Raw genomic sequence first — 56,707 nt, 5'->3', positions numbered from 1 at the left:
TGCGTGCTGAACGTGTGCTTCGCCGGCGTCACCGGCTGGACCGCCGCGGCGATCGTCCCGGCCATCGACGCCTCGTCCGACCTCGCGCTCACCGTGGGCGTGGCCCGCTCGTCCGCCGGGCGGACCCTGTTCGGGGCGCCCGTCGTCGCGACGGTGAAGGAAGCGGTGGCGGCGGCGCCGGTCGACGTCGTCGTCGACTTTACGAAGGCCGGCGCCGTGCGGGGCAACGTGTCGGCCGCGATCGAGGCCGGGAAGCACGTGGTGATCGGCACCAGCGGCCTCACCGCCGACGACTACGCCGAGATCGACGCGCACGCCCGCGCGCAGGGCGTCGGGGTGCTCGCCGCCGGCAACTTCTCGGTGATGGCGGCGGTCCTGCGACGCGCCGCGGCGACCGCCGCCCGGCACCTCGGGCACTGGGAGATCATCGACTACGCCAGCGCCACCAAGGGCGACGTGCCCAGCGGCACCGCGCGCGAGCTGGCCGAGACCCTGGGCCAGGTCAGGCAACCGGGCGGCGCGGTGCCCCTGGACGCGTTGCACGGTCCGGTCGAGGCCCGGGGCGCCGACATCGCCGGGTCGCGGGTCCACTCGGTGCGGCTGCCCAGCTTCGTCGTCTCCACGGAGGTCGTTTTCGGCGGGACCGGCGAGCGGCTGGTCATGCGTCACGACCCCGGCCCGTCGGCCGAGCCGTACGTGGCCGGCGCCCTGCTCGCGATCCGCCGGGTCGCCGACCACGTCGGGGTGCGCCGGGGCATCGACTCACTGCTGTTCGACTAGCGCCTGTCTCGGAAGGGGGGCCGAGCCGAGGCCCGCCGCAGGGCCGGTCAGCCCTCCGAAACAGACGCTAGCGGCGGGTTGACGCGGGCGAAGGCCGCCTGGCGGTGGTACGGGAAGTGCGGGTACGGCGCGGTTCGCGTGCTCACCGCGTCCAGTCGCTTTTCCTGCTCTTCCGAAAGCCGCCACCCGACGGCGCCGAGGTTCTCGCGGAGCTGGCGCTCATCGCGGGCGCCGACGATGACCGATGCGACGGTCGGCCGGTGCAGCAACCAGTTGAGCGCGATCTGCGGGACGGTCTTTCCGGTTTCCAGGGCGAGGTCGTCGAGGACGTCGACGATGTCGTAGAGGTGCTCGTCGTCGACGGGTGGGCCGAAGCTCGCCGTGTCGTGCAGCCGGCTGCCTTCCGGCAAGGGCTGGCCGCGGCGGACGCGGCCGGTGAGGCGACCCCAGCCGAGCGGGCTCCACACCAGCGCGCCGACGCCCTGGTCCTTGGCGAGGGGCATCAGGTCCCACTCGTAGTCGCGCCCGACGAGCGAGTAGTAGACCTGGTGCGCGACGTACCGCGGGTAGCCGTACCGGTCGGCCACGGCGAGCGACTTCATCAGCTGCCAGCCGGCGAAGTTCGAGACGCCGACGTAGCGGAGCTTGCCGGCGCTCGTCAGCCGGTCGAGCGCCTGCAACGTCTCCTCGACCGGGGTGCCGGCGTCGAACGCGTGCAGCTGGAAGAGGTCGAGGTGGTCGGTGCCCAGTCTTGTGAGCGCGCTGTCGACCGCCCGGATCAGCCGTGCCCGGGAGGTGCCGGCCTCGTTCGGGCCGTCGCCGGTCGGCAGGCCGGCCTTGGTCGACAGCAGCACGCGGTCTCGCCGGCCCTTGACCGCCGCACCGAGCACCTCCTCCGACGCGCCGTCGGAGTAGACGTCGGCGGTGTCGAACAGCGTGATGCCCGCGTCGAGGCAGATGTCGACCATTCTTCGCGCCTCGGTGACGTCGGTGCTCCCCCATGCGCCGAAGAGTGGGCCGCTGCCGCCGAAGGTGCCGGCTCCGAAGCTCAGCGCCGGGACGGTCAACCCGGACGCGCCCAGTCGCCTGTACTCCATGCTGTCCTCCATGCCGTGCCTCCTAAAGGTACTCTGGTTCCATTAATGTAGCACCGTTAACGGAACTGGAGTCCCGATATGGCGGAGGCCACGCCCGCTCTGGCGCGGCCCGGTGGGCGCACCGCGCGCGTGCGGGCCGATGTCCTGCGCGCCGCCGGCGACGTGCTGGCCAGCGAGGGCTTCGACCACCTCGACCTGGCCGACGTGGCCCGCCGCGCCGGGGTCGGCAAGACCACCGTGTACCGGCGCTGGGGGACCGTGGCCGCCCTGGTCGCCGACCTGCTGGTCGACATGGCCGAGCAGTCGCTGCCCCGCACCGACACCGGCTCGCTCGACGGCGACCTGCGCGCCAACGCCCGCCTCGTCCAGCGCACGCTCACCGACCCCCGGCAGGGCCCGCTGTTCCGGGCGGTGATCGCGGCCGCGACCTGCGATGCCCACACGGCCGAGGCGCTGCACCGGTTCTACCGCGTGCGGATCGAGGAGTGGGCGCCGTGTGTGGAGCGTGCCGTCGAGCGGGGCGACCTTCCGGCGGGCACCGACCCGCACGAGGTCGTCCGCGCGGTGTCGGCCCCGCTGTACTACCGCGCCCTGGCCTCCGGCGATCCCCTGGACGAGGCCGCCGCCGACCGGGCGGCCGCCGCTGCCGCTGCCGCCGCGCGGGCCGGAGCTTTCACCGCATGAACGACCGGGCACGTACGAACATCATCAGCGCGGAATGATGTTCGTGCGTGCCCGGTCTGTGGAGCGGTGGTCAGTTCCGATTGCGGCCGGGGAGGAAGGCCGCCACCACGGCGCCGACCGCGATGATGGCGGCGCCGACCATCACGGCAGGGACGATGCCCTCGACGAACGACTCGCGGCTGGAGTAGTCGCCGTGTGAGCTGAACACCGAGGCCAGCACCGCGACGCCGACCGCCACGCCGAGTTCCCGGATGGTGTTCGTCGCGCCCGACGCCACCCCGCGGAGGTTCTCCTCGGCGCTGGCCAGGGCCAACGTGCTGATCGGGGCGAACGTCAGGCCCATGCCGATGCCGGCGAGGATGAACGCGATCACCAGGTCGGAGTAGTCGACCGTCGTGGTCGTGGCGGCCGCGATCCAGAACACGCCGGCGGCGAGCGACACCTGGCCGGCGACGATCAGGTTCCGCAGCCCGAGCCGGTCGGCGAAGATGCCGGCCACCGGGGCGACCACCATCGGCGCCATCGTCCAGGGGAGTGTCCGCACGCCGGCCTCCAGCGGGCTGAGGCCCTGGACCACCTGAAAGAACTGGGCCAGCAGGAACACCGAACCGAATGCGCCGGCCGAGAACGTCAGCGCCACCACGTTGACCAGGCTGAAGCCGCGCGACCGGAACAGGTGCATCGGAAGCATCGGCGCCCGGGCCCGCAACTGCCAGACGACGAACGCGGCGACCAGCACCGCGCCGGAGATCAGCATGCTGAGCACGCGGGTCGAGGTCCAGCCGTGGTCGGGACCGTCGACGATCCCCCAGACCAGCAGCAGCATGCCGGCGGCCGACAGCACCAGGCCGAGCGGGTCGAGGCGGACGGCGCCGCCGCGCGACTCGGGCAGCACGGTGGCGGCGAGCACCACCGCGACCACGCCGACGGGCACGTTCAGCCAGAAGATCCAGGACCAGTCGAGCCCCTCGACGACCGCGCCACCGACCACCGGTCCGACCGCGACGCCGAGTCCGCTGATGCCGCCCCAGATGCCGACGGCGGCGCTGCGCATCCGGTCGGGCACCGCCTGCGCGAGCAGCGTGAGCGACAGCGGCGCGACCGCCGCCCCGGCGAGGCCCTGTACGGCGCGGGCCGCGATCAGCTGCCACGGCGCCGCGGCGATCGCCGCCGCTGCCGAGGCCAGCGTGAACACCGCGATGCCGGCGATGAACATGCGCCGCCGGCCGATCCGGTCGCCGAGTGCCGCCGCGGTGAGGAGGAACGCGGCGAACGGCAGCGTGTAGGCGTTGACGAACCACTGCAGGTCGGTGATCGACGCGCCCAGCGACGTGCGGATGACCGGCAGCGCCGTGGTCACGACCAGGTTGTCGAGCGTGACCATGAAGACCGGGATCCCGACCGCCGCCAGGATCCAGCCGAGCTTTCCGGGGGTCCGCGGACGGCGGTTCGCCGCGGGCCTCTCGATGGTGGTCGTTGACATGATCGGATCCCCTTGTGGTTATTCACTGATAACTAGTCTCTGTCGGCCAATGTAGTTATCGACTGATAACCTGTCAACCATGAGGACCCGTCTCACCGCCGAAGAGCGCTCCGAGCAGCTGATCGCCGCCGCCGTGACGGCGTTCAGCCACGGCGGCTACAGCGGGACGACCACCGACCAGGTGGCCCGGCTGGCCGGGGTCTCCCAGCCGTACGTCATCCGGCTCTTCGGCAGCAAGCAGGCCCTGTTCATCGCGACCGTGGAACACGCCGCCACGCAGATCGAGCGGAAATTCCGCGAGGCTGCCGACGTGCGGCCCGACCTGCAGAGTCTCGGCGAGGCCTACGACGCGATCCTGGCCCAGCGCGAGCTGGTCACCGTGCTGCTGCACGGGTTCACCACCGGTTCCGACCCGGCGCTCGGGCCGGTGGTCCGCCGCTGCTTCGGCCGGATCTACCTGGCCGTCCGCGAGCTCACCGGCGCCACCGTCGACGAGGCCCGCGAGTTCCTGGCGATGGGCATGCTGCTGTCGGTCCTCGACGCGCTGCAGGTGATCGGCCCGGGTGCGGCTCCGGCGGAGCCGTGGATGGAGGAGCTGGTCAGCACGATCGAGGGGCTTCGCGAGGCGAAGCTCGGTCCGCCGGCGTAGCCGTCCTCGGCCGGGCCCGGCGCGGGGTCGCCCATGGGGTGGATTGCCGTCTGCCGCACCACGTTGACCGGTTACCGACCCGTCGAGGTCGATTGACCGGTACCGGGCGGCATTGCCTAGGATCGTCAACCTGACGGCGGCTCCATCGAAGGATGCTTGATGACCGATCCCAAAGTCGACGACTCGCGACCCAGCAGTGCGCGGTTGTGGAACTACCTCCTGGGCGGTAAGGACAACTTCGCCGTCGACCGGGAACTGGGTGACCAGATCCGCGTGGCCCACCCGGAGATCGCGGCGGTGGCGCAGTCGCAGCGGAAGTTCCTGATCCGCGCGGTCACGCTGCTCGCCGGCGAGCTCGGCGTCCGCCAGTTCCTCGACATCGGTACCGGGCTGCCGACCGCGAACAATACCCACGAGGTGGCACAACGGGTGGCGCCCGCTTCACGGATCGTGTACGTCGACAACGATCCGCTGGTGCTCTCGCACGCGCGTGCGTTGCTGACGAGCTCGTCCGAGGGGAAGACGGCGTACATCGACTCCAACGTCGAGGATCCGGAGCGGATTCTCGCTGACGCCGCTCAGACGCTCGACCTCACCAGACCGGTCGCCCTGACCATGATCGGCATTCTGGGCAACGTCGCCGACTATGCCGAGGCCCGGTCGATCGTCGAGCGGCTGCTCGCCGCGGTGCCGTCGGGCAGCTACCTCGTGGTGAGCGACGGCACCGACACCAGCGCCCACAGCATCGAGAGCGAGCGGGTCGCCAAGGAAGGCGGCCACACGTACAACCTGCGCTCGCCCGAGCAGATCGCGGGCTACTTCGAGGGCCTCGAGCTGCTTCCGCCGGGCGTGGTGTCGACACCGCGGTGGCGACCGGACCCGGGAACCGACCCGGCCGCCCTCGACGTCTACTGCGGCGTCGGCCGCAAGCCCTGACCGGTACTGCGGGTCGGCCGCAAGCCCTGACCGGCTACGCGACCTGGGTCTGTTCGTCGAGCTCGGTGAGGCTCACCGTGCACAGGCCGCCCCTTTCGGCCTTGACGTTGGTGACCGTGAGCTGCGTGCCCGGCGTGAGGATGAACTCCTCCTCGCCGGTGAACGCCGAGAAGCGACGGATACCCACGGCCCGCTTCGGCATGACCTCGAACAGGGTCCGCTTGCCGCGACCACCCATGAACGCCTTCGCCACACCGAGCTTCGACGTGCACGACGACACACCCCACCACGTGACGGTGTGCCCGAGCGGGTACTGCGCCCGCAGGTCGAGCGACACCCCACGCCACAACGGTTCGGTGCGCACCGGCAGCCGTGACACGGCCGAGAACAGCAGCCGCAGGTACGGCAGGTAGGGGACGACACGACTGCGGTCGGGATGCCGGAGCGTGGCGTTGATCTGCCGGTAGAACGCCGACTCGCAGGTGTACAGGTACAGCGCGGCGACCTCGTCGGCCGACAGGCCGCTGGTCGTCTGTCCAAGGCCGAACTGATGTGACTGTTCCACATGCCAGTCGAGCCCAGCCAACAGCTTCGACACCGGTGCGACGGCCGCACGGAAGTCCATCAGCGGGGTGGCGAACACGCCGGTGATCGCGGGCAGGACGAGGCCCTCGTCCTTGACGCTGGCGAGCCGCTCGAGGTAGAGCTTGTGCAGCTCCATCGTGGACGTGATGAACGCACCCATCCGCTCGGACTCTCCGCCGGTCGCGTTCCAGCCCTTGCTGGGCAACCAGTCGATCTCGTCCTGCCCCAACGCCCGCAACGCCATGTTGACCGTGGCGAAGTGGTCGCCGTCGCAGAAGATGTCGCCCTGCGCGGCCGGGTTCGGGTGGTCGATGTGACGGACCTCGACCGACGGGTACTTCCGCTGCAGCCGGAGCACGACGTTCTTCAGGGTGCGGGCGTGCGCGCCCCACCAGGCGAACACGACACCGCGATCGGCCTCATCGGCGTCTGATTTCGCTTTGAGAATCTCCTCGACGAGCCGCTCGACGACCGGTCGCCAGAACGCGGTGTGCTGGTCGGTGGCCATCGCGCCGTCGCTGCTCGCGGTGAGCGCGGCGTTGAGCAGCAGGACGCCCTGCGTGAGCATCGCCTGGAACCACTCCGGCGGCTGCACGGCGTCTTGCTTCTTCAGCAGCGCGCGGATGTCGGCGATCGGTGTCTTCTTCGGGATGCCGTACTTCCACATCGCCGCCGCCTTGATGATGCAGCGGATCGACACCACCCGGCCGAACTGGCTGTCGGCCCAGTCGTGGAAGGTGTTGTCGAACATGGCGATTCCGGTGGCGCTCTCGGGCCGCGGGTAGGGGTTCTGCCCGAAGACGACGACCTTCCACTTGTGTGGTGGGTTCGGCTTGAGCGCCTGGAACGTCAGCTCCCGCACGGGCACCACCCGCGGGCTGCGACCGGCGCCGATGAACGTCGGCGCGCCCGGCTGCGCCTCGATGACGGGCTTCAGGAGCGGAAGCCACGGCTCGCCACCGCCGGTGAAGAGTTCGGCGAGCGCGAGTGGATCGGTGGGATCTGGTGTTGTCTCGCTCATTGTCGTCTCCCCCAGGTAGCGGTTGCGGAGGTGATGTTAGGACGGGGGTACGACACGAATTTATGTCGTACCCGACCGATAGGTTCCTGGGTGTCGGAGCGCCACCGTCCACACTGGAGTGAGCATGACAACCGATCACCTGAAAGTCGTCCTGCGTGACATCAACCCCAAGGTCGTCGAGGCGTGGCTGGCGGCGTTCGCCGACACACCCGACGTCGAGATCCACAAGGGCTCGATCGTCGACCAGCAGGCCGACGCGTGGGTCAGCCCCACCAACGCGAAGGGGCAGATGAACGGCGGCGTCGACGCGGTGGTCAAGCGGCACCTCGGCGCGGGCATCCAGCTCAAGGTGCAGAGGGCGATCCGTGACCGGTTCGCCGGCTCGATGCCGGTGGGCAGCGCGGTCTGCGTGCCGTCGGGTGCCACCAACCCGAAGTTCCTCATCTCGACACCGACGATGGTCCAGGTGGCGCAGGACGTCAGCGAAACCCTCAACGTCGCCCTGGCCTGCGCGGCCGCCTTCCAGGCCATCCACGTGCAGAACGAGAAGCGGCCGGGCAGCATCCGCTCGGTGGCCCTGGTGGGCATGGGCGCCGCCACCGGCCGCGTCCCTCCCCGCGTGTGCGCCAACCTGATGTGGACCGGCTACACCCTCTTCCACGACTCGTACTTCCGTAATTACGACGACCTGCGATCCACGATCCGCGAGCAACTCGGCGACATCGACAGCCGCCCGGAGGAGGAGCGCGTACGGATCACCCCGCCACCCGGCTCACGCCGCTAAGGAGCTTTCGGGATCAGGGTTCCGCCGGCCGCCGAGCCTCATGATCGACTCTGCTGGCGGAAACCTGAAGTGTCACTTCACCTTCTCGCCAGTGAAGATGATCAACAGGGGTGGCGACGGGAGCGGCCCCGACAACGGGCCAGCCAAGATCGAAAGTGGTGGCGACGTTCCGCTGTCTGCGGTGGCAAGAAACAGCAGAAACGTCGCACCACTTTCGATCACCAGCCGATCCGCGGTCGCCGGCACGATCGCGCTCCGTTGCGGTGGTCGTCGCAGCGGGAGGTGTTGAGAAGGAGCGCGGAGGCACCTTCGTCGTGCTCCGGTTGGGCCGCCCGGAACTGCCCCGAGTGGCCCGAACCGGCTCGGTCCCGGTGCGGCCCAGGCCCAGGCGCGGGCCCGGGCCCGGGCCCGGGCGCCACATTGGGCCCGGGCCGCGCGGTGGAGGCGGAAACGTCGACGGCCCGTGCCCCCGCGTGTGACCATCACCCGCATGTCACGTATCTCGCGTCGGGTGTCCGCCATCTCCGGGTCTGCCACGCTGGCCGTCGATGCCAGGGCACGGGCCATGCGTGACGCGGGACGGTCGGTGGTGGCGTTCGGGGCGGGGGAGCCGGACTTTCCGACGCCCGAGCACATCGTCGAGGCGGCGCGGCGGGCCTGCGGCGAGCTGCCGATGCAGAAGTACAGCCCGGTCGGTGGGTTGCCTGCACTGAGGGCGGCCATCGCGGACAAGACGGTCCGCGACTCGGGGTACCGGGTCGATCCGTCGCGGGTGCTGGTCACCAACGGGGGCAAGCAGTCGGTGTACCAGGTGTTCGCGACGTTGCTCGACCCCGGCGACGAGGTCATCGTGCCAGCGCCCTACTGGACCACGTATCCCGAGGCGATCGGGCTCGCCGGCGGGGTCCAGGTACCGGTGACGACCGACGAGACCACCGGGTACCTCGCCGGCGTCGACCGGTTGGAAGCGGCCCGCACGCCGCGGACGAAGGCGCTCCTGTTCGTCTCGCCGTCGAACCCCACCGGGGCGGTCTACCCACCGGAGCAGGTGGAGGCGATCGGACGGTGGGCCGCCGGACACGGGCTGTGGGTGGTCACCGACGAGATCTACGAGCACCTGGTGTACGGCGACGCGACGTTCCGCAGCATCGCCACCGCGGTGCCCGAGCTCGACGACCGGGTGGTGGTCGTCAGCGGTGTCGCCAAGTCGTACGCGATGACCGGGTGGCGGGTCGGCTGGACGATCGGGCCCGCCGACTTCATCGAGGCGGCGTCCAACCTGCAGTCGCACCTCACGTCCAACGTGTGCAACATCGCCCAGGCCGCCGCGATCGCGGCCCTGCGCGGCGACCTGACCGACGTGGCCGCCATGCGGACCGTGTTCGACCGCCGCCGCCGGACCATGGTGCGGATGCTCAACGAGATCCCCGGCGTCGTCTGCCCCGAGCCGCACGGCGCCTTCTACGCCTACCCGTCGGTGAAGGCGCTACTGGGACGCGAGATCCGCGGACACCGGCCGGCCACAAGCGCCGAACTCGCCGACCTGATCCTGGCCGAAGCCGGGGTCGCGGTGGTGCCCGGCGAGGCGTTCGGGACGCCCGGCTACGTGCGGCTGTCATACGCGTTGAGCGACGAACTCCTGGTCGACGGGCTCACCCGCCTCGCCCGGCTCCTTGCGGTGTGACCTGCGCCACCCCGGCTCACAGCGCACGAACCGACGCCGGTCCCGTGAATGTCAGACACGGGAAGGACGCAGGCTATGACACAGGCAATGACACAGGCAATGACCAGCATCGTGATCCTCGGCGCCGGATACGCCGGAATGGCAACCGCCATGAGCCTCGCCGGACGCACCCGCCGGCGCTCGGACGTGCGCGTCACGCTCGTCAACGGCAGCGACCGGTTCACCGAGCGGCTCCGGCTGCACCAGATCGCCTCCGGGCAGGAGCTGGCCGACCTCCGGATCCCCACCCTGCTCGCCGGCACCGGGGTGGACCTCGTCCGGGGCTGGGTCACCGGCATCGACGTCCACGCGAAGAAGATCCGGGTGGACGACGAGCGCGTGCTCCCGTACGACACGCTCGTCTACGCGCTCGGCGCGACCGCCGACACCGGTGCGGTCCCCGGCGCCGGTGAGCTCGCGTACACGCTCGACAGCGCCCACGACGCCGCAACGCTTGCCCGCGCGCTCCCCGACCTGCGCACCGTCGCCGTCTGCGGCAGCGGTCTCACCGGTGTGGAGGCGGCCGCCGAGCTGGCCGAGCGGCACCCCCACCTGCGGGTCACGCTCCTCGGGCGGCAGGAGCCCGGAGCGCGGCTGACCCCGAAGGCCAGGTCCTACCTGGACGCCGCGCTGGCGCGGCTCGGTGTCCAGGTCCGCGCCGGGGTCGAGATCGAGAAGGTGACGCCGGGCGGCGTCGAGGTCGCAGACGGCGCCACCACGGAGGCCGACGCCGTGCTCTGGACCGGCGGCGTCCGCGTGTCACCGCTCGCCGCGGCCGCCGGCCTGCGGGTCGACGCGCACGGCCGCATCGTCACCGACGCGGCACTGCGGTCGGTGTCGCACCCGTCGGTCTATGCCGTCGGGGACGCGGCGGCGGTGCGTCAGGGCTACGGGACCATGCACGGCACCTGCCAGGGCGGCATGCCGACCGGCGCGCACGCGGCGGCCTCGATCGCGCGGGAGCTGGCCGGCGCCGCGCCGAAGCCGTTCCGGTTCGGCTACCTGCACCTGCCGCTGAGCCTGGGCCGCGAAGACGCCGTCGTCCAGTTCACCCACCCGGACGACTCACCGAAACGCCTGTACCTGACCGGCAAACGGGCGGTCTGGTACAAGGAGACCGTGAGCTCGTCGCCGTGGCCGTCGTTCCGCCGGCTGTTCACGTCGCCCGCGGTCGGCATGCTGGGATGGCGGCGCGGCGGCCGGTACACGCGATGACGGATTTCGACGAGCACCGGAACCTGCTGTTCACCGTCGCCTACCGGATCCTCGGCACCGCGGCCGACGCCGAGGACGCCGTGCAGGACGCCTGGGTGCGGTGGTCGTCGGCCGACCGCTCGCAGGTCGCCGATCCGAAGGCCTACCTGGTGCGGATAGTCACCAACCTGGCCATGGACCGGCTGCGCTCGGCCAAGGCCCGCCGCGAAACGTACATCGGCCCCTGGCTACCCGAGCCGATCCTGACGACGGTCGAACCCACGGCGGAAACCGCGGCCGACGTCTCGATGGCGCTGCTGATGGTGCTGGAGAACCTGAGCCCGTTGGAGCGGGCGGTGTTCGTCCTCAAGGAGGCGTTCGGGTTCTCCTACGCCGAGATCGCCGACGCGGTGCAGCGCACCCCCGACGCCGTGCGGCAGGCGTGCCACCGCGCCCGCGGTCACGTGCAGGCGCGGCGGCCGCGGTTCCCGGCCAGCCGGGCGCAGCACCGCGAGGTCACCGAACGCTTCTTCGCCGCGGCGTCCGGCGGCGACATCAACACGTTGATGGACCTGCTCGCCCCCGACGTGACACTGTGGACGGACGGCGGCGGCAAGGTGCGCCAGGCGATGCGTCCGGTGACGGGCGCGCAGAAGGTCGCCACGTGGATGGCCGGCGTGAGCCAGCGTCCCTACGAGGGCGTCGACCCGACCGACATGACCGCCGAGGTGCTGGAGCTGAACGGCGCGTGGGGAGTGGTGATCAGCGGCGCCGGCCGGGTCATCGGGACCCTCACCCTCGACGTCGACGACGACGGCCGGATCCGCAGCATCCTCAACGTCGCCAACCCCGACAAGCTGCGCGCCGTCACCGATCGCTCGGTGCACCCCTTGTCATAGGCGAACCCGGGCGAGGAGCGGCAGGTGGTCGCTGCCGGTCCGGGGCAGCGCGCGCACCGAAACCACCGCGGCTCCCCGGGCCATGACCTGGTCGATGCGGGCCACCGGCGCACGCGCCGGCCACGTCAGGGCGACCCCGCGCGGCGCCCAGGTCAGCTGTGAAGACAACGGCTCCAGGCCGCGATCGTCCACTGTGGAGTTGAGGTCGCCGATCAGGATGGTCCGGTGCAACGGTTCGGAACGTAGCGCGGCGCCGAGTTTGCGGGCGCTGTCGTCGCGGCGGGCCGTGTCGAAGCCCGCGGTCGGCGACAGCCGCACCGACGGCAGATGCGCGACATAGACGGCGACGTCGCCGGACGGGGTCCGCACCACGGCCCGCAGCCCGCGGTTCCAGTCGGCGTCGAGGTTGCCCGGCTTGATGTCCAGGTGCCGCGCCTCGACGATCGGGAACCGCGACCACAGCCCGACTGTGCCCTGCACCGTGTGGTGCGGGTACCGGTCGGCCAGCGCGCCTTCGTAGTCGGAGACGGTTACCTCGGCCAGCCCGATGAGGTCGGGGCCGGAGGACGCCAGAGCGCGAGCGGTGCCCGCCGGATCGGGATTGACGTCGCTGACGTTGTGCTGCACCACGGTCAGGTCCGCGCGGTCGTCGGACGCCGGCAGGAACAGGCCGCCGAAGGAACCCAGCCAGACCACGGCGAACACCAGCGACGAGAGCAACGCCAGCCGCGACCGGACCAACAGCGCGACCTCGACGCACACCGGCACCGCCAGCACGAGCCATAGCAACACTGTCTCGAGGAGGCTGCCGTGCGGAACGAACCGGTGGAACACGACCAGCACCGACAGAAACAGCGCCAGCACCGCCGTGGACGCCCTAACCATCGGCGAGGATCCGCTCCAGGGTGCGCCGGCCCATCCGGCTCATCGTCGGGTTGCTGTCGAGGTAGTACCAGACGAGCCCGATCGCCTGCTGGAACGCCCACGCCTTCCCGCGTTCCCACTCGGGATCGTCGCAGCCGAGCCCGGACCGCAGGACCGCGCGCGGCCCGGGATCGAGGAGGTGCCAGGCGGCGACGAGATCCAGCGCGGGGTCGGCCGCCTTCAACCCACCGACGTCGAGCACACCGGCGAGGCGGCCGTCGGCGACGAGGACGTTGCCGGGTATCAGGTCACTGTGGTTCATGACCGGTAGACGGGTCGGTGGGAGGTCCCGGAAACGCGACCACAGCCGGCGCAGCTCACGTGCGTCCAATAGGGTTTCGCTCTTCTCGATGCACGAGAGCACGTATGCGTCGTGCGACCGCAATGTGCCGCCGCGGCCGGTGCCGGTGAACGTGCGGCCGCGCGGGTCGATCGCGCGGACGCCGCCGATGAACTCGGCGAGGTCGCGCGCGAACGGGACCGACGCGGCGGGGTCGTCGTCGGTGGCCGGGACGCCCGGTAGCCAGGTCTGCACCGACCACGGCAGCGGGTAGCCGTGGCCGGGCGCGCCGATCGCGACGGGTTCGGGTGTCGGGAACCGGGTGCGGCCGAGGAGTTCGCGGGCCGCGGCGAACTCGCGTGCGACGGCGTCGGGGTCGCCCGGTTCGAGCGGGAACCGCGCCGCGAGCGTGGGGCCGATGCGGAAGATGGCGTTCACCGTGCCGCTCGTGGCGACCGGTCGGATGGGCCGGTCCGTCCATTGTGGAAACTGCTCGGTGACCAGCGTGCGCACCGTCGCGAGCGGGATGTCCAACTGGTTGGGGTGCATGAGCTTCCATTTTCGAAGTGACATCGGGCAAGCTAGTGTCGAACGCGTGGCTGTGACGCGGAAGGTCCCGAAGGTCTCCGAGGCGTGCCTGCGTGGCGACGAGGCGCTCGCCAAGGCGTTCTCGTTCCTCGGCAAGCGCTGGAACGCGATGATCCTCGCCATCGTCGGTGCGGGTCCAATCGGTTTCCGTGACCTGTCCCGCACGATCGGTGGCATCTCCGACTCCGTGCTCTCCGACCGGCTCGCCGAGCTCACCCGGGCGGGGCTGCTCAGCCGCTCGGTCGAGCAGGGCCCGCCGGTGTCGGTCTCGTACGAGCTGACGCCCGTCGGGCTGGCCCTGATGCCGGCCCTGGAGCAGATCGCCCAGTGGTCCCATCGCCATCTCTCCTGAGCGCGCTACGATGAACGTAGCCACTTCGAAAATGAGAGTAGGGCAGTCATGGCGGACTACGGACACGAGCTGACGTTCGGCACGTTCCTCACGCCGCAGAACCAGCGGCCCGACCAGGTCGTCGCGCTGGCGCAGCTCACCGAGCGGGTCGGCTTCGACCTCGTCACGTTCCAGGACCACCCGTACCAGCCGGCGTTCCTCGACGCGTGGACGCTGCTCACGTGGGTCGCGGCTTCGACGTCGCGGGTCAAGGTGTCGGGCAACGTGCTGAACCTGCCGCTGCGGCAGCCGGCCGTGCTGGCGCGCGCCGCGGCGTCGCTCGACCTGCTCTCCGGCGGGCGGTTCGAACTCGGTCTCGGTGCCGGCGGCTTCTGGGACCCGATCGCCGCGATGGGCGGCCCGCGGCGCACGCCCGCGGAGGCCGTCTCCGCGCTGAGCGAGGCCATCGACGTCATCAGAGCCATCTGGGACGCCGACCAGCGCGGCGGCGTACGCGTCGCCGGCGACCACTACCAGGTGCAGGGGGCCAAACGCGGACCGGCGCCGGCCCACGACGTCCAGATCTGGCTCGGCGCGCTGAAACCGAAGATGCTGCGCCTGATCGGCGCGAAGGCCGACGGCTGGCTGCCGAGCCTGTTCTACCTCGAGGACGGCGACCTGGAGCGCGGCAACCGCATCATCGACGAGGCCGCCGCCGAAGCGGGACGCGACCCGCGCGAGATCCGCCGGCTGCTGAACGTGGGACCCGACACACCCCGCGAGGAACTCGTGGCGCTGGCCCTCGAGCAGGGTGTGAGCACGTTCATCCTCGCGAGCGACGACCCGGCCGTCATCGAGCGGTGGGGCAACGAGACGGCGCCCGCACTGCGGGAGGCTGTGGCGGGGGAGCGCGGCTCCGCCGCCCCGGAGGTGGTGCGTGGCCCAAAAGTCCTGGCGGCGCGGCGTAACGGCATCGACTACGACGCCATTCCCGCGTCGTTGAGGGCATCGGCGGTCGAGCCGGGCGACAAGGCGTACTCCAAGGTGCGCTCGACGTACATGCGCACCGGTTCGCCGGGACTCGTACTGCGGCCGGCCGGGGTCGAGGAGGTCGCCGAGGCGCTGGCGTTCGCGCGCAAGCACGAGGTGCCGCTGGCGGTCCGGAGCGGTGGTCACGGCATCAGTGGACGGTCCACGAACGACGGTGGCATCGTCATCGATCTGGGTCAGCTGAACAAGGTCGAGGTGGGTGACGGCGGGCTGGTCCGCGTCGGCCCCGGTGCCCGCTGGGGCGACGTCGCGGCGGCCCTGCACCCCCACGGTCTGGCGATGAGTTCCGGCGACTACGGCGACGTCGGCGTCGGCGGGCTGGCCACGGCGGGCGGGATCGGTTTCCTGGGCCGGCTCCACGGCCTGACGCTCGACCACGTCACCGCCGCCGACCTGGTGCTCGCCGACGGCAGCGTGGTGCGGGCCGACGCCGACCTGCTGTGGGCGGTGCGCGGCGCCGGCGCCAACGTGGGCATCGTGACGTCGTTGGAGCTGGCCGCCTACCCCTTGGACGACGTCGTCTACGCCACGATGATCTTCGACGCCACCGACACGGCCGGCCTGGTGACCCGCTGGGGCGAGCTGGTCGAGGCGGCCCCGCGCGAGCTGACCAGTTTCCTGTACCTCTTCGCCCAGCGCGGCGGTGCCCCGGTCGGGCGGGCGATCATCGTCTACGCCAGCGCCGACACCGATGCCGCCGTGGCGGCGCTGACGCCGTTCCTGCAGATCGCGCCGGTGCTCGACCAGCAGGCCCAGTTGGCCCCGTACGCAGCGATCGTGGCGCCGCAGGACAGTCCGCACACCGGCGGCCAGACCAACCCGCTGATCAGTAACGGCTTCGCCGTCCACCTCGACGACCGGATCGGCGATCTCCTCGGTGAGGGGCTGCGCAGCCACGTCGCCCCATGGGTGTCGATCCGTGCCGTGGGCGGCGCGGTCAACGACGTCGACCCGATGGACACCGCGTACGCCCACCGCGCGGTCAACTTCAACGTAAGCTCCGTCGGCGGCCGCGAGTCCGCGTTCCGTTCCCACTGGGACGACCTGCGCCCCCACCTGAACGGCCTGTACCTGAGCTTCGAGACCGACCCCCGTCCCCAACGCCTGCGCGACGCGTTCCCCGGAGAGACGCTGACGAAGCTGCGCGCCTTGAAGCGCCGGTACGACCCGGACAACGTGTTCAACCAGAACTTCCCGATCGACCCAGCGCTCTGAACTCAGCGCGGCGCGCCCAGGCGCTGCGCCGCGTGCGGCGTGCCCGTGCGGTGTGCCCCGTGCGGCGTGTGGCGTGCCCGTGCCGTGTGGCGCGCACCGCGCCTCCTGTGTCGCGCCCCGCGCCTCCTGTGTCGCGCCCGCGCCCCCCGTGCCGTGCCGCGCCCTCGTGCCGTCCCCCGGCCCTCGCGCCCTGCCCCCACCCCCGCGCCGTCCCCGGGCTCCGCGCCGATCTTGCACTCGTGGCCGCCCCTATGTCACCCTATGTCCGGCTTTATCTGGGGCCACAACTGCAAGATCGGCGCGGGGTGTCAGGCGAACTCGTCGTCGGGGGTGCCTTCGGCGATGGTCCGGAGGGTGTGCAGGGCCGCCGCCAGGACGTCGACCGGTGGCGCCGACAGCGCCAGCCGCACGGCGTTCGGGGTGCTGTTGTGCTGCACCGCGTACGCGGCACCGGGGGTCACGGCGATTCCGTGACGGGCGGCCGCGGCGACGAACGTCTCGGCGCGCCACCGCGCGGGCAGCCGCCACCAGCAGTGGTAGGAGCGCTGGTCGCCGATCACGTCGAAGCCGGCCAGGACCGTCCGGGCCAGCGCGTGCCGCTCCCGGGCATCGGCCCGCTTCTCGGCGACGATGGCCGCCACCGTGCCGTCCCGTACCCAGTGGGCGGCGACCTCGGCGGCGAACGCCGACGGGGTCCACGCCCCGGACCGCACTGCGGCCGACACCTGCCGCTCCTCCGCCGCGGAGCACGCGATCATCCCGACGGCGAGTCCGGGCGCCACCCGCTTGGACAGGCTGTCGACCACGAGGCTGCGGTCGGTCAGCGGCGGGGCCGGTTCGGTCAGGAACGAGTAGACGGCGTCCTCGATCACGGTGACCCCGCACGCCTCGAGCACCTCGGCCAACGCCGCTCGCCGGTCCGGTGGGACGGAGATGCCGAGCGGATTGTGCAGGCCCGGCTGCAGGTACACGGCCGTGAGCGGCGTTCGTCGGTGCGTGGCGCGCAGCCGTTCGGGAATGATCCCGTCGTCGTCCAGATCCAATGGGACCAGCGTGAGCCCCAGCCGTGCGCCCACCGCCTTCACGACGGGGTAGGTGAGCGGCTCGACGCCCAGCCGGTCGCCGGGCCGGGCGCATGTGGCGAGGGCCGCGGCGATCGCCTGCCGACCACTTCCAGTGAGCACGATCCGCTCGGGCCGCCACCCCGGCCGCACGAGCAACGAGGCGAGTACATCGGCGGCATTACCGGACGGCCCGGCGGGACGGGCGCCAGGTGCGTCGGCGGTGCGCACAGCGGCGGTGCCGGGCGGGCCGGCCCAGGGGCCGAGGGCCGCGGCCGCGCCACCGGTGCGGAGGAACTCCGCCATCGACGATGCCAGGCGGGCGCGCTGCTCAGGCTGGACCGGGAAGTTGAGCTCCAGATCGACACGCAGCCCGGTCGGCTCGGCCAGGACGGGGTCGGCCGTGGGGCGCATGGCGCGCACGAACGTCCCGCGCCCGACCTCGCCCACGATCAGGCCGCGCCGGGTCAGCTCCTGGTAGACCCGGGTGGCCGTCGACGCGGCCACACCGTGCCGGCGGGCGAACGCGCGGTGGGTCGGCAGGCGGGTACCCGGGGGCAGGTCGCCGGCCACGATCTGCCGGGCGACCGCATCGGCGAGCATCGTGAATTCCATGGATTGCACCGAGTTCAAAGTGGACGATTGCACCGAGATATTGCTCCCCTTAGCCTCGGATCGTCAACCTCGGGAGGCGACCAATGTCCACGATTCTGTTCATCCACGGCCATCCGTTCGACCGGTCGATGTGGCGGCCGCAGGTCGACCACTTCACCGCCCGCGGTTGGCGGGTACTCGCGCCCGACCTGCGTGGCTACGGCGCGGCGCCCACCGCGTCCGGGAAGGCCGCGTCCGGGACGGCCACCGCGCCGGTCGAGGATGACATGGTCACGCTGGCGGAGTTCGCCGCTGACCTGGTCGCGCTGCTGGATGCCGAAGGCATCAGGCGCGCGGTGGTCTGCGGCCTGTCGATGGGTGGGCAGATCGCCATGGAACTCGTCCACTCGTACCCGGATCGGGTTGCCGGCCTGGTGCTCGCCGACACCTCTCCGGCACAAGAGACAGAGGCCGGCAGGGCGGACCGCAGGCGCATCGCCGACGAGATCACCGCCGCCGGCATGGCCGGCTACGCCCGGGACCTGCTGCCGGGGATGCTCGCGGCGTCGACGATCGAGCGTCGGCCGGACCTGGCCGCGTACGTGCTGGAGATGATGGCCGCGGCGCCGGCGTCCGGTGCGGCGGCGGCCCTGCGCGGACGGGCCGAGCGGCGGGACTACGGCGCGACGCTCCTCACGCTCGGCCTGCCCACGCTCGTCGTGGTCGGTCGGGAGGACGCGTTCACGCCCGTCGCGGTGGCCGAGTCGACAGCGAAGATGCTCCGGAACGGACGGCTGGTGGTGCTCGACGGCGCCGGTCACCTGCCCAACCTGGAAGCGGCCGACGAGTTCAACGCGGCCATGGAGCACTGGCTGGGTGCCACCATGGTTCGGTAATGTCGGAAACTGAACAAACCCTGCCGGTTCCTCCCTCCCCTGCGTAGGAGGTGGACATGCGTATGCAGGTCCTGGGCCCGGTCCGGGTCTGGCACGGAGACGAGCCCGCCGACCTCGGGTCGACCGGCGAACGGGCGGTGCTCGGCCTGCTCGCGCTCGCCGCCGGCCAGTCGGTGTCACGGGCGGAACTGGTCGACGCGCTCTGGGGGTCGCAGCCACCGCCGACCGCGCGCAACATCATCCAGACCCGCATCAAACGCCTCCGGCGCGCGCTGGAACCCCGGCGCCCCTCGTACGGGCCGAGCGGCGTCCTGCTGACGGTCGGCGACGGGTACGCGCTCGACGCGTCCACCATTGATCTTGATCTTTCGCGGTTCCGGGAGCTGCTCGCCGAGGCGGCGACGGCCCGGCAACGGGGCGACTTCGCGCGGGTGGCGGTGCTGCTCTCCGATGCCCTGGGGCTGGGACAGGGCGAGCCGCTCGCCGATACTCCCGCGCTGGCCGACCACCCGAAGGTCACCACGCTCGTCGAGCAGCGCCGCACGGCGCGGGTGCAGTACGGCGAGGCCCTGCTGGCCGTCGATGCCGTGGCCGAGGCCACGACGGCACTGGAGGAGGCGGTCGCCGACCAACCGTTGGACGAGGCGGCGGTCGCCCTGCTGATCCGCGCGTACCGGGCCGCGGGCCAGCGGGCGCGGGCGTTCGCGGCCTACCACGCCACCCGCGACCGGCTGGCCGAGGAGCTGGGCATCGACCCGGGACCCGACCTCGCCGGCGTGCACGCCGCGCTGCTCACGGAAGAGCCGGACCCGTCGCCGGCCGGGCCGGCACAGCTGCCGAGCGACCTCGCGACGTTCGTCGGCCGCGTCGACGACCTGCGGCAGCTCGACAAGCATCAGGCCGCGGCGGTGGTGTGCGTCGGCGGCACGGCCGGCGTGGGCAAGACGACGCTCGTCACCCACTGGGCGCACCGGATGAGCCAGCACTTCCCCGACGGGCAGCTGTTCGCCGACCTGCGCGGGTTCGACGAACAGGGAGCGGACCCGGGCGACGTGCTCCGCGGGTTCCTGGAGGCGCTGCGGGTTCCGGCCGCGCGCATACCGTCCACAGTGGACGGACGGGTGAGCCTCTACCGCGGCATGCTCGCCGGTCGACGCATGCTCGTCGTGCTCGACAACGCCCGCGACGCCGAACAGGTACGGCCGTTGCTTCCCGGTAGCCCCGGATGCCTGGTGCTGGCCACCAGCCGCAACCAGCTCACCGGGCTGGTCGCCGCGAACGGCGCGTACCCGATGCGGCTCGACCTGCTGCCCGCCTCGGAGGCCCGCCAGCTCCTCGAGCGCCGGCTGGGAACCGAGCGGATCGCCGGTGAGCCGCAACCCGTCACCGAGATCATCGAACGGTGCGCGGGCCTGCCGCTGGCGCTGGCGGTGGTGGCCGCCCGCGCCGCCACCTACCCCGACTTCCGGCTCGGCGCGATCGCCGCGGAGCTGCGGTCGGGCCTCGACACGTTCGCCAGCGGCGACGACGCGACCGACCTGTGGACCGTGTTCTCCGCGTCGTACCGCGCCATCGGCCCCTCGGAGCAGCGGCTGTTCCGATTGATGTCACTGCATCCGGGACCGGAGATCAGCGCACCGGCCGCCGCGAGTCTGACCGGCTCGCCGGAAACCCGGCGCCACCTTGCCGAACTGACCCGCGGCAACCTGCTCAGCGAGCACCGGCCGGGGCGCTTCGGCGTCCACGATCTGCTCCGCGCGTACGCGTCCGATCTCACCCGGACCACCGACAGCGACGACGAACGCCGCGCCGCGCGACAACGCATGCTGGCCTACTACCGGGACACCGCGCGGACCGCCGGCCGGCTGGTCGACCCGCACCGGTCGCTCGCGGGCGAGACCGCACCGGCCACCGTCGAGGGGATCGCCGACGCCGAACAGGCCGTCGCGTGGTTCACCGCCGAGCGGCCGGCGTTGCTGGCCGTGCTCGCGGCGGCCGAGCGCGACGGGCTGCACTCCGACGTCCACGACCTCGCGCACGCGATGGCGATCTTCTTCCAGCGCCGCGGCTACTACCGGGACCTGGCCGACACCCAGGCGGCCGCGTTGCGCGCCGCCACGCGGCTGGGCGACCCGGTGGCGCAGGCCCGTTCGCACCGCGGGCTGTCGGCGGCGTACCACCGGCTCCGGCGGTTCGACGAGTCGCAGGACCACCTGAGGCAGGCGCTCGACCTGGCCCACGAGATCGGCGACACCCGCGACATCGCGTACATCCACCTCGCCTTCAGCACCCTGCTGGAGTCGCACGGCCACCGGTACGCCGAGGCGGTCGAGCACTCGCGGCTCGCGCTGGGCCTGTTCGAGGAGATCGGCGAACGCACCGGGCAGGCGCGGGCGCTCAACTCGATCGGCTGGATGCGGTCACAGCTCGGCGAGCACCGTGCGGCGCTCGCCGCGTGTGAGCGGGCGCTCGTCGTGCTGGAGGAGATCGGGGACCGGCACGGGCAGGGCATGACGTGGGACACCATCGGCCACGCCAGGCACCAGCTGGGGGACCACGAGGGGGCGGTCGCCAGCTACCGTCGCGCGGTCGACCTGCTGCGGGCGGCCGGCGACCGGTACATCGGTGCCGAGGCGCTCAGCCGGCTCGGCGACGTGCACGCCGAGGCGGGCGATCCCGACGCGGCACAGACCGCCTGGCGCGACGCGGTGGCGGTGCTCGACGACCTGGGGCACCCGGCCGCCGACGGCGTCCGCGCAAAGCTACGCCGCCGCTGACGCGGCCGGCGCGAGGCGCAACGCGCCCTGCGGGCCGCCGCTGACGCGGCGCCGCGCGAGCGCGCTGACCTGCGGCGACAGAATTCTTCCAGTCCACGTCCAGTGGGGTCTCGAAGACTGCTTGAGACAAATGCTGGTCGATGCCCGGGATGGTTCCGATGGACGAGCTACTGGTGGCACCTCCACCGCGGCGGACGACCGTGGCCGCCGCCGGTGTCCGCTTCCGGCCGGGACACTACGTCCGGCCGTGCGGCCTCCACTGGACCCCGCAGCGCCAGGACGCCGACTTCCGGTTCTTCGACGCCGTGGGCGGCAACCCGCACGTCGCGGGCTTCGTCGTCCACTTCACGTGGGCGTACTTCGAGGGCTCGCCGGGCGACTACTCGCGCGGGTTCCGCATCGTCGACGCGTACCTCGACAAGGTGGCCTCGCTTCCCACGCCGAAGTCGCTGATCCTGCACGTGGCCGACCGCTCGTTCGGCGAGCCGACCGCGAACGTGTACCCGCCGTACATCGTCAACAACGGCTGGGTCGCGGTGAAGCCGGCCGACCGGACATGGCCCGGCGGGCTGGTCTCGGTCGCGAAGCTGTGGCGCATCAGCGCGATGGACCGGCTCATCGCGATGAGCCGCGCCTACGCCGCCCGCTACGACGCCCATCCGAACCTGGCCATGTACGGGCTGGGCGAACCGGCGCTCGGGCCCGGCCTCGCGGCCGACGGCTCCCTCGCGCACCTCAAGCGCTGGTTCACGGAGAGCAAGAAGGCGTGGACCCGCACCCCGCTGCGGCTGTGCGTCACCTCCGCCGGCGACGACGCCGACCTGCTCGACCTGATCGACCACGCGTCGTCGACGGTGCGGCCCGGCGGGGTGGCGATCGGCGGACCCGATCCCGAACTGCCGCTGCCCACGCCGGTCCGCACGATCCAGGCCAACCGGCTGTTCCGCGGAGAGCGCCCGGCGACGCGTGACCTGCGCGGCGTCGTGCCGTGGGTGGGCGAGGTGCGGGAACTGGGCCTGGGTGACCGGTACACCGAGACCCCGCAGGAGATCTCCGACTACTTCCACCACCGGATGCGCTGCAACTACATGATCTGGCTGGCGAACACGCTCGTCGGCGGCGACGCGCAGCGCTGGCCCGCGATCCTCGCGCACCTCGCGGCGATCCGGGGCCGGACCTATCCCGACCGGCCCACGCTGGGCGTCTGGTCGTAGAGCCGGTCCTGCGCCGCGACCAGGTCGTCGCCGTACTCGGTGACCCACGCGCCGAGTGCCCGCATCGGCCCGTCGGCGAAGCTGCGGCCGAGGTCGGTCAACGCGTAGTCGACCCGCGGCGGCGCCTCGGCGAAGGAGCGCCGTTCGACGAGACCGTTGGACAGCAACCGGTTCAGCGCCTCGGTGAGCGCCTTGTCGCTGATGCCGCCGATACCCAGCCGCAGCGCCCGGCGCCGGCGCGGACCGGCGTGCAGCGCGGCGAGTACCACCGGGTCCCACGTGTGCGCGAACAGGTCGGTGGCCATCCGCAGGCGGCAGTCGGCCACCAGTTCCTCGCAACGGTCGGACCCCATGGTGACCATCGTGGCACCCGCGACACGCACCGGCCGGTGCGTATCGGGCTGGCTACGGTCGCCGCATGCGAATCGGAATCCTCGGCACCGGAACCCTCGCCACGGCGCTCGCCACCGGCTGGTCCCGGGCCGGACACGACATCGTCGTCGGCGGCCGCTCGCCCGCGAAGGCCGAGGCGCTCGCGGCGACCATCGGCGGCGTCGCCCGTCCCCTCGACGGGGTCGCGGACGGCGCCGACGCGGTGCTGCTCGCGGTCACCTGGACGGCCGCCGCCGAGGTGCTGGCCGCGGCCGGTCCGCTGACCGGCGTGCCGCTCATCGACCCGACCAACCCCGTCGACCACGGCGTCGGCGTGTTGCGCGTCGCACCGGGCGGGTCGTTCGCCGGTCGGCTCGCCGAACTCGTGCCGGGCGCGCACGTGGTCAAGGCGTTCCACCTCTTCCCGTCGACGCTGTGGACCGGACCCGGCACCGGCACGGCGACCGTCGCCATGTGCGGCGACGACCCACGGGCGCTCGACGTCGTCGGTTCGCTCGTACGTGACGTCGGTGGCACGCCGGCCGTACTCGGCGGGCTCGACCGCGCGTCAGCTCGAGGAGGTCGCGGGCTTCGTGATCGGGTTGGCATTCGCCGGCGTAGATCCGCGCTCGGCGGTCCCGGCCGTCGGCTAAGGCTGTCTCGCGTGCAGGTCCGCGAGGCAGCGCGCGGCGTACTCCGGCTCCGCGACCCAGCAGGTGGCCGCCTCCCACGCCACGCCGGCCGTCACCAGCGCCGCCCGCTCGACCGGTACCGGAACCTCGACATCCTCCGGAACGAACGCGAAGTCGAACCACGACACGTCGACCCGCGCCTCGTCCCAGTCGAGCAGCGTGACCCGCCGCCCGTCGACGAGGACGTTGGCGCCACCCACGTCGCCGTGAACGACGCACTCGTCGCCGTGACCCAGCCGGCCCCACGCGGCCCGCACCGCCGCGACCCCCTCGACCGGCATCGCGTCCAGCCGTACGTCGCCGCCCCGGTCGCCGGTGAGCAGCCGCCCGCTCGACGCGAACCCGGGCCGCTGCGGCCACCCGCGCGTCAGCTCGTGCAGGCGCACGAGTTCGTCGACGACCAGCCGCCAGTCGTCGGCGTCCCGCGGCGGTCGGCCGTCGAGGAACCCGGTGACCAGCACCCCGTCCACATGCGACCGTCCGTCGTCGCTGGGCAGCGGGACCGGCACCGACAGGCCGGCCGCGGCAAGGAACCCGAGCAGCTCGATCTCCCACTCCAGCGCGTCGACCGGCCGGCCGGAGGTGCGCACGACCAGCCGCTGCCCGCCCCGCCGGGCGAGGAACACCCGGTTGCGGTGGCCGCCGGGCAGCGGCTCCACCAGTTCGACGCCGCGCCACGGCGCTACCGGGATCAGGCGACCCGCCAGGCCTCGACGAGCTTGTCCATCACCGCGTCGAGGCGGGTGTCGATGCGCTGGCGGGCCGGGTCGCCGTCGAACCAGTCCACGATCTCGCGGGCGCCGTGCTCGAACGGGATCCGCGCGACGAAGCCCGGCACCACCGAGCGCAGCTTCGAGTTGTCGAACACCATCGAGTGCGCCTTGTCGCCCAGCAGACCGGCACCCCACTCCGGGTCGGCGGCGGCGATCGCGTCGGACGGAACGTGGACGATCCGGGGCGTCGGAGCGCCGGCCGCCGCCGCGAGCGTCTCCACGATCTGGTTCCACGTCAACACGTCGTCGGACGTGATGTGGAAGACGTCGCCGACCGCCCGGGCGTGACCCAGCAGCGGCACGAACCCGGCGGCGAAGTCGAGGTGGTGGGTGAGGGTCCACAGTGACGTCCCGTCGCCGTGGACCACCACCTCCCTGCCCTGTCGCATGCGGGCCATCGCGGTCCAGCCACCGTCGAGCGGCACCAGGGTGCGGTCGTACGTGTGCGACGGGCGCACGATCGTCGCCGGGAAACCGGTGTCGCGGTAGGCGGCCACCAGCAGGTCCTCACACGCGATCTTGTCGCGCGAGTACCGCCAGTACGGGTTGCGCAGCGGCGTCGACTCGACGACCGGAATGCGCGCCGGCGGCGTCTGGTACGCCGAGGCCGAGCTGATGAACACGTACTGCCCGGTCCGCCCGCGGAACAGGTCGATGCCCGTCCGCACGTGCTCGGGCGTGAACGCGATCCAGTCGACCACCGCGTCGAACGTGCGGTCGCCGAGCGCGTCGCGCACCGACGCGGGATCGCGGATGTCCGCGTTCAGCACCGTCGCGCCGGCCGGCAGCGGCCGCGTCGTGGTGCTGCCCCGGTTGAGGACGACGAGGTCGGCGCCGCTCTCGACGGCGACCCGGGCGCAGGCGGAGCTGATGATGCCGGTGCCGCCGATGAAGAGAATCCTCATGGCTGTTCCCCTTACTCGAAGCGTGAAGGGTCGCCGGCGCCGTACCGGAGGATCGCCGGCTCGCCGTCGGAGTAGTCGATGACCGTGGTCGGTTCGGTGCCGCAGTCACCCGAGTCGACCACAGCGTCGAGCTGGTGGTCGAGTGCCTCCTTGATCTCCCAACCCTGCGTCAACGGCTCGGGCTCGTTGGGCAGGAGCAGGGTGCTCGACAGCAGCGGCTCGCCGAGCTCGGTGAGGATCGCCTGGGCGACCACGTGGTCGGGGATGCGTACGCCGACGGTCTTCTTGCGGGGGTGCATCAACCGCCGCGGCACCTCCTTGGTGGCCGGCAGGATGAACGTGTAGCTGCCCGGTGTGGCTGCCTTGATCGCGCGGAACGACGCGTTGTTGATGTGCACGAACTGGCCGAGCTGCGCGAAGTCGCGGCACACCAGCGTGAAGTGGTGACCGGTGTCGAGCTTGCGGATGTCCCGGATGCGGTCGATCGCTTCGCGGTTGCCGAGCCTGCACCCGAACGCGAAGCACGAGTCGGTGGGGTACGCGATCAGCCCGTCACCCCTGATGATCTCCACGATCTGGGCGATCGCCCGCCGCTGCGGGTTGGCCGGATGCACGTCGAAATACTTCGCCACCGTGCCAATTAACCACAGTGACGGCCTGCGTGCTCTCAGCCGCCCTGGCCGCAGGCGCCCAACCACAGGTTGGAGTACCGGTCGTCGGTCGGCCCGTCGAGGAACGCGCCGCCCGGTACCCGGTTCCACCAGCGTCGCCGGTGGCGGGGCTGCTCGGCCGGCGGTTCGGGTTCGGTGTCGTTCTCCGGCGGTTCCGGGTTGTCGTCGTCGGGTGAGGTATTCCCCCTGTCGGCAAAGGTGACCGCGGGCGCGGCGACGTCGGTCTGCATGCCCTAATCGTACAAGTGTTCGAACGCCAAATCGATCACAATCGGGATGAATCACGCACCGGAGTGATGGCCGGACGCAGTGTTATCCGGCCTGCTTGGCGACGTTCTCGAGCCGCTCGTGGTAGGCCCGCCACCAGGCTGCGTCCCGGTCGGGCAGGTTGGAGTTCCGGCTGCTGAGCCCGGTGGTGCCGTCGACGAGCTCGCGCACGAGGTCGGCGTGGCCGCAGTGCCGGTTCGTCTCGGCGATCATGTGCACCAGAACCAACTGCAGGCTGACGTTCTCACGCTCGGGACCCCACCACGGCACGAGACCCGGCGAGTCGAGGTCGAGCGCGTCGATCGTGGCGTCCGAGTGCGCCCACACCCGCTTGTAGAATCCGACGATGTCGTCGCGTGACTCCTCGGCGGTGGCCCAGAAGTCGGCGTTGGTCTCGGCGTCCTCCTCCATCCAGGGCAGGTCCTCGGGGAACGGCCGCTCGAACACGAACCCGAGGTACCCCGACTCGGTGCCGGCGACGTGCTTCACCAGCCCGAGCAGGTTGGTTCCGGTGGGAACCATCGGCCGGCGGATGTCGTACTCGGACAGGCCGTCGAGCTTCCAGAGCAGCGCCTCACGCGCCCGCTGCAGGTAGTACTTCAGTTCGTCCTTCGGGGTCATCGATATCATCGGCACAGCCTAGGCCGAACCCCGCCAGCAGACCGGTGCACGGCTTGGCCGGCGGCGCCGCGGCCCCGTCGATCACGGGTCGCCGAACGGCCGGAGCACCACGCATGGCCGCCTCCCACGCTCAGGGATATCGACCCGCGTCATCGGTCTGTGTCCGACGCGTTCAGAGTTCGTAGCAGCGCCAGGTTCTTGCTGATGACGCCGCTCACGCCGAGCCGCCGCGCGTCAACGAGTTCGGCCTCTGTGTCGACCGGCCACGTCAGCACCGCGGGTGCCGACCCGTGGAGCTCCGCCACCACCGCGGGGGTGAGGAGGTCGCGGCGGACCGAGACCCCGGCGGCCGGGCGGCCCGCCCGCAGGGTGGCACGCAGGCGACCCAGGCCGCGGCGGCTGCCGGCCGACAGCACCAGCCGTGCGTTCCGGTGCCCCGCGAAGTGACGCAGCATCCACCAGTGCTGCGTGCAGATCCACACCGGCGTGTCCGCCGGGAGAACGGTCGCCAGGGCCGGCGCGAGACCCGGGTGGACGCCTTTGAGATCGAGCATGAGCCGACCCGGGTCGGCCCCCGCGAGCAGGTCACGCAGGAGCGGAAGCTCGACGTCGCGGCGGCGGACCAGCACACCTCCGCGGTCCCACAGGTGCCACCGGCCCAGCCACTTGCTGTGGCGCAGCTCAAGCCGGCCCCGGTACCGGTGCACGTCCGCCTCGACCAGGTCGACGCCGGCCCCCAGCGCGTCGCGGAGCCCGGCGGCGCTGTTTCCGAACCGGTGTCCGACGGTGATCACTCCAGCGACTCTATGCGTCGCTGGAGGAACCGCCGTTCGGCGTCGGTGGACGCGAGCGCCAGCGCCTCCCGGTACGCGACCACGGCCTCGGCGGACCGGCCGAGGCGGCGGAGCAGGTCGGCCCGCGTCGCCGGCAGCAGGTGGTAGCTGGGCAGCGCACCGGTACCGGCCAGCCGGTCGATCAGACGGAGGCCGACCTCGGGACCGTCGGCCATGGCGACCGCCACCGCCCGGTTCAGCTCCACCACCGGCGACGGCACCAGCGTGGCCAGCTCCCCGTAGAGGCTCGCGATCCGCGGCCAGTCGGTGTCGGCCGCGTGCGGCGCGGTCGCGTGGAGCGCGGCGATCGCCGCCTGGATCGCGTAGGGACCGCGGTGGCGCGGGACCAGCCGCACGGCCTCGTCGATCGTTGCGCGGTTCCACCGCGAGCGGTCCTGGTCCTCCAGCGTCACCAGGTCGCCGTTGGCGTCGAGCCGGGCCACCCGGCGCGCGTCGTGCAGCAGCATCAGCGCGAGCAGCCCGCGGGCCTCGGGCTCGTCGGGCATCAGCTGGACCAGCACCCGCGCGAGCCGGATCGCCTCGGCCGACAGCGACTGACGGATCAGGTCGGCCCCGGTGCTCGCGGAGTAGCCCTCGTTGAACATCAGGTACAGCACGCCGAGCACGCCGGTGGTGCGCTCGGGCAGCAGGTGCTCCGGCGGCACCCGGTACGGGATGCCGGCGTTGCGGATCTTCCGCTTGGCCCGGACGATCCGCTGCGCCATCGTCTTCTCGTCGACCAGGAACGCCCGCGCGATCTCCGGCGTGGTGAGGCCGGCGAGCGTGCGCAGGGTCAGCGCGACCCGCGCCTCGATCGGCAGGGCCGGATGGCAGCAGGTGAACATGAGCCGCAGCCGGTCGTCGGGCACGGAATCCTCGTCCTCCTCCCGTGCCGGGGCGGCCTCGTCGTTGATCGTCAGGGCAACCGCGCGGACCCGGTTGCTCTCGGCCGCGCGACGGCGGATGCGGTCGACGGCCCGGTTGCGGGCCGCGGTGGTGAGCCACGCCGCGGTACTTCTGGGCACGCCGTCGACCGGCCAGCGGGCGAGCGCCTGGGTGAACGCGTCCTGCGTGCACTCCTCGGCCAGGTCCCAGTCGCCGGTGACGCGGATCAGCGTCGCGACGACGCGTCCCCACTCGTTCCTGAAAGCCGTGTCGACGGCGGCACGCGCGCTGTCGTCGTGCCCGGCGCGGGCGCCGCCGTCGCCCCCCGTTACTCCTCCCAGAACGGCCTCACCTCGATCAGCCCGGCCCGCGCCATCGGATGCAGCGCGGCGATCTCGATCGCCTCGTCGAGGTCACGGCAGTCGAGGACGTCGTAGCCGGCGATCCACTCCTTGGTGTCGGCGAACGGCCCGTCGGTGATCATCCGGCCGTAGTCGCGGATGGTGGTGGCGTCGGAGGGACGGGCGAGGATGTCGCCCTCGACCCGCACGCCCCGCCGCTCGGTCTCCGCGAGCCACTGCTCGATCGTCAGACCGCTCTCGCCCTCGGCCTCCGCACCCGGTTCCACGCCGACCATCATCAGGAACCTCATCTCAGGCCTCCTCGTCGGCGGTGTTCCCGGCAGTGTTCCCGGTGTCGGTGTCGGTGAGGAACGGGCGGATCTCGACCGTCTGGTGGGCGGCAGGGTGCAGCGCCGCCACCTCGATCGCCACGTCGAGGTCGGGTACCTCGATGATCTCGTATCCGCCGATGTGTTCCTTGGTGTCGGCGAACGGCCCGTCGGTGAGCAGCACCTCACCGTTGCGCACCCGCACCGTCACCGCGGTGTGCGGCGGGCGCAGCCGGCCACCCCGGTGCGGGATCCCCCGCTCCTCCAGGGCCTTCTCGTAGGCGATGAACTCCGGATCGGCGAAGATCTGGGAGGGACTGGGCTCCTCCCGCCCGTCGCCGATCATCCACAGCATGTACCGCATCAGTGATCCTCTCGCGCTCCGGTGAGCCTCTCACCCCGAAGACGCGACGCCACCTCCAAATCGACAGCGGCCCCGCGACGAATTTCCCCCCGACGCGGAGCCACTGCCGACGCTCATGTCACCCGGTTGCTCCGGCGAGGTCGTGCGAGTCGTGGTTCACCCAGAACTCGACGATCCGCCCACCCTCGATGCGCACGATGTCGACGCCGGACGAGCGGACCACCGTTCCCGGCGGACCCCACGGGCCCGACACCCGCGTGATGCCGGTGAGCGTCCACCGACCGACGATCAGATGCACCCCGAGCACCGGCCCGACCTGGACCGACAGTTCGAAGTCGACGAACGCCGACCGCACCGCCCCGGCCCACGCGAGCAGGTCGGCGCGGTCGCCGGTGTGCTCGGGCCGGGTGGCCGTGTGCGGGAAGTGCGCGACGAGCGTGGGAGCCAGCAGGTCGTGGTCCGCCCCATGGGTGCCGTTACGCAGTGCCAGCCACTGCGTCCACAGCGACAGCCGGTGGTCGACCGAGGGGGCGGTGACGTGGTTCGTGTTGACCGTCAACGCGGAAGTCCCTTCTGTGTGCTTCAGGCGCCGTTCGACCCATACTCACCCGGCGTGAAGGCACCCTCCTGTCCGCATTTCCGACGTTGTCGCTTTCCGGACGCTCTCCCAGCCGCAGGGGAGCCGTGCCCAGGTCACCGACGTTGAGCCCGGCGAGTGTGGACAGCCGGGGCGCCGCCACCTCGTCGGTGCGGGCGAACTGGCGCACCCGGTCGAGCCGGAACTCGCGGATGCCGCTCCGCAGCCGGCACCACGCCACCAGGTACCAGTGCTCGCCGCCACCGACGAGGCCGATCGGCTCCACCGACCGCGACGTCGGCCGCCCGTTGCGGTCGTCGTACTCGATCGTGACCACCGACCGGCTCCACAGCGCCTCCTCGGCCTCGCGCAGCACCTCGACCGGACCGGCCGCCGGTGTCGACTGCTCGACCAGGCACACCCGCCCGGCCATGGCGCGGGTGGCGGCCAGGTCGTGCGGTGCCATCACGGTGACGAGCTTGTGCAGCGCCGACCGGGCCGCGGCCGCGAACGGCGTGCCGGCCATCGCGCTCAATGCGACCGCGGTCGCGATCGCCTCGCGGGGTGTGATGTTCAGCGGCGGCAACGTGTAGGCGCGGTCGAGCACGTACCCGCCGCGCCGGCCCGGCTCGGCGTAGATCGGCACGTTGGCCTGCTGGAGAGCACCGATGTCGCGGCGGATCGTGCGGATGTCGACCTCGAACTGCTCGGCCAGCCGACGCGCGCTGCGAGACCCCGGCCGGGCCCGCCGCAGCTCTTCCACCAGCGCATATAGACGATCAGTACGGTTCACGAACAAACGCTACCGAGGGGGTATGACAAAAAGTCACACCCGCTCGGCGAGCTGCAGCATGATGTTCGTCAGCATCGGCGTCCGCAGGTCCCGCGGGTCGCTTCGCACCTCGTCGAGCCGTCGCCGGGCGTTGCGCGCGTCGGCGCCCTTGCCCAGTTCGTCGTACGCCCGTGCCAGCATGGTCAGCGTGGTGACCTGCCCGCTCGGGATGTCCATGCGCTCGAACTCGGCCAGGCACCGCTCCAGCCCGCTCGCCGCCGACGCCGGGTCGCCGTCGCCGATCCGGCTCACGGCGAGGTCGCGGTCGACGCTCGTGTGGCCGAGCCGGTCGCCGAGCTCGGCGGCCAGGTCACGGCTCTCCCGCAGCAGCCGGATCGCCTCCGTCCGCCGGCGCAGCCCCGCCGCCGCGGTCGCCAGTTGCCGCAGCGCGGCCAGGTACACGTACCGGTCGCCGCTGGGCCGCAGCAACCGCACCGCCTCGGCCGCGGCCTCGTGCGCCCGCTCCGCGTCACCGCTCAGCAGCTCGCTGACGGCCAGCGAGTTCAGGCACCGCCCGAGCACGACGTCGGCCGCCGCCAGCACGCGGGCCTGCGCCACGGCGCGCCGGTCGACGTCGAGCGCCTCCTCGAAGCGGCCGAGACCGCGCAACGCCGCCGACAGCGGCGGTGCCGCGATCACGGCGCCGAGCGGGTCGTCCGCCTCCGCGAAGTACTCGCGTCCCCGTCGCGCGGCGTCGATCGCCCGCTCGGCGTACTCCTGGTAGCCGTAGAGAATGGCCTGGTCGCTGAGCACGCAGGCCAGCCCGTGCGCGTCGCCGAGCCGCTCGAACCGCGACAGGCTCCGCGCGAACTGCTCGGCCGCCTCCGCGACCTCGCCGCGCACCAGCCGCAGGATCGCGTTGATCAGGTCGGTCCAGGCCTGCCCGCGCCGGTCGCCGGTGCGCGCCGCCGCCCGCCCGGCCGCTGCGAGCACGTCGCGCAGCCGTGACCAGTACCCGCGCACCCACAGGAACGGCGCCAGCCGCTCGGCCAGGGCCAGCACCGACCCGTCGTCGGCGACCTGCAGCACGTGGTCGACGAGCACGTCGAGCTCGGCGTCGAGCCATTCGCCGGGGGTCGCGCGCAGCCGCTCGGAGAGGCCGTCGGGGAGCGGGGCCGGGTCCGCGGTGGTCGCCGTCCGCGACCACGTCACGGTCCGCGGCAGGTGGCGGGAGGCGATATCGGACGCCCACAGCACGGCACCGACGAGCCGGGACCGGGCCGGCGCGCCGCCCGACGGCAGGTCCTCCGCGTACAGGCGGAGGAGGTCGTGCAGCCGGTAGCGCGGCTCCCCGTCCGCGCCCGCCCCGTCGGGTGTGAGGAGGCCCGCCTCCACGAGCTCTTCGACAACGGCGTCGGTGCTGTGCGCGTCACAAAGGATCGAGACCAGCCACGACGCGACGCTGCGCGGGCCGACCGGCCCGAGCGCGGCGAACGCCGCCCGGGCCTGCGGCGACAGCGCGGTGACGCTGAACGCGATGCTCGCCCGGACCTGCTGGTCGCCGACCATGAGCTCGCCCAGCCGGCGCCGCTCGTCGCCGAGCCGTTCGGCCAGCGCCTTCACGGTGAGCCCGCGGGTGGCCAGGCGGGTGCCGGCGATGCGCAGCGCCAGCGGAAGGTTGCCGCAGGCCGTCGCGATGCGGGCCGCGTGCGCCGGCGCCTTCGCGACGCGCTCCGCACCGACCATGTGCGCGAGCAGCGCCTGCGCCTCGGGATCGGTGAGCGGATCGAGGTGGACGTGCCGCGCCTCGACCAGGCCGCCGAGCAGCCGCCGGCTGGTGACCAGCACCGCGCTGCCACCGGTGCCCGGGATCAGCGGACGGATCTGCGCCGGGTCGGCGGCGTCGTCGAGGAGCACCAGGACCCTGCGGTCGGCGAGCTTCGCCCGGTACGCCGCCGACAGGGCGCCCGGATCCTCCGGGATCGCCGGGCCGGGCACACCGAGGCTGCGCAGGATGTCGGCGAGGGCGGCGGTCGGGTCGCGGGGCGCGGCGCTCGCGCCGGCGAGGTTGATGAAGATCTGACCGTCGGGGAACGCGTCGCGGATGCGGTGCGCCGCCACGACCGCGGCCGTGCTCTTGCCGACGCCGGGCTGGCCGGACAGCGTCACCACCGGGACGATCGCCCCCGGCCGCAGCATCGCCGCGATCCGCTCGACCACCTCCTCGCGGCCGACGAACCCGGCCGGCGCCGGCGGCAGCTGGCAGACCGGGAACGCGTTCGTGGGCGCCGGCTCGTCGTCCTCGCCCTTGAGGATCGCCTGGTGCAGCCGTTGCAGCGCGGCGCCGGGCTCGATGCCCAGCTCGGTGACCAGCAGGTCACGGGCGTGCTGGTAGGCGAGCAGGGCGTCGGCCCGCCGGCCGGCCCGGCACAGCGCCCGCATCAGCAGCCCGTGGAGGCGCTCGCGCAGCGGGTGCTCGGCGATGAGCTGGCGCAGCTCGGGCAGCAGGTTGGTCACCGGAAGGCCGGCCGCGAGGTGCGCGTCGGCGCAGTCCTCGGCGGCGTCGAGGCGCTCCAGGTCGCAGTGGGCGATGTCCGACGCGAGCAGCGGGATCGACATGCCGGCGAGCATCGGGCCCTGCCACCGCCCGAGCGCCGTCCGGAACCTGGCGACCGCGCTGCCCTTGTCGTCGCTGCGCGCCGCCGCTTCCCGCGCGGCCGCGACCTCCCGGCGGAACAACGCAAGATCAAGATCTTCATCCGGGACCAGGAGGCGGTACCCGCCGTTGACGTGCTCGATCGTGGTGCGGGTGAGCCGGTCGCGCAGCCGCGAGATGTAGGTCTGCAGGTTCGATGCATAGCTCGACGGCGGGTGGTCGCCCCAGAGCGTCTCCACCAACTGCCCGACGGTGACCACCTGGCCGGCCCGGACGAGCAAAGCGGCCAGAAGGGTACGTTCCAGGCGGCTGCGGATCGGCACCTCGACACCGTCGTCCGAGCGGACGCTCAACGGCCCGAGGACCTGGTACTTCACCGCGTCTCTCCTGTTGTGCATCGACTTGGCGTCGACCCTGCGCATCGACAGGCGTGGAACCTCGGACCGTACTATATCGGCGCCGCCAGCTCCCGTCGATCTTGGAACGCTGAGACGCTGGTCGCCTCTCCCTCCCCATTTTCGCGATCTTGGACAGTTGTGCATCGAAATCGATGTACAGGCGTCCAAGATCTGCGCGATGGGTCGTGTCGGGGCGTTGATCGTTGAACCCCATGTGGCCAGCGTGTGGTGGGCGTGTGGCCGGTCTTCTCAGAATCCCGTGGTTTGCGTGACGGGGCGCGTTACTCAGAATGATCAGGAGGCTACGGATGTCGACACACGGGACGCCGCGGCCGTCGGGCTCGACCTACTACGGGGCGTCATACCGCTCGCCGGGGTCGCCGCCCGCCGGCCAGGACCCGTGGGCCGACGCTGCCCCGCCCCCGGACCCCGGCTGGGGCGGTCAGACAACGGCCGTCGGCGCACCTCCGCCCCCGGACCCCGGCCGCCCCGGGCGGGCCGCGCACGCGGCGCCCCCACGGCCGCGACCGAGCCCGGGCCCCGGTCCGGATCCGACGTACGCGCCGGCACATTCGGCGGCGCCCCCCGAGCCGGGCCACGCACCGACCCACCCGCTGGCAGGCCCCGAGCACGCTTACGCCCCGCGCCCGCGATCGGAGCGCCGGGACGCCGCGATGCCCCGGCCCGAGTGGCAGGATGCCGCGCCACCACGGCCGGACGTCCGGCGGCCCGGCCCGGGCCCGGGCGTCGCCCAGCCCGGTACCGCCCAGCCCGGTACCGCGCCGCCGGCGGGGTACGAGCGGGCCGCGTACGAGCCGGCCGGGTACGAGCGGGCCGCGTACGAGCCGGCCAGGTACGAGGCAGGTGGGGGTTCCGATGCCTTTCCACCCATGGATCCGAACGGGTTCGGCCCCGGGCCGGCGCCGGCCGGCGGGCCCGGAACCGCGCCGACGCCGGGCACCGGGTACGCCGTGCCCGGCCCGGGTGTCGACGCACCCGGCCGGCCTCCGGCGCGGTCGAACCGGGGAGTGCCGATCGTGGTCGGCGTGTTGGCCGTCGTGTTGGTGCTGTGCATCGGGGGTGGCGCGGCGGCCTACTTCTTCTTCGTCGCCGACGGGTCGTCGGGGGATGGCGACCGTCAGGCGGCGGTCGGGTCACCGACCGACATCGGGTCGGCGTCGGCAACGCCGGCCGTAGGAGCGCCGGCGGCCTCGTCGACGCCGACGAAGCAGCCCGGCGGCGGGGGCGAGGAGACGGTCAGCGGCGACCTGTCCGGATACCGCCAGGGCGACTGCCTGACCGTCGACGAGAGCGACGACAACCGGGTCGAGAAGGCGAAGTGCACCGACGCCGGCGCCTACAAGGTGCTGCTCCGCAAGGACGGCACTCTCGACGACTCGGTGTGCGCCAACACCAGAGCAGAGTTCACGTTGTCACAGGACGCATCGGGCACCGCGCGGGACTTCATCCTGTGCGTCGGCCCGGTCAGTTGACCGCTCCGGGGGGAGCCCCTTCCGTGGGCTCGGGCGACGCCGCCCGAGCCGCCCGAGCCCGCGGACGGACCGGTGGGGTAGAGCATGCTCTACCCCACCGGTAGCGGGGGATCGACCCGGGAGCGACCGCTGCGGTCCATCGCGCCGGCGGCCGGGAGTTCGTAGCGTCAAGGCATGCTTCCCACATACCAACCGGCGACCGACACCGCCGCCGTGCCGCCGAGGCAGGCCACCCTGTGGCGGGCGATGGCCGGCAACCCGGTGCGGTTCCTGCTGTCGTCGTGGCCGTGGCGGAGCCTGGTCTACGTCGGTGGCACGCTGGTCAGCTGCGGTATGGCGTTCTTCGCCGCGCTGGTGCTGGGCACGTTCCCGCCGGCGCTGCTGCTGATCGGGCTGCCGGTCGGGGTGGTGGAGCGGTGGCGGCTGCGGATCATCGAGCGCAAGCCGGTCGCCGACCCGCACGTGCCGGTGCCCTTCGGCCTCGACTGGGTGCAGCGGCGCGTCACCGAGCCGGCGACCTGGCGCGAGCTCGTCTACGCGATCACGATGCTGCTCGCGATCAGCGTCATCGATCTGATCGCGCTGTCGGTGCTGGGCTTCTTCGTCCTGTTCCTGGTGATCCCGCTGGTCTACTTCGTCGACGGCGGCGTCATCGACGTCCAGGTGTTCGAGCGCACGTTCGACTCGATGGGCGAGCTGTTCCTGCTCGCCGGCGTCGTCGGCGTCCCGGGGACGGTCCTCACCCTGTACGGCATCGGGGTCCTCGCCGGAGCGCAGGCGGAGTACGCGAAGTGGCTCCTGGCACCGACCGACGCCGACCTGCAGAACCGGGTGAGGGAGCTGTCGCAGTCGCGGACCCGGCTGGTCGACGCGTTCGAGGCCGAGCGGCGACGCATCGAGCGCGACCTGCACGACGGCGCCCAGCAGCACCTCGTCCTCCTGACCATGAAGCTCGGCCTCGCGCAGGTCGAGCTGGCCGGGCAGAACACCCGGGCCGCGGCCCTGGTGGGTGAGGCGCACCAGCAGGCCCGGCTGGCACTGGCGTCGATGCGCGAGCACATCCGCGGCATCCACCCGCAGATCCTCACCGACTTCGGCCTAGTCGAGGCGGTGCGGGAGCTCGCCGAGCGGTGCCCGCTGGCCGTCGAGGTGGAGCTCATGCTGCCGGGCCGGCCGCCGACGCCGGTCGAGTCCGCCGCGTACTTCGTGATCTCGGAGGCGCTGACCAACGCCGTGCGGCACGCCGACGCCAGCCACGTGCAGGTCACCGGCGGGTTCGCCGAGGGCCGGCTGCTGGTCGCGGTGATCGACGACGGTCACGGCGGCGCCGACCCGACGCGGGGGACGGGACTGCGTGGGCTGGCCGACCGGGTCGCGGTGATGGATGGCACCCTGGAGATCAGCAGTCCGAAGGGTGGGCCCACGATGATCCGGATCGACCTTCCGTGTCACTTCCAGTAGAGAGGCTTCCGGGAGAGAAGCTCCGCATAGTGCTGGCCGAGGACTCGACGCTGATGCGTGCGGGCCTCGTCAGCCTGCTGGAGGGCCTCGGCCACTCCGTCGTGGCGGCCGTCGGCGACGGCGACGCGCTGGTCGCGGCCGCCCGCGAGCACCGCCCCGACCTGGTGATCACCGACGTCCGCATGCCGCCCGACTTCAAGGACGAGGGCCTGCGCGCCGCCGTGCGGCTCCGGGCCAGTGACTCCAGGGCCGCGGTGCTGGTGCTGTCGCAGTACGCGGCCACCGCCTACGCCGCCGAGCTGCTCGGCCCGACCGGCCAGGCCGGCGTCGGTTACCTCCTCAAGGACCGGGTCGGCGAGGTCGCCGACTTCGCCGACGTGGTGGCGCGGGTCGCCGCCGGCGACACGGTGATCGACCCCGACGTGGTGCGCCAGCTCCTGAGCCGCCAGCGCACCGCCAACCCGCTCGACCGCCTCACCCCGCGCGAGCGCGAGGTACTCGCCCAGATGGCCGAGGGACGCTCGAACCCGCAGGTGGCCCGCGTGCTCGGGATCAGCGACGCCGCCGTGGCCAAGCACATCGGCAACATCTTCATGAAGCTCGACCTGCCCGCCGAGGACGGCCACCGCCGCGTGCTCGCGGTCCTGAAGTACCTACGTTCCTGACTCGAACACGAGAATCGCGGCCTGCACCCGGTTCGTCACCCCGAGCTTGGCCAGCGACCGGCTGACGTGCGCCTTCACGGTGGCCTCGCTCATCTGCAGCTCCTTGGCGATGTCGGCGTTGGACAACCCGCGCGCGACCGCACGGACCACCTCCTCCTCCCGCCCGGTGAGCACCGTGAGCTGCTGGCGGGCCGTGGTGGCACGGGCCGGCCGCTGGTCGGCGTAGGACGAGATCAACCGCTTCGTGACCGTGGGCGCGAGCATCGCGTTGCCCGCGGCGACCGTGCGCACCGCTGCCGCGAGGTCGCGGGGCGGGGTGTCCTTGAGCAGGAAGCCCACGGCTCCGGCGCGCAGCGCCGCGTGCACGTACTCGTCCAGGTCGAACGTCGTGAGCATGATGACCTTCGCGACCGACGCGATCTGCCCGGCCGCGGCAATGCCGTCCATGACGGGCATGCGCACGTCCATCAGCACCACGTCGGGGCTGTGCCGGGCGACCGCGCGCACGGCGTCGGCGCCGTCGACCGCCTCGGCGACCACGGAGATGTCGCCGGCCGCCTCCAGGATCATCCGCAGGCCCGACCGCACGAGCGCCTCGTCGTCGACCACGATCACCCGGATCATTGCGGCAACCATGCCGAGACCAGGAACCCGCCGTCGAGGCGCCGACCGGCCTCGAACGCGCCGCCGAGCAGCTCCACCCGCTCGCGGAGCCCGGCGAGCCCGGTGCCACTGCCCGGCAGCGTGCCGGAGACGCCCGGCCCGTTGCGCACCGTCACCCCCAGCCCCTCGGGGAGGTACCGGACCACCACCGACGTCGACGCGTCGGCCGCGTGCTTGTGCACATTGGTGAGCGCCTCCTGCACCACGCGGTACGCCGTGCGCTCGACGGTGGCCGGGTACGTCCGCGGCTCGCCCTCGTCGTGGCGTACCAGCTCGATGCCCGCGGCCCGGCTCTGCTCCAGCAGTTCGTCGAGGTCGGACAGCGTGGGCAGCGGCGCCTGGCCGGTCTCGCCCGAGCGCAGGACGCCGAGCGCCGCCCGCAGCTCCACCAGCGCGTCGCGGCCCGTGGTGCGGATGAGCGTGGCCGCCGTCGCTGTCTCCTGGTCGGGTGCGTTCACCTCGATCGCGCCGGCGTACAGGACCATCAGCGAGACGCGGTGCGCGACCACGTCGTGCATCTCCCGCGCGATGCGGGCCCGCTCCTGCGCGCGGGCCTGCTCGCCGCGGGCCTGCTGCTCGCGCTCGGCCTGCGCGGCCCGCTCGACCAGCCCCGCGAACACCCGTCGGCGTTCACGCACCCACAGCCCCACCGCGGTGGGCAGCCCGACCACCAGCGCCGCCGACAGCGTCGCCCACATCGCGAACTCGATCCGGAACGGGTAGACCGTCAGGGCCGCGCCGAGGTAGCTGACGAACACGATGGTCGCGAAGCAGCCGAGCAGCACCCGCCGCCGGGCGACAGCGGCGTAGTAGGACGCGGTGAGCAGCCCGGCCCACGAGCCGAACGTCAGCCACGCCACCAGCCCGAACACGGAGACCGGCCACTGCCAACGGCGCGCTACCAGGGCGCCGATCGCGCATCCGGTGCCGACGACCCCGGCATACACGAGCGCCCACTGGCCGTACCGCTCGTCGAGCGTCGGCTGGTCGAGCAGGCCGGTCGGGCGGCCCGGTGCCAGGAACGAGAAGAACAGGACGGCGACCGCGAGCAGCGCCGGTACGGCGGCGCGCTCCCCGATGCGTCCCAGATCCTTCACGCGACCGAGCCTAAGCATGCCGACCCCGGCCGCGGTATTCGACCAAAGTTGAAGGCGGCCGTCGACCAAAGACCGACGCCGATCGACCCGGGTTCGGCCACGGTCGGATCATGACCACAACGACAACAGCGGTCGCCGTGCGGGTCGCCGGGCTCACCAAGGTGTACGGCGAGAGCGAGGCCCGGGTCGTCGCGCTCGACGACGTCGACGTCGAGTTCGCCCGGGGCCGGTTCACCGCGATCATGGGACCGTCGGGCTCCGGCAAGTCGACGCTGATGCACTGCGCCGCCGGCCTCGACCGTCCGACGAGCGGCCGGATCTGGCTGGGTGACACCGAGGTGTCGGTGCTGCCCGAGAAGGCGCTCACCGCGCTGCGGCGCGACCGGGTGGGGTTCGTGTTCCAGGCGTTCAACCTGCTGCCCACGCTCAACGCGCTGGAGAACATCACGCTGCCGCTCGACCTGGCCGGGCGGAAGCCCGACCCCGAGGTGCTGGACCTGATCGTCGACGCGCTCGGCGTCCAAGATCGGCTGAACCACCGGCCGGCGCAACTCTCCGGCGGCCAGCAGCAGCGCGTGGCCTGTGCCCGGGCCCTGATCACGCGGCCCGACGTGGTGTTCGCCGACGAGCCCACCGGCGCGCTCGACTCGGCGTCGTCCGCCGGCGTGCTCGCGTTCCTGCGGCGCAGCGTCGACGAGTTGGGACAGACCGTGATCATGGTGACGCACGACCCGGCCGCCGCCCGCTACGCCGACGACGTGGTCACGCTCGCCGACGGACGGGTGGTGCGCTGATGCTCCGCGCGATGCTGCGTGACCTCGCCGCCCACAAGGGCCGGCTGGCGATGATGCTGGCCGCGATCGTGCTCGGGGTCGGCTTCATGGTCGCCACCTGGGTCATCGCCGACTCCACCGCCCGCAGCGCCGCCGGCGCCCCGGCACGCACCGACGTCGACGTCGCGGTGCAGGCGCGCGAACCCGACGCCCGGTTCACGGCCGACGACCGGAACCGGCTGGCCGCCCTGCCCGGCGTCGAACGGGCCAGCGGCGTGTACGCGGCCCACGCCGCGCTGGTCGCCGCCGACGGCAAGCTCGCCGGCGTCTGGCCCGACCGCGCCGGCACCAACTGGGACCCGTCGCAGCGCTTCACGGTCACCTCGGGGCGTGGCCCGGAGCGGGCCGACGAGGTGGCGCTCGGCGCGGCCGAGGCCGATGCGGCCGGCCTGCGAGTGGGCGACTCCGCCCGCGTGATCCTCGGCGACGGCGCGTCGCGCCGGTTCACGGTCGTGGGCCTGTTCACCTATCGCGGGCTGGGCGCCGAGCCGGCGCCGTCGCTGGCGTTCGTCGACGCGCCGGCCCTGTTCGGCAACGCGTTCGACCGGGTGGAGCTCGTCGCCGCGACCGGCACGGGCCAGGCGGCGCTCGCCGACGCGGCCGCCGCCGCCATCGGTGGCGACCGGGGTGACGCGGAGCGCGGGCGGGCCGTGCGCACCGGCGCCGAACTCGCCGACGAGCGCGACGACCTGGCCGCCGACAACGCCCGTTCGGTCCGCGAGGTCATGCTGGCGTTCGCCGCGGTGGCGCTGCTGGCCGGCATGTTCGTCATCGCCAACACGTTCACGATGCTGGTGACCCAGCGCACCCGGCAGTACGCGCTGCTCCGCGCGGTCGGCGCGAGCCGGCGCCAGGTGCGCCGGGCGGTGCTCGCCGAGGCGGGCGTCATCGGCACGGTCGGGTCGGCGATCGGTGCCGCGGTCGGTGTGGGACTCGGCATGCTGGCGATGGCGGCGTTCGGGTCGGAGACGGCGACGGTCGTCTACTCGGTGTCGCCGGTCGGCGTCGGAGCCGGGTTCACCGCGGGGGTCGTGGTGACGCTCGTGTCGGCGTGGGGGTCGGCGCGGCGGGGTGCGGCGGTGCCGCCGGTCGCTGCGCTGCGGTCCGACGCGACGATCCCGCGCCGGGCGTTGCGGGTGCGGCTGGTGGTGGGGCTGGCGCTGTTCGCCGCCGGTGTGGCGCTGGTGGCGGCCCACTCCGGGACGCGGCTCGACGAGACCGACCGGGTGCTGTCGGTTCTCGGTGCCCTGGTGGCGTGGGTCGGCCTGCTGGTGCTGGCGCCGTTGATGGCGGCGGCCGTCCTCCGTCCACTGTCGAGGGTCGTGACCCGCGGGCCGGCGCTCCGGTTGGCGGTGCGCAACGCCGTCCGCGATCCGCGCCGCACGGCGGCCACCGCGTCGTCGCTCGTGGTGGGACTGGCGTTGGTGACCGCCTTCGCGGTCGTGGGTACGGGGTTCGGCGCCGTGGCCGGAGACGCCATCCGGGGGCTGGTTCCCGCGTCCACCACGGTCGTGGAGCCCGCGCTCGACGGCGCGCGCCTGTCGGCGGACGTGCCGGCGACGGTGGCCGCGACGCCCGGCGTGACCGCGTCGCTCGCCGTGCCCCGCGGCTGGGCCGACTGGGACCACGGCGGCATCAGCGTGAGCGCCGTCGACCCGGCCGCCCTGGCCGCGACCCTCCACCTGCCGATCGAGCGTGGCTCGAGTGACCTGGGACAAGGCGTGGTGCTCCTGCGCTGGTACGCCGACCAGTTCCACGTGGAACCGGGCGATCGCGTGACGCTGCGGTTCAGCGACACGGAGTCCCGCGAGGTGACCGTCGCCGGCGTCTACTCGGGCTGGGAGGCGCAGCCCGGCCTGTTCATCGACCGCGCGCTGGTACCGGAGAAGTACCGGGGCGACGTCGAGGCCGTGTACGCCACGGGCTCCCGCGCCGCCCTCGAAGAGGCCTTCCGCGACCGGCCCGACATCCTGGTCAGCGACCGCGACGAGGTGGTCTCCCGGTTGGTGCGGGGCTTCGAGCTCGTGCTGTCGGTCATCTATGCGCTGTTCGGCGCCGCCCTGGTGATCGCGGTGTTCGGCGTCGTGAACACGCTCGCGTTGTCGGTGCTCGAACGCACCCGCGAGATCGGGGTGCTCCGCGCGGTGGGTGCCGGGCAGGCGTTCGTCCGGCGGGCCGTGCGGCTGGAGAGCATCGTGATCACGGGATACGGCGGGCTGCTCGGCGTGCTGGTCGGGCTGGCGCTGGGCGGGGTGCTCCAGCACGTCATGCTCGCCCGGGAGCTGTGGTTGATCGACGTCCCGGTACCGCTGGTGCTGGTGAGCCTGGTGGGGATGGTGCTCGTGGGAGTGGTCGCGGCGGTGTGGCCGGCCCGGCGGGCCGCCCGGTCGGACATCCTCGCGGCGGTGGCCGCCGAGTAGGCCACACCGCCGACCCCGCCTACCCCCTCGCCACCGCGAGCAGCGTCTCGAACGCGGCCCTGTCCGGAAGGTGGGTCAGCAGATGCGCCACGCTCCGCCCGTCGTACTCGTCGCCCGTGCTCAGGGCCAACTCGACCTGACCGGCCACGTAGTTCGCCAGGCTCGTCGCGGTGCCCCGGAACATCGCCTCCGACACCGGTGGCAGGCCACCGGCCACCTCCGCGTACCCGTCCAGCAGCGCACGGGCGCCCACCTCGTTGACCCCGCCGTTCGGGTCGACGGCCCAGTGGCTCAGTGCCTCGCCGAGCTCCCAGCTCGGCGGCTGGCCGGCCGCGTGCTCCCAGCCGGTGACCACCAGCGTGTCCGACCGGCCGAGCCGCACGTTGCCGGGGATCAGCGAGTTGTGCACGAACACCGGTGGCTCCGGATCACCCTCCATTGTGGACAGCTGGTCGAGGTTGGCGAGGGTGTCGGACGCGGCCTCGATCAGGGGCGCCCACGCGGGTGCCTTCTCAGCGAGGTCGGCCCAGCCGAGCGGGTTGAGGCGAACGGAGTGCCAGCCGCAGATCCGGTCGGCCGGCAGCCGCAGGCCGTGCACGGTCGCCAGGATCCGGCCGACGGCGGCGCACGACACGGCACCGACCGGCGCCGACAGCGGTGGACCGGAGTGCGGCCACTCGTGCACCCGCCACCGGTTGCCCTGGATCTCCTCGACCACGAGACCGGAGCCGCTGCGGACGGGCCGCGGCAGCACGACACCGGCGGTGGCGGCCGCCTCCTGGAGGGCGACGTCGGGCTCGCCGTCGGTGGGTGGGTAGACGCCGTCGACCGTGCGTACCGCCCATCGCCCAGTGGCCGTGTCGAGCGCCCACCGGCGTCCCATCTCGTCGGGACGGGCGAGCGACCGCATCGCGCCGGTGACCGCGCCGAGGTCGAAGCGTTCGGCAATCGCCCGCGCCAGCGCGGGATCGGCGACGTCGGCCGCGCCCTGGAGGCGGTCGACCTCGGCCTTCAGGGCAGGCCAGCCGTGGAACCCGTACTGCGCGGCCAGCGTCGCCTGGGCGTCGGCCAGCGTCGCCGCGGGGTTGCTGTCGCGCAGGCCGGCGAGCAGATCCTTCGCCTGGCGACGCAGGTGCTCGAGGTTGGGGTTGTCGGGGAGCGTTTTCACGAGAGACACACCTCGTTCGTGCCCGGACTCGCACGGGCGCACGACTCACAGCGGGGATGGCTTCGAGCCTTCCGGCGAGTCGCGGCGCGCACCCAACGCACTAGAACGACCCTAACCCTCCTGTCAAGCAACGTATTAACGGGTTGCGGACAGTTGCTAGGTTTCCGGCCGTTGAATCGACACGCGTCCACACGAGGGGGAACTGAACGGATGCGGAAGACGCTGGTCTGTCGCCGGGGGAGGCGACAGAAACTGACGGCCATGGCGTTGATACTCGCGGTAGCCGCCACTACCGGGTGTACACCGGGCCGGAAGAAGCGCGGGTCCCGGTCGGGTGACAGCGACGCGGCGGCCGCGGCGGGGGGACCGAACCGGCAGCAGTCGTCGCCGACACCGAAGGCGTCGGACCTGAAGGAGAAGATCCGCACGGCGGTGATTCCCGTGAACGGTCTGGTGAGCATCGGCGGGCCGGCACAGACGGAGGAGGCCGACGACGAGGACCTGTTCCAGCTGAGCCGGGTCTGCGACGCGGAGCTTCCCACCGACGAGATCGGTGAGAACCACGGCTTCGAGCGCAGCTGGAAGAACGACAGGTACTGGGTGAACAACCTCGTCACCGGCAACGAAGCGGTCACCGCCGCGGAGGCGATCGCCGCGGTGAAGACAGCGGCCGCTTCGTGCAGGACCTACACGACCGACGGCACGCAGTACACGATCGCCGGTCCGATGCAACTCGGAACGCTGCCCGGCGTCGAGGTGTCGTACGCCTGGACCGAGCGTTCGGCCAAGGGCAACACCAAGGGCGCGGTCTGCGAAGCCTTCATCGGCAAGGGGCGGATCGTCAGCTGGGTCACGGTAGTGGCGTCCACAATGGACGGTGCCACCGGCAACTGCAAGCAGATCGTGAAGATCGCGGCCCAGCAACTCGCCAGGGTATGAGGACCGAGCTGGGCCCGTCACGGGGCGGGCCCAGCTCGTCACATCACCAGGGAGACGGCGGCGGCGGGGCGACCACCGGGGGGCGGTCGTCGCACGTGATCGTGTTGGGCAGCATCCACGGCGCCAACCAGCCACCGTCGTTGCCGCCCCGGTCGGTCAGGGAGAACTCCGACCCGGTCGGCGGGAAGTTGAACGACCCGCAGTTGTTCACGCCGACCGCGCCGACGTTCCGGGCATCGACGTTCCCGAAGCTCGCGCTTCCACGAACCCGCGCGCTCACCACCGACGTGCCCGTGCCGTCGACCCGGGTGTCGCGGAAGTTCACGTTGGTGATGGCGTACAGGTCCTTCACCGGCCAGTCGCTCACCAGCATGATGGCGTTGTAGGTGCTGTCGAGGAAGTGGTTGCCGACCACCTGGATGTCGGCCTCGATGCTGCGGTCGAGCGCGTAGAACCAGATGGCGCCCAGCCCGAGGTTCCAGTTCAGGTCGAGGCCGCCGGCCCGCACGGTGGTGTTGTTCGTGAACCACAGGTGCCCGGTGAAGGCCTCGGCGCCGAAGCGCGAGCCGGCGTGCAGGCCGCTTCCCTCCCGTAGCGGGTCGGCCACGAGGTTGTTCGACACCGTGTTGTCGTGCCCGCCGTAGATGGCGATGCCGTTCGCGAGCGTGGGTGTCTGCACGGTGTTGCGGTCGAAGACGTTGCCGGAGTTCGTCTCGTTCTCGGCCCACATCGCGAGCCCGTCGTCGCCGGTGTTGCGCACGAAGTTGTTGCGCACCACCGAGTTCGTCACGCCGGTGTGGAAGTTGAGCGCGTCGGCGATCTGGTCGACGATGATGTTGTTCGTGACGCGGAGGTTCGTCATCGGACCGTCGAACCACATGCCCACCTTGGTGTGGCGGATGTGCAGCCCGTCGATCGTCGAGTCGCTCATCGCCCCGCCGATGCCGTTCACCTGGTCGATGTCGATGCGCTCACGCACGTCACCTTCGATGGAGAACCCGGACAGGTGGACGTTCGAGGATCCGCCGTCCTCCGCCCACTTCCCGTAGAAGCCGACCCCGGTATGGGTGGAGCCGTCCTCGGCCGGCGTGTCCAGCGCCACCTCGCTTCCCTTGATGACGGTGTACCAGTTGCCGGCGCCCTCGATCGTGACGTCGTCGACGATGATGTGCCGGTTCACCTGGTACGTGCCCGGCGGCACGTACACCGTCAGCCCGGTGCGGTGCGCGAACGCGATCGCGCGGTCGAAGGCGTCCGCCGAGTCCTTGCGGCCGCTGGGGTCGGCGCCGAAGAAGAGCACATTGGACGCGATGAGCCGCACCCGCGGCAACCCGACGAGGTGGGTGTCCAGCAGGTCGACCACCGTGTACGCCGCGTTTGTGGACGCCGGCGCCGTGAGCCGGATCCGGTCGCCGGCCTTGTACGTGCGGTCGAGCCACATGCGCTGCTCGTCGTAGAAGTGCATCGGCCGGAACGGCTTGGCGAACACCGGCGCCGGCGTGGTCTGGGCGGGCACGCAGGCGCACTCGGCGACCCACCAGTCGGGATGCAACAGGTCGGCGTTCGGGTCGTTGGTGAACTGGTACTGGTTGTAGAGCCAGGCGTACTGCGAGGTCAGCGTCATCGTGCGCCGGGCCTTGCCGTTCACCGTGACGTCGAGCGGCGCGGTGATGCCCCCGCCGCTCGGCGCGTCGGGCAACGCGTACCGCACGGTGATCGCGTTGGTGGCGGCCGGCAGCACGAACTCGACATACTGCCCGGCCTCGAGTCGCACGGCCTTCCGGCCGGACGCCTCGGCCGGCAGTGTGTAGGCGGCCCGTGACGGGCCGATCACCGTGCCGTTGGTGGTGGCGTTCTCGGCTTCCTGCTCGAGGAAGTCGACGGCGGCACCCCGTCCGGCGACGAGTGCCGGATCGAGCGCCGCGCGGGTCACGACGGGCGTGGCCGCCGGGGCGGCGGAGGCCTGCTGCGCGGGGACGACGAGGAGGGAGAGGCCGAGGACGGCCGTGGTGAGGGCGGATCTGCTGCGAGGCATCGCAATCCCTTGCGAAGTGGGGTGGCGGGTGAGGTGACCATAGGCGCGCCGTGACCAACCCCACAAGCACTCGTCCAAACTTTCCGAGAAGCTGTCCACTTCTTGCGCCGACGCGCAGTCCTCCTCCCGCGAACGCGGCCGCCTGCCACGGACGCGATGCCCGTGGTGCCCAAGCCCTGACTCGCGTGTGGCGCCCTTGCCCGCGCCTGCCATGCCAGCTGGCAAGCCGCCCGCTGCCCGCCGCCTACTGCCTGCCGCGCCTGCCTGCCGGCTGCGCTGCGTGCCGCGCCCGCCACCTTCCTGCCGCGCTACCTGCCGCGTCCGCTGCCTGTCCCCGCCCCTTGCTGCGGTGCCGCCGCCCTGCGTCGCGAGAAGCCCTTCCGTCGATCTTGCAGTTGTGGCCGCACCTTTATACGGATTTGTACGGCTTATCGGCGGCCATAACTGCAAGATCGACGAGGAGATGAGCCGGCGGGCGGCGAAGAGCGGCCTTCGGCGGTGAGAGGTGGTAGGACCGGCGGGCGACCGGCCGTGGCGTGGAGGCCGGGGTCCACGCCGGGCAGCCCACCACGGCGAGGAGGTGCCAGGGTCCGCGGCGGGCGGCCTGCCACGGCGAACGGCCCACCGCGGCGAGGAGGCACCACATCCACGGCGAGCGGCCCCTACCGCGAGGAGGCACCCGGCACCGCCAGGAGGCGGCCGGAAAACGCTGTCCCCTCCCCGCCCTCCTCGGATACCCTCGCGCCATGACCTGGCGATGTTGATCTAGCCCCGCAACACCCCGCGCTCCGCCGCGGGCGTCGCTTGTTCGACGTCCGTTGGTTTCGGGTGGGAAGGGTCCATGGTCAACACATCTCGGCGGATCGCCGCCGCGCTCTACGCTTACTCGCTTCTGGACGATCTTGTCCTGCTCTACCCGGTTTACGCCCTGCTGTTCGCCGGCACCGGGCTCTCGGTCTGGCAGATCACCTCGCTGTTCATCATCTGGTCGGGTAGCAGCCTCGTGCTGGAGGTGCCCTCGGGCATCTGGGCCGACACGGTGTCGCGGCGGCTGCTGCTCATCGCCGGTCCGCTGCTCACGGTCGTCGCGTTCGCGTCCTGGGTGGCGTTTCCGTCCTACTGGGTGTTCGCGCTCGGCTTCCTGCTCTGGGGCCTCAAGGGCGCGCTCGCGTCCGGCGCCCTGGAGGCGCTCGTCTACGAGGAGCTCGAACGCGTCGGCGCGGAAGACCGCTACGGCACGATCATGGGCCGCGCCTCCGCCGCCGGCACCATCGGCGTCGTGCTCGCGATGGCGCTCGCCGCACCCGCGCTCGCGTTCGGCGGTTACGCCGCCGTCGGGGTCGCCAGCGCCGTCGTGAGCCTGCTCACCGCGGCGGTCGCGGCCGTCTTCCCCGAACATCGCAAACCCATCGGAGACGCACGTGAGGGCGGCTCTTTCACCGGACTGCTTCGCGCCGGCACGTTGGAGGTGAAGCGGGTCCCGGCGGTGCGGTCCGCGGTGGTGACCGTCGCGGTGGTGGCGGCGATCTGGGGTGCGCTGGAGGAGTACACGCCCCTGCTGATCCTGGGCACCGGGGTGCCGGTCGCGGGCGTGCCGCTGTTCGAGCTGCTCGTCTGGGCGGGCGTGGCCGCCGGCGGCCTGCTCACCGGACGCGCCGAGACGCTCGGCCGGGTCGGGTTCGGCGCGCTGCTGGCGGCCTCGGCCGCGGTGCTCGCGGCAGCCGCACTGATCCGCCATCCCGCCGCGATGGTGGCGGTGGCGGTGGCGTTCGGCGGGTTCCAGCTCGCCACGGTGCTCGCCGATGTCCGGCTCCAGCACGCGATCACCGGCCCGGCCCGCGCCACGGTGACGTCGCTCGCCGGCATGACGACCGACGTCGGAACGATCGCCGTCTACGGCTGCTACGCCGTGCTGGCGACCGCGGCGGGGCACCAGGGCGCGTTCGCGCTGCTGTGCATCCCGTACCTGGTGCTCGCCGTGCGGTTGGTCAGAGGCGGTCGGGCGACTCGATCCCCAGCAGTTCCAGGCCCGCCCGCAGCGTCCGAGCCGTCAGGAGACACAGTGCCAGCCGGTTCTCCCGCACCGGTGCAGGAGCCGTGAGCACCGGACACCTCTCGAAGAACGCCGTGAAGCTCTGTGCCAACCGGAAGAGGTACCCGCACAGCCGGTGCGGTTCCAGCGTCTGTCCGACCTCTTCCACGGCGTCGGCGAACCCGTCGAGGTCGAGGATCAGCAGCCGCTCGGCCGCCTCCAGCGGAAGGCCGGTGTCGATGGCACCGTCGGCGCCGGCCTTCCGCAGGATCGACCGTGCCCGGACGTGCGCGTACTGGAGGTAGACGCTCGTGTTCCCGGTCAGGGACAGCATCCGGGCCGGGTCGTACACGTAGTCACGGGTGCGGCTGGTGGCGAGGTCGGCGTACTTGAGTGCGCCGATGCCCACCTGCCTCGCCCGCTCCGCCAGAACCCCGGCGTCGACCTCTGGATTCTTGGTGTCGATGACCTTCCGCGCGCCGGCGACGGCCTCGTCGATGAGGTCGGTGAACAGGGCGTTGCCGCCGTACCGGGTCTTGAACGGCCGCCCGCCCGGCCCGAGCATCAGCCCGAACCGCACGTGCTCCACCGCCACCCCGTCCGGGACCCACCCGGCCCGCCGCGCGGTCTCGAAGACCATGCGGAAGTGCAGCGCCTGCCGCGCGTCGACGACGTACAGCACCCGGTCGGCGTGCAGGTCGGTCACCCGGTACCGCACCGCGGCCAGGTCGGTGGCCGCGTATCCGTAGCCGCCGTCGCTCTTCCGCACGATCAGCGGTACCGGATCGCCGTCGGGGCCGCGGACGTCGTCGAAGAAGACGCACACCGCGCCGTCGCTCACGGTCGCCACACCCAGCGCGAGCAGGTCTTCGGCGACGCCGGCGAGCATCGGGTTGTAGAAGCTCTCTCCGGCCACGTCGCCCGGTTCGAGCAGCACGCCGAGCCGGTCGTACACGTCGGTGAAGTACCTCGTGGACTCCGCGACGATGTCGCGCCACGCGGTCACCGTCTCCGGGTCACCGGCCTGCAGCGCGACCACCCGCCGCCGCGACCGTTCGACGAACGCCGGGTCGGCCTCGAACCGGGCCCGCGCGGCCCGGTACAGCGCCGACAGCCGCGAGATGCCCGCCGGCTCGTCACCGACGGCGTCACCGAAGAGGTACTCGATCAGCATCCCGAACTGGGTGCCCCAGTCGCCGATGTGGTTCTGCCGCACCACGGTGCCGCCGAGGTGGCCCAGGACCCGCGCCAACGCGTCACCGATGATCGTCGACCGCAGGTGCCCGACGTGCATCTCCTTCGCGATGTTCGGCTGCGAGTAGTCGATCACCGTGACCCGGCCGGTGTCGGACAGCGGCACGCCCAGCCGGTCGTCGGCCAGCCGCGCCGCGGCCTGCGTGAGCAGGGCCCGGTCGGTGAACGTGAGGTTGATGAACCCGGGACCGGCGACGCTGCTCGCGGCGAGCACCGGCTCACCGGCGAGGCCGGCGGCCACCGCGACGGCCAGCTCGCGCGGGTTGCGGCCCAGCGCCCTGCCGGCCGCGAGCACCCCGTCGGCCTGGAAGTCGGCGTGCGCCGACCGGCGCACCTGCGGGTCGAACGTGAGCTCGGGAGCGGCGGCTGAAAACCGCTCAGCGATCCGACCGGCGAGCAGCGACGAAAGAGATGACACCAGCATGGGAGGCTCCGCAACGAAAGATTCCGACAAAGACCGGAAGGCCTCGCACGCCCAGCTTCAGAACCGGGGCGCGGGCCGTGTCAACGTCGTCGGAGCCGCAATGCCATCAGGCCCACCACTATACGGGACCCGGTCGTTGCCGCGACAATTTCGCCGTGCGCACTGATGACGTCCATGCTGCGTTCCGGATGCGACTCCTCGAACCGGTGGCCACGCTGTGCGCGGAGGCCGGGGTGCCGGTGAGCGGCGGGTCGTTCCGGCCGGCGGCGCCCGACGCGACCGGCGCGCCGCAGACACCGGTCGCGGCGCTGCGCTGCACGGCCGAGGACGACTCGTGGGACGCCGTGGTGACGGCCGTGCGCGGACACCGGCGGGCCGGCGGCGGCGGATACGCGCGTGACCCGCGCACCGGCTACGACCTCGACTCGCCCGGCGACCTCGTCTTCGAGGTGCAGATCCGGGAGGACGACGACGGCCTCGGCGGGCACGGCCCGCGTCCCATCGTGGTGTTCCGGCTCTTCGAGCAGGCCCGCGCGGCCGCCGACGAGCTGATCCTCTGGCACCGCCGGGCCGGCCTGTTCACCGTCGACCCGCCCGTGGAGGACCCGAAGGCGCGGCTGCGCCGCGAGCGACGGCGGTTCGAGCACCGCCGGGCCGCGGCCGAGTCGGCGCGGGTGCGGGTCGCGGAGGTGCCGGCGCAGTTCGCCGCGGCGGCCGCGGCCATCGACCCGTCGGCACTGTGCTTCCACTTCCCCCGCGACCGCAACGGCCGGTACCTGCGCAGCGCCGTGGTGGCGCTGGCCCGTGACCCCGGCGTACGGCCCCACCTGCGCACCCGGTGGCTCACCGCGCGGGCGCACGGCCCGGACCTGCTGGTCGGCGCGGCCGACCTGATCTCCGCCAACCAGCCGCACCGGTGGGACCTGACCCCGTGGCTGTGGCGCCGGGACCACGCCGGCACCGGACCGACGAACCGCTGGCAGGTCGAGCACCCCGACGACGTCGCCCCGGTGGTCGACGCGATGCGCCGTTCGGCCTGGCCCGACGCGTTCGACGCGGCCGGGGTGCGGGTCGAGCCCGACCTGCTGCGGATCCTGGCCGGCGTGCCGCACCGGCACTTCCGGGCCGAGGTCACCGGCACGTGGGTCACCAACCTCTACACCGGGTTCACCGACCTGGCGCCGTGGCGACTGGGCGCGGCCTACCGCGCCTGGCACGACGAGCGCACCCGGCACGGGCTGACCACCCGCGACCCGGTCGTGCTCTTCGGGCTCGGCGGCCTCGGCACGGCCCGCAAGCCCAAGGTGGCGCTGGGCACCGAGGCCGGCCAGCCGCTGCTGCGGTTGACCTACACCGGCGGCAACGCGGTGCTGCCGCACGCACTGTGGACCGTGCCGGCCGACCTCGCCGCGCACCTGTACGGATTCGTCGCCGCTCAATGAGCCGCCCATGAGCCGCTCAACGAGCCGCCCATGAGCCGCCCATGCGCCGCTCAACGAGCCGCCCGATGAGAAGATAAGCGGTGCTCATGTTCGCCGTGCTCGGTCCGTTGCGGGTTCACCTCGACGGCGAGCCGGTGTCCCTCGGCGCGAAGAAGCAGCGCACGGTCCTCGCGCTCCTCGTCGCCCGCGCCAACCGGACCGTCGGCCTCGACGACCTCATCGACGAGGTGTGGCCCGACGACCCGCCCGAGTCGGCGGTCGCGAACGTGCGCACCTACGCCGCCAACCTGCGCCGGGCGTTCGCCGCGGCCGGCTCGCCGGACGTCATCGTCCGCAGCGGCGACGGCTACCAGCTGACCCTCGACCCGCCCACCTGCGACGCGCTGGTGTTCGACGACCTGCGGCAGCGGGCCGCCGACGCGCGGGCCGGCGGCGACCTGGCCGGCAGCGCCCGGCTGCTGGAGGAGGCCGGCCGGCTGTGGCGCGGGTCGGCGCTGGCTGGTGTCGCGGCGGGTACGCGGCTGCGTGCCTACGCGGCGGCGCTCGACGAGGCGCAGCTCGCGACCGTCGAGGAGCTGGCCGAGGTGCGGGTCGACCTGGGCGCGGCGGCCGCCGCCCTGCCGGCGCTGCGGGAGCTGGTCACCGCGCATCCGTTGCGGGAACGGGCGCAGGCGCTGCTCATGCGCGCGCTGCACCGGCAGGGTGACGTGGCGGCGGCGCTGCGGGTCTACACCGAGGCCCGGGCCGCGCTGGTGGAGCACCTCGGGGTGGAGCCGGGTCCCGTGCTGCGGGCGGCGCAACGCGAGATCCTCGCCGCGACCGCCGCCGAGCCCCCGGACCCCGGGCCGAAGGAGCCCGCGCCCGCTCCTGTCAGGCCCGCGCAGCTGCCCGGTGACCTGCCCGCGTTCACCGGGCGCGCGGGTCACCTGCGTCAGCTCGACGAGGCGCTCGCCGCGTCCCGTAACGGTCCTTCCCCGGCGGTGCTGATCACCGCGATCGCCGGCACCGCCGGCGTCGGCAAGACGGCGCTGGCCGTGCACTGGGCGCACCGCATCCGCGAGTCGTTCCCCGACGGTCAGCTGTACGTGAACCTGCGCGGGTTCGACCCGAGCGGCTCACCGGTCGGTGCGGCCGAGGCGCTGCGCGGGTTCCTCGACGCGCTCGGGGTGGCCGCCGAGCGGGTTCCGCCGGACCTCGCCGAGCGGGCCGCCCTGTACCGCAGCCTGCTCGCCGACCGGCGGCTGCTGGTGGTGCTCGACAACGCCCGCGATGCCGGGCAGGTGCGTCCGCTGCTGCCCGGGTCGTCGTCGCTCGCGGTGGTGACCAGCCGGTCGGACCTCGCCGGGCTGGTCGTCAGCGAGGGTGCGCTGCCGGTGGTCCTCGACGTGCTGCCGGCGCACGAGGCGCACGCGTTGCTGGTCCGGCGGATGGGTGCGCGGCGGCTGGCCGCCGAGCCGGAGGCCGCACGGGAGATCGTGACCCGGTGCGCCCGGCTTCCGCTGGCGCTCGCGGTGGTCGCCGCCCGGGCGGTGCTGCGGCCCGACCTGCCGCTCGCGACGATCGCCGCCGACCTGCGGGAGGCGATGCGGCCCGACCCGTCGCGCTCGGCCGACCTCGCTCCGTTCCGGCAGGCCGACCCGGCGACCGACCTGCGGTCGGTGTTCGCCAGCTCGTACCGGGCGCTCGACCCGGTGCCGGCCCGCGTCTTCCGGCTGATCGGCCTCACGCCCGGGCCCGACATCGGGCTGCCGGCGGTGGCGAGCCTGGCCGGCTACCCGCTCGACCGGGCCCGCGCGGCACTCGACGCGCTGGTGGCGGCGAACCTGGTGGTGGCGTTGCCGTGGGGCCGGTTCGGCCTGCACGACCTGCTCCGCGCGTACGCCCGCGAGCAGGTCGGCGCCGGTGAGGCGGAGCCGGCGCTGCGGCGCCTGGTCGACCACTACACGCACGTGGCCGACGCCGGTTCGCGGCTGCTCCACAGCCGGCGCGGCCACGAACCGCTGCCCGATCCCGTACCCGGTGTGGTGCCACCGGCCCTCGCCGACGCGGCGGACGCGCTGCGCTGGTTCGCTCACGAGCGTCCACTGCTGGTCGACGCCGTACGCACGGCGGCCCGGAGCCGGCCGGCGCGGGCCGCGTGGGACCTGGCCCTGGCGATGTACGTGTTCTTCTACCGGCAGGGCTACCTCGACCAGGCCGTCGACGCGTTGCGGGCGGCGCTGGGCGCGGCCCGCGGTGCCGGGGACCGCACCGCGGAGGCCCAGGTCCGCCGGGCGCTGGCGGGCATGTACGTGCGGTTGGGACGCGTCGGCGAGGCCGGCGACGAGCTGAGGCTCACCGCGGAGCTGTTCGAGGCGGTCGGCGACCGGTTGGAGCGGGCGCACACCCAGGGGACGCTCGCGCAGCTGAACTACTCGACCGGCGAGTTCGACCGGGCGCTGGAGTTCTCCGAGTCGGCGCGGGAGCTGTACCGGGAGGTGGGTCACCGCAACGGCGAGGCGCGCACCCTGAACGCGATCGGCTGGATCCACGCCCAACGCGGCGACTTCGAGAAGGCGCTGGTGTTCTGCACCGGCGCCCTGGACCTGCACCAGGCCGGCGACGACCGCGTCGACGCCGCCCACGCCTGGGACAGCCTCGGCTACGTGCAGCACCAGCTGGGCCGCTTCGCCGACGCGGTGGCGAGCTTCGAGGAGGCGCTGCTGCGGTTCCGCGAGTCGGGCGACCGCTACGAGGAGGCGTCGACGCTGGAGAACCTGGGCGCCGCCCAGGCCGACGCCGGCGACGTGACCGCCGCGGCCGACGCGTGGCGCCGGGCCGCGACGATCCTCGACGACCTCGGCCACCCGGCGGCCGCCACGCTGAGGGACAGGTTGGCCAACCTCCCGCAGCCGACCACCCCCGTTGCTAGCTCCGGGTCGGCTGCACCATGAAGCTAACCGATGCGTCGGGCCCGACCCGATAGGTTTCATACAGTTCCGTCGCAGGCGCTCGGCGACGTGTCCGACGACCCGCCGGCTGTACCGCGGTTCGAGAGGCGAGTGACAGCCGTCCGCGACGTCCGACAGTGCATCGGGCAGTTCCCGCCGCCACCGCACCCTGTGCCGGGCGGTCAGCGTTGCCGGCGACCTGGCCGGTGTGGTGCGGCGCGCGGCGACGGCCCGATCAGCCATCCGACCGCGCCGTCGAGGTCGCGGCCGGGCGATGCCCGCCAGCACGGCTGCCCACAGCTGCGCGTCGCGCCGGGGGTGCCGGTCGCCCTGGGAAGGGCCGGCTGTGCCCTGTGGACAACTTGTCCACAGGTGGTTGGAGTGCATACCAAGTGACCTGGGCTTTCGGGCACCAGGAGCAGAATCGACGGCATGAAGCTAGGCGTGCACTACTGGAACTACTCGACGCCCGCCGAGCCGGCCGCGATCGCGCCGACGCTCGCCGAGACGGCACACATCGTCGAGGAGGCGGGGGTCTCCTCGTTCACGGTCATGGACCACTTCTTCCAGATGGAGGGGATGGCCGACGTCGACGAGCCGATGCTCGAGGGCTACACGACGTTGGGTTACGTGGCGGCGAAGACCGACAGGATGACGCTGGGCCTGATGGTGACCGGCGTGATGTACCGGCACCCGGGCCTGCTGGCGAAGATCGTCACCACGCTCGACGTCCTCTCGGGTGGGCGGGCGAGGCTCGGCATCGGCGCCTCCTGGTACGAGCGGGAGCAGCGGGGACTCGGCGTGCCGGTGGTGCCGGTCGCCGAGCGGTTCGAGCGGTTGGAGGAGACGCTGCAGATCTGCCTGCAGATGTGGAGCGACGACAACGGCCCGTTCAAGGGCCGGCACTACGACCTCGCCGAGACCCGCAACTACCCGCCGGCCCTGAGCACGCCGCGGCCGAAGATCCTCATCGGCGGTGGCGGCGAGAAGAAGACGCTGCGGCTGGTGGCGAAGTACGCCGACGCGTGCAACGTGTTCGGGGGCATCGACACCGCCGACGTGGAGCACAAGCTCGACGTTCTCCGCAGCCACTGCGAGGCCGAGGGCCGCGACTACGACACGATCGAGAAGACCGTGCTGATCACGCAGCCGGCCCTCGCCGACGTCGACGCGTGGCTCACGGCGGCCGAGGCCTACGCCCGCCTGGGCGTGTCCGAGGTGCAGACGATGCCCGACCGGCACCCGGTCGAGTTCGCCAACGGCGTCGCGGAGCAGGTCATGCCGAGGCTGCGGGACATAGGCAAGTAGCGCTCCGTCAAGCCCCCGGAGTGCCGCGTGGCCCAACCCACGCAGCGCGACGCCCCCCGCTGCGCCGATCTTGCAGTTGTGGCCTCCCCAAAAACATGACATTTCCGCAAATGGGGGCGGCCACAAGTGCAAGATCGACGCGGGCCTCGGCGACGGCGCACGCCTCGGCGACGGCGCAGGCCACGGCGACGGCGCACGCCACGGCGACGGCGCACGCCTTGGCGACGGCGAGACCGTGGGCGGCGCGGCCGGTCCACGACCTGACATCGCGCTACTGGTCGGACGCGCTGTCTTCGCGGGGTTCGGGTGGCTGTTGATCGTT

48 protein-coding genes and 2 pseudogenes are annotated in these 56,707 nt (G+C 72.4%); 25 read left to right on the top strand and 25 right to left on the bottom strand.

Annotated features, from left to right (window positions below; genetic code table 11):
- Window positions 1-3: 3 nt before the first annotated feature.
- The gene (dapB, locus tag Voc01_RS03800) at window positions 4-780 is read left to right on the top strand and encodes a 4-hydroxy-tetrahydrodipicolinate reductase (RefSeq protein ID WP_203925835.1); all 777 of its coding nucleotides are present in this window, start codon (window positions 4-6) and stop codon (window positions 778-780) included.
- A 47-nt stretch (window positions 781-827) separates the two neighbouring features.
- On the opposite strand, the gene Voc01_RS03795 is transcribed toward dapB, so the two are convergent.
- Complete coding sequence (locus Voc01_RS03795; RefSeq protein ID WP_203925834.1) at window positions 828-1,877, bottom strand: aldo/keto reductase; 1,050 nt, start codon at window positions 1,875-1,877, stop codon at window positions 828-830.
- A 78-nt stretch (window positions 1,878-1,955) separates the two neighbouring features.
- Between Voc01_RS03795 and Voc01_RS03790 the strand changes: the two genes are divergently transcribed.
- Window positions 1,956-2,561 (top strand): TetR/AcrR family transcriptional regulator, encoded by a 606-nt coding sequence (locus Voc01_RS03790; protein ID WP_203925833.1) that lies wholly within the window; start codon window positions 1,956-1,958, stop codon window positions 2,559-2,561.
- Window positions 2,562-2,631: 70 nt separating this feature from the next.
- On the opposite strand, the gene Voc01_RS03785 is transcribed toward Voc01_RS03790, so the two are convergent.
- Entirely contained in the window at window positions 2,632-4,044 is a 1,413-nt protein-coding gene (locus Voc01_RS03785; RefSeq protein ID WP_203925832.1) for a DHA2 family efflux MFS transporter permease subunit, read from the bottom strand.
- A 79-nt stretch (window positions 4,045-4,123) separates the two neighbouring features.
- On the opposite strand from Voc01_RS03785, the gene Voc01_RS03780 reads away from it, so the two are divergent.
- Together Voc01_RS03780 and Voc01_RS03775 are read left to right on the top strand one after the other, a co-directional pair.
- Window positions 4,124-4,693, top strand: coding sequence for a TetR/AcrR family transcriptional regulator (locus tag Voc01_RS03780; RefSeq protein ID WP_203925831.1), 570 nt, complete (start codon window positions 4,124-4,126; stop codon window positions 4,691-4,693).
- Between the two features lie 159 nt (window positions 4,694-4,852).
- Window positions 4,853-5,629, top strand: a complete 777-nt coding sequence (locus Voc01_RS03775) for an SAM-dependent methyltransferase (RefSeq protein ID WP_203925830.1) — start codon at window positions 4,853-4,855, stop codon at window positions 5,627-5,629.
- Window positions 5,630-5,663: 34 nt separating this feature from the next.
- Here Voc01_RS03775 and Voc01_RS03770 read toward each other — a convergent pair whose 3' ends face one another.
- Window positions 5,664-7,235: an ADP-ribosyltransferase domain-containing protein gene (locus tag Voc01_RS03770; protein WP_203925829.1), complete on the bottom strand. Its 1,572-nt coding sequence runs from the start codon at window positions 7,233-7,235 to the stop codon at window positions 5,664-5,666.
- Window positions 7,236-7,359: 124 nt separating this feature from the next.
- Here Voc01_RS03770 and Voc01_RS03765 point away from each other — a divergent pair, with 124 nt between their 5' ends.
- Window positions 7,360-8,019: a macro domain-containing protein gene (locus Voc01_RS03765; protein WP_203925828.1), complete on the top strand. Its 660-nt coding sequence runs from the start codon at window positions 7,360-7,362 to the stop codon at window positions 8,017-8,019.
- A gap of 72 nt (window positions 8,020-8,091) precedes the next feature.
- Here the strand turns inward: Voc01_RS03765 and Voc01_RS03760 are convergent, their stop codons facing one another.
- Window positions 8,092-8,265, bottom strand: coding sequence for a hypothetical protein (locus Voc01_RS03760; RefSeq protein WP_203925827.1), 174 nt, complete (start codon window positions 8,263-8,265; stop codon window positions 8,092-8,094).
- 244 nt (window positions 8,266-8,509) lie between these two features.
- Between Voc01_RS03760 and Voc01_RS03755 the strand changes: the two genes are divergently transcribed.
- The 3 genes from Voc01_RS03755 (at window position 8,510) to Voc01_RS03745 (ending at window position 11,835) form a co-directional block, all read left to right on the top strand.
- Window positions 8,510-9,703, top strand: a complete 1,194-nt coding sequence (locus Voc01_RS03755; RefSeq protein WP_203925826.1) for a pyridoxal phosphate-dependent aminotransferase — start codon at window positions 8,510-8,512, stop codon at window positions 9,701-9,703.
- A gap of 99 nt (window positions 9,704-9,802) precedes the next feature.
- The gene (locus Voc01_RS03750) at window positions 9,803-10,957 is read left to right on the top strand and encodes an NAD(P)/FAD-dependent oxidoreductase (protein WP_203925825.1); all 1,155 of its coding nucleotides are present in this window, start codon (window positions 9,803-9,805) and stop codon (window positions 10,955-10,957) included.
- Window positions 10,954-11,835, top strand: a complete 882-nt coding sequence (locus Voc01_RS03745) for an RNA polymerase sigma-70 factor (protein ID WP_203925824.1) — start codon at window positions 10,954-10,956, stop codon at window positions 11,833-11,835. Before Voc01_RS03750 ends, Voc01_RS03745 begins: the two co-directional genes overlap by 4 nt.
- On the opposite strand, the gene Voc01_RS03740 is transcribed toward Voc01_RS03745, so the two are convergent.
- Both Voc01_RS03740 and Voc01_RS03735 read right to left on the bottom strand, forming a co-directional pair.
- A complete protein-coding gene (locus Voc01_RS03740) occupies window positions 11,830-12,720 on the bottom strand; it encodes an endonuclease/exonuclease/phosphatase family protein (protein ID WP_203925823.1) in 891 nt (296 codons plus the stop codon). The two genes, Voc01_RS03745 and Voc01_RS03740, sit on opposite strands and share 6 nt — an antisense overlap.
- Window positions 12,713-13,612, bottom strand: coding sequence for an aminoglycoside phosphotransferase family protein (locus Voc01_RS03735; protein ID WP_239159917.1), 900 nt, complete (start codon window positions 13,610-13,612; stop codon window positions 12,713-12,715). Before Voc01_RS03735 ends, Voc01_RS03740 begins: the two co-directional genes overlap by 8 nt.
- 22 nt (window positions 13,613-13,634) lie before the next feature.
- Between Voc01_RS03735 and Voc01_RS03730 the strand changes: the two genes are divergently transcribed.
- Together Voc01_RS03730 and Voc01_RS03725 are read left to right on the top strand one after the other, a co-directional pair.
- Window positions 13,635-13,979 carry a winged helix-turn-helix transcriptional regulator gene (locus Voc01_RS03730; RefSeq protein ID WP_239159916.1) on the top strand — a complete coding sequence of 115 codons (345 nt, stop codon included), beginning with the start codon at window positions 13,635-13,637 and terminating at the stop codon, window positions 13,977-13,979.
- Between the two features lie 48 nt (window positions 13,980-14,027).
- Entirely contained in the window at window positions 14,028-16,223 is a 2,196-nt protein-coding gene (locus Voc01_RS03725) for an LLM class flavin-dependent oxidoreductase (protein WP_203925820.1), read from the top strand.
- Window positions 16,224-16,531: 308 nt separating this feature from the next.
- On the opposite strand, the gene Voc01_RS03720 is transcribed toward Voc01_RS03725, so the two are convergent.
- Complete coding sequence (locus Voc01_RS03720; RefSeq protein ID WP_203925819.1) at window positions 16,532-17,899, bottom strand: aminotransferase-like domain-containing protein; 1,368 nt, start codon at window positions 17,897-17,899, stop codon at window positions 16,532-16,534.
- Window positions 17,900-17,982: 83 nt separating this feature from the next.
- Between Voc01_RS03720 and Voc01_RS03715 the strand changes: the two genes are divergently transcribed.
- The 3 genes from Voc01_RS03715 to Voc01_RS03705 all read left to right on the top strand — a co-directional run bounded on the left by Voc01_RS03715 (window position 17,983) and on the right by Voc01_RS03705 (window position 22,765).
- Window positions 17,983-18,774: an alpha/beta fold hydrolase gene (locus Voc01_RS03715; protein WP_203925818.1), complete on the top strand. Its 792-nt coding sequence runs from the start codon at window positions 17,983-17,985 to the stop codon at window positions 18,772-18,774.
- A 56-nt stretch (window positions 18,775-18,830) separates the two neighbouring features.
- Window positions 18,831-21,551, top strand: coding sequence for an AfsR/SARP family transcriptional regulator (locus tag Voc01_RS03710; RefSeq protein ID WP_203925817.1), 2,721 nt, complete (start codon window positions 18,831-18,833; stop codon window positions 21,549-21,551).
- 158 nt (window positions 21,552-21,709) lie between these two features.
- On the top strand, window positions 21,710-22,765 hold the full coding sequence (locus Voc01_RS03705; protein WP_203925816.1) for a hypothetical protein: 1,056 nt from the start codon (window positions 21,710-21,712) through the stop codon (window positions 22,763-22,765).
- On the opposite strand, the gene Voc01_RS03700 is transcribed toward Voc01_RS03705, so the two are convergent.
- Window positions 22,729-23,118: a winged helix-turn-helix transcriptional regulator gene (locus Voc01_RS03700; protein ID WP_239159915.1), complete on the bottom strand. Its 390-nt coding sequence runs from the start codon at window positions 23,116-23,118 to the stop codon at window positions 22,729-22,731. The two genes, Voc01_RS03705 and Voc01_RS03700, sit on opposite strands and share 37 nt — an antisense overlap.
- Window positions 23,119-23,183: 65 nt before the next feature.
- On the opposite strand from Voc01_RS03700, the pseudogene Voc01_RS54570 reads away from it, so the two are divergent.
- Window positions 23,184-23,393, top strand: a pseudogene (locus Voc01_RS54570) (NAD(P)-binding domain-containing protein); the annotation flags it as partial.
- Between the two features lie 393 nt (window positions 23,394-23,786).
- Here Voc01_RS54570 and Voc01_RS03690 read toward each other — a convergent pair.
- The 12 genes from Voc01_RS03690 to Voc01_RS03635 all read right to left on the bottom strand — a co-directional run bounded on the left by Voc01_RS03690 (window position 23,787) and on the right by Voc01_RS03635 (window position 34,245).
- The gene (locus tag Voc01_RS03690; protein WP_203925815.1) at window positions 23,787-24,488 is read right to left on the bottom strand and encodes a phosphotransferase; all 702 of its coding nucleotides are present in this window, start codon (window positions 24,486-24,488) and stop codon (window positions 23,787-23,789) included.
- 32 nt (window positions 24,489-24,520) lie between these two features.
- Window positions 24,521-25,507: an NAD-dependent epimerase/dehydratase family protein gene (locus Voc01_RS03685; protein WP_203925814.1), complete on the bottom strand. Its 987-nt coding sequence runs from the start codon at window positions 25,505-25,507 to the stop codon at window positions 24,521-24,523.
- Between the two features lie 11 nt (window positions 25,508-25,518).
- Entirely contained in the window at window positions 25,519-26,139 is a 621-nt protein-coding gene (locus Voc01_RS03680; protein ID WP_203925813.1) for an L-threonylcarbamoyladenylate synthase, read from the bottom strand.
- A 35-nt stretch (window positions 26,140-26,174) separates the two neighbouring features.
- Window positions 26,175-26,408: a hypothetical protein gene (locus tag Voc01_RS03675; RefSeq protein ID WP_203925812.1), complete on the bottom strand. Its 234-nt coding sequence runs from the start codon at window positions 26,406-26,408 to the stop codon at window positions 26,175-26,177.
- 82 nt (window positions 26,409-26,490) lie between these two features.
- Window positions 26,491-27,075, bottom strand: a complete 585-nt coding sequence (locus Voc01_RS03670; RefSeq protein WP_203925811.1) for a DinB family protein — start codon at window positions 27,073-27,075, stop codon at window positions 26,491-26,493.
- 140 nt (window positions 27,076-27,215) lie between these two features.
- Window positions 27,216-27,860, bottom strand: a complete 645-nt coding sequence (locus tag Voc01_RS03665) for a glycerophosphodiester phosphodiesterase (RefSeq protein WP_203925810.1) — start codon at window positions 27,858-27,860, stop codon at window positions 27,216-27,218.
- Window positions 27,857-29,125, bottom strand: a complete 1,269-nt coding sequence (locus Voc01_RS03660) for an RNA polymerase sigma factor (RefSeq protein WP_203925899.1) — start codon at window positions 29,123-29,125, stop codon at window positions 27,857-27,859. Before Voc01_RS03660 ends, Voc01_RS03665 begins: the two co-directional genes overlap by 4 nt.
- A complete protein-coding gene (locus Voc01_RS03655) occupies window positions 29,113-29,436 on the bottom strand; it encodes a YciI family protein (RefSeq protein ID WP_203925809.1) in 324 nt (107 codons plus the stop codon). The genes Voc01_RS03660 and Voc01_RS03655 overlap by 13 nt, the downstream gene beginning before the upstream one ends.
- A 1-nt stretch (window position 29,437) precedes the next feature.
- Complete coding sequence (locus tag Voc01_RS03650) at window positions 29,438-29,818, bottom strand: YciI family protein (RefSeq protein ID WP_203925808.1); 381 nt, start codon at window positions 29,816-29,818, stop codon at window positions 29,438-29,440.
- 118 nt (window positions 29,819-29,936) lie between these two features.
- Complete coding sequence (locus tag Voc01_RS03645; protein ID WP_203925807.1) at window positions 29,937-30,377, bottom strand: nuclear transport factor 2 family protein; 441 nt, start codon at window positions 30,375-30,377, stop codon at window positions 29,937-29,939.
- On the bottom strand, window positions 30,295-31,158 hold the full coding sequence (locus Voc01_RS03640; RefSeq protein ID WP_203925806.1) for a helix-turn-helix transcriptional regulator: 864 nt from the start codon (window positions 31,156-31,158) through the stop codon (window positions 30,295-30,297). The genes Voc01_RS03645 and Voc01_RS03640 overlap by 83 nt, the downstream gene beginning before the upstream one ends.
- A gap of 63 nt (window positions 31,159-31,221) precedes the next feature.
- A complete protein-coding gene (locus Voc01_RS03635) occupies window positions 31,222-34,245 on the bottom strand; it encodes an AfsR/SARP family transcriptional regulator (RefSeq protein ID WP_203925805.1) in 3,024 nt (1,007 codons plus the stop codon).
- A gap of 650 nt (window positions 34,246-34,895) precedes the next feature.
- Here Voc01_RS03635 and Voc01_RS03630 point away from each other — a divergent pair.
- From Voc01_RS03630 to Voc01_RS03620, 3 genes are all read left to right on the top strand, one after another.
- A complete protein-coding gene (locus tag Voc01_RS03630) occupies window positions 34,896-35,714 on the top strand; it encodes an LppU/SCO3897 family protein (protein ID WP_203925804.1) in 819 nt (272 codons plus the stop codon).
- Between the two features lie 174 nt (window positions 35,715-35,888).
- Entirely contained in the window at window positions 35,889-37,175 is a 1,287-nt protein-coding gene (locus Voc01_RS03625; RefSeq protein ID WP_203925803.1) for a sensor histidine kinase, read from the top strand.
- 26 nt (window positions 37,176-37,201) lie between these two features.
- On the top strand, window positions 37,202-37,840 hold the full coding sequence (locus tag Voc01_RS03620; RefSeq protein WP_203925898.1) for a response regulator transcription factor: 639 nt from the start codon (window positions 37,202-37,204) through the stop codon (window positions 37,838-37,840).
- On the opposite strand, the gene Voc01_RS03615 is transcribed toward Voc01_RS03620, so the two are convergent.
- Entirely contained in the window at window positions 37,829-38,464 is a 636-nt protein-coding gene (locus tag Voc01_RS03615) for a response regulator (protein WP_203925802.1), read from the bottom strand. The two genes, Voc01_RS03620 and Voc01_RS03615, sit on opposite strands and share 12 nt — an antisense overlap.
- Window positions 38,461-39,600, bottom strand: coding sequence for a sensor histidine kinase (locus tag Voc01_RS03610; RefSeq protein ID WP_203925801.1), 1,140 nt, complete (start codon window positions 39,598-39,600; stop codon window positions 38,461-38,463). The genes Voc01_RS03615 and Voc01_RS03610 overlap by 4 nt, the downstream gene beginning before the upstream one ends.
- 110 nt (window positions 39,601-39,710) lie before the next feature.
- Between Voc01_RS03610 and Voc01_RS03605 the strand changes: the two genes are divergently transcribed.
- Window positions 39,711-40,394 carry an ABC transporter ATP-binding protein gene (locus Voc01_RS03605; RefSeq protein ID WP_203925800.1) on the top strand — a complete coding sequence of 228 codons (684 nt, stop codon included), beginning with the start codon at window positions 39,711-39,713 and terminating at the stop codon, window positions 40,392-40,394.
- Complete coding sequence (locus Voc01_RS03600; RefSeq protein ID WP_203925799.1) at window positions 40,394-42,853, top strand: ABC transporter permease; 2,460 nt, start codon at window positions 40,394-40,396, stop codon at window positions 42,851-42,853. The genes Voc01_RS03605 and Voc01_RS03600 overlap by 1 nt, the downstream gene beginning before the upstream one ends.
- Before the next feature lie 19 nt (window positions 42,854-42,872).
- On the opposite strand, the gene Voc01_RS03595 is transcribed toward Voc01_RS03600, so the two are convergent.
- On the bottom strand, window positions 42,873-44,021 hold the full coding sequence (locus Voc01_RS03595) for a phosphotransferase (protein WP_203925798.1): 1,149 nt from the start codon (window positions 44,019-44,021) through the stop codon (window positions 42,873-42,875).
- Between the two features lie 261 nt (window positions 44,022-44,282).
- Between Voc01_RS03595 and Voc01_RS03590 the strand changes: the two genes are divergently transcribed.
- Window positions 44,283-44,960: a hypothetical protein gene (locus Voc01_RS03590; RefSeq protein ID WP_203925797.1), complete on the top strand. Its 678-nt coding sequence runs from the start codon at window positions 44,283-44,285 to the stop codon at window positions 44,958-44,960.
- Between the two features lie 43 nt (window positions 44,961-45,003).
- Here the strand turns inward: Voc01_RS03590 and Voc01_RS03585 are convergent, their stop codons facing one another.
- On the bottom strand, window positions 45,004-46,995 hold the full coding sequence (locus Voc01_RS03585) for a glycosyl hydrolase family 28-related protein (RefSeq protein WP_203925796.1): 1,992 nt from the start codon (window positions 46,993-46,995) through the stop codon (window positions 45,004-45,006).
- Window positions 46,996-47,836: 841 nt separating this feature from the next.
- Here Voc01_RS03585 and Voc01_RS03580 point away from each other — a divergent pair.
- A complete protein-coding gene (locus Voc01_RS03580; protein WP_203925795.1) occupies window positions 47,837-49,096 on the top strand; it encodes an MFS transporter in 1,260 nt (419 codons plus the stop codon).
- Here Voc01_RS03580 and argS read toward each other — a convergent pair.
- The gene (argS, locus tag Voc01_RS03575; protein ID WP_203925794.1) at window positions 48,984-50,705 is read right to left on the bottom strand and encodes an arginine--tRNA ligase; all 1,722 of its coding nucleotides are present in this window, start codon (window positions 50,703-50,705) and stop codon (window positions 48,984-48,986) included. The two genes, Voc01_RS03580 and argS, sit on opposite strands and share 113 nt — an antisense overlap.
- A 155-nt stretch (window positions 50,706-50,860) precedes the next feature.
- Here argS and Voc01_RS03570 point away from each other — a divergent pair, with 155 nt between their 5' ends.
- From Voc01_RS03570 to Voc01_RS03555, 4 genes and pseudogenes are all read left to right on the top strand, one after another.
- A complete protein-coding gene (locus Voc01_RS03570; RefSeq protein ID WP_203925793.1) occupies window positions 50,861-52,147 on the top strand; it encodes a hypothetical protein in 1,287 nt (428 codons plus the stop codon).
- Between the two features lie 86 nt (window positions 52,148-52,233).
- Complete coding sequence (locus Voc01_RS03565; protein ID WP_239159930.1) at window positions 52,234-55,080, top strand: AfsR/SARP family transcriptional regulator; 2,847 nt, start codon at window positions 52,234-52,236, stop codon at window positions 55,078-55,080.
- Between the two features lie 429 nt (window positions 55,081-55,509).
- Window positions 55,510-56,385 carry an LLM class F420-dependent oxidoreductase gene (locus Voc01_RS03560; protein ID WP_203925791.1) on the top strand — a complete coding sequence of 292 codons (876 nt, stop codon included), beginning with the start codon at window positions 55,510-55,512 and terminating at the stop codon, window positions 56,383-56,385.
- Window positions 56,386-56,455: 70 nt separating this feature from the next.
- Window positions 56,456-56,707, top strand: a pseudogene (locus tag Voc01_RS03555) (hypothetical protein); the annotation flags it as partial.

It is taken from the genome of Virgisporangium ochraceum (assembly GCF_016863655.1).
GTDB classification, from domain to species: Bacteria; Actinomycetota; Actinomycetes; order Mycobacteriales; family Micromonosporaceae; genus Virgisporangium; species Virgisporangium ochraceum.
Note: the sequence above shows the minus strand (reverse complement) of the source record. Positions and strands in the feature narration are given on the sequence as shown.

Excerpts from the sequence above, each read along its gene's own strand:
- Voc01_RS03635 (WP_203925805.1), bottom strand. The coding sequence starts at position 34,245 with ATGCGCAGGGTCGACGCCAAGTCGATGCACAACAGGAGAGACGCGGTG.
- Voc01_RS03590 (WP_203925797.1), top strand. The coding sequence starts at position 44,283 with ATGGCGTTGATACTCGCGGTAGCCGCCACTACCGGGTGTACACCGGGC.
- Voc01_RS03565 (WP_239159930.1), top strand. The coding sequence starts at position 52,234 with ATGTTCGCCGTGCTCGGTCCGTTGCGGGTTCACCTCGACGGCGAGCCG.
- Voc01_RS03670 (WP_203925811.1), bottom strand. The coding sequence starts at position 27,075 with ATGATATCGATGACCCCGAAGGACGAACTGAAGTACTACCTGCAGCGG.
- Voc01_RS03780 (WP_203925831.1), top strand. The coding sequence starts at position 4,124 with ATGAGGACCCGTCTCACCGCCGAAGAGCGCTCCGAGCAGCTGATCGCC.
- Voc01_RS03795 (WP_203925834.1), bottom strand. The coding sequence starts at position 1,877 with ATGGAGTACAGGCGACTGGGCGCGTCCGGGTTGACCGTCCCGGCGCTG.
- Voc01_RS03735 (WP_239159917.1), bottom strand. The coding sequence starts at position 13,612 with ATGTCACTTCGAAAATGGAAGCTCATGCACCCCAACCAGTTGGACATC.
- Voc01_RS03755 (WP_203925826.1), top strand. The coding sequence starts at position 8,510 with ATGTCACGTATCTCGCGTCGGGTGTCCGCCATCTCCGGGTCTGCCACG.
- Voc01_RS03715 (WP_203925818.1), top strand. The coding sequence starts at position 17,983 with ATGTCCACGATTCTGTTCATCCACGGCCATCCGTTCGACCGGTCGATG.
- Voc01_RS03685 (WP_203925814.1), bottom strand. The coding sequence starts at position 25,507 with ATGAGGATTCTCTTCATCGGCGGCACCGGCATCATCAGCTCCGCCTGC.
- Voc01_RS03600 (WP_203925799.1), top strand. The coding sequence starts at position 40,394 with ATGCTCCGCGCGATGCTGCGTGACCTCGCCGCCCACAAGGGCCGGCTG.
- Voc01_RS03580 (WP_203925795.1), top strand. The coding sequence starts at position 47,837 with ATGGTCAACACATCTCGGCGGATCGCCGCCGCGCTCTACGCTTACTCG.
- Voc01_RS03720 (WP_203925819.1), bottom strand. The coding sequence starts at position 17,899 with ATGGAATTCACGATGCTCGCCGATGCGGTCGCCCGGCAGATCGTGGCC.
- Voc01_RS03605 (WP_203925800.1), top strand. The coding sequence starts at position 39,711 with ATGACCACAACGACAACAGCGGTCGCCGTGCGGGTCGCCGGGCTCACC.
- Voc01_RS03740 (WP_203925823.1), bottom strand. The coding sequence starts at position 12,720 with ATGGTTAGGGCGTCCACGGCGGTGCTGGCGCTGTTTCTGTCGGTGCTG.
- Voc01_RS03790 (WP_203925833.1), top strand. The coding sequence starts at position 1,956 with ATGGCGGAGGCCACGCCCGCTCTGGCGCGGCCCGGTGGGCGCACCGCG.
- Voc01_RS03650 (WP_203925808.1), bottom strand. The coding sequence starts at position 29,818 with ATGCGGTACATGCTGTGGATGATCGGCGACGGGCGGGAGGAGCCCAGT.
- Voc01_RS03765 (WP_203925828.1), top strand. The coding sequence starts at position 7,360 with ATGACAACCGATCACCTGAAAGTCGTCCTGCGTGACATCAACCCCAAG.
- Voc01_RS03625 (WP_203925803.1), top strand. The coding sequence starts at position 35,889 with ATGCTTCCCACATACCAACCGGCGACCGACACCGCCGCCGTGCCGCCG.
- argS (WP_203925794.1), bottom strand. The coding sequence starts at position 50,705 with ATGCTGGTGTCATCTCTTTCGTCGCTGCTCGCCGGTCGGATCGCTGAG.
- Voc01_RS03750 (WP_203925825.1), top strand. The coding sequence starts at position 9,803 with ATGACCAGCATCGTGATCCTCGGCGCCGGATACGCCGGAATGGCAACC.
- Voc01_RS03705 (WP_203925816.1), top strand. The coding sequence starts at position 21,710 with ATGGACGAGCTACTGGTGGCACCTCCACCGCGGCGGACGACCGTGGCC.
- Voc01_RS03675 (WP_203925812.1), bottom strand. The coding sequence starts at position 26,408 with ATGCAGACCGACGTCGCCGCGCCCGCGGTCACCTTTGCCGACAGGGGG.
- Voc01_RS03585 (WP_203925796.1), bottom strand. The coding sequence starts at position 46,995 with ATGCCTCGCAGCAGATCCGCCCTCACCACGGCCGTCCTCGGCCTCTCC.
- Voc01_RS03615 (WP_203925802.1), bottom strand. The coding sequence starts at position 38,464 with ATGATCCGGGTGATCGTGGTCGACGACGAGGCGCTCGTGCGGTCGGGC.
- Voc01_RS03630 (WP_203925804.1), top strand. The coding sequence starts at position 34,896 with ATGCCCCGGCCCGAGTGGCAGGATGCCGCGCCACCACGGCCGGACGTC.
- Voc01_RS03725 (WP_203925820.1), top strand. The coding sequence starts at position 14,028 with ATGGCGGACTACGGACACGAGCTGACGTTCGGCACGTTCCTCACGCCG.
- Voc01_RS03745 (WP_203925824.1), top strand. The coding sequence starts at position 10,954 with ATGACGGATTTCGACGAGCACCGGAACCTGCTGTTCACCGTCGCCTAC.
- Voc01_RS03710 (WP_203925817.1), top strand. The coding sequence starts at position 18,831 with ATGCGTATGCAGGTCCTGGGCCCGGTCCGGGTCTGGCACGGAGACGAG.
- Voc01_RS03770 (WP_203925829.1), bottom strand. The coding sequence starts at position 7,235 with ATGAGCGAGACAACACCAGATCCCACCGATCCACTCGCGCTCGCCGAA.
- Voc01_RS03775 (WP_203925830.1), top strand. The coding sequence starts at position 4,853 with ATGACCGATCCCAAAGTCGACGACTCGCGACCCAGCAGTGCGCGGTTG.
- Voc01_RS03785 (WP_203925832.1), bottom strand. The coding sequence starts at position 4,044 with ATGTCAACGACCACCATCGAGAGGCCCGCGGCGAACCGCCGTCCGCGG.
- Voc01_RS03560 (WP_203925791.1), top strand. The coding sequence starts at position 55,510 with ATGAAGCTAGGCGTGCACTACTGGAACTACTCGACGCCCGCCGAGCCG.
- Voc01_RS03655 (WP_203925809.1), bottom strand. The coding sequence starts at position 29,436 with ATGAGGTTCCTGATGATGGTCGGCGTGGAACCGGGTGCGGAGGCCGAG.
- Voc01_RS03700 (WP_239159915.1), bottom strand. The coding sequence starts at position 23,118 with ATGGGGTCCGACCGTTGCGAGGAACTGGTGGCCGACTGCCGCCTGCGG.